Source organism: Flavobacterium sp. YO12 (assembly GCF_004119495.1).
GTDB lineage: Bacteria > Bacteroidota > Bacteroidia > Flavobacteriales > Flavobacteriaceae > Flavobacterium.
Genome location: NZ_NRQU01000041.1, coordinates 1 through 45,928, shown reverse-complemented (window position 1 = coordinate 45,928; position 45,928 = coordinate 1). Strand labels below are relative to the sequence as shown.

The 45,928-nt window shown below is 32.7% G+C and carries 42 protein-coding genes; 21 read left to right on the top strand and 21 right to left on the bottom strand.

Annotated features, from left to right (window positions below; all coding sequences use genetic code 11):
• Positions 1-206: 206 nt before the first annotated feature.
• From BOW55_RS13930 to BOW55_RS13920, 3 genes are all read right to left on the bottom strand, one after another.
• Positions 207-554 (bottom strand): hypothetical protein, encoded by a 348-nt coding sequence (locus BOW55_RS13930; protein WP_129024609.1) that lies wholly within the window; start codon positions 552-554, stop codon positions 207-209.
• Positions 555-599: 45 nt separating this feature from the next.
• Positions 600-1,058, bottom strand: coding sequence for a pantetheine-phosphate adenylyltransferase (gene coaD / locus BOW55_RS13925; protein ID WP_089052301.1), 459 nt, complete (start codon positions 1,056-1,058; stop codon positions 600-602).
• Positions 1,059-1,208: 150 nt separating this feature from the next.
• The gene (locus tag BOW55_RS13920) at positions 1,209-2,180 is read right to left on the bottom strand and encodes a D-alanine--D-alanine ligase (protein ID WP_089058125.1); all 972 of its coding nucleotides are present in this window, start codon (positions 2,178-2,180) and stop codon (positions 1,209-1,211) included.
• Positions 2,181-2,599: 419 nt separating this feature from the next.
• Here BOW55_RS13920 and BOW55_RS13915 point away from each other — a divergent pair, with 419 nt between their 5' ends.
• Positions 2,600-3,223 (top strand): PASTA domain-containing protein, encoded by a 624-nt coding sequence (locus BOW55_RS13915; RefSeq protein WP_089052298.1) that lies wholly within the window; start codon positions 2,600-2,602, stop codon positions 3,221-3,223.
• On the top strand, positions 3,213-4,256 hold the full coding sequence (locus BOW55_RS13910) for an RluA family pseudouridine synthase (protein ID WP_129024608.1): 1,044 nt from the start codon (positions 3,213-3,215) through the stop codon (positions 4,254-4,256). Before BOW55_RS13915 ends, BOW55_RS13910 begins: the two co-directional genes overlap by 11 nt.
• A 92-nt stretch (positions 4,257-4,348) precedes the next feature.
• Here BOW55_RS13910 and BOW55_RS13905 read toward each other — a convergent pair whose 3' ends face one another.
• From BOW55_RS13905 to BOW55_RS13885, 5 genes are all read right to left on the bottom strand, one after another.
• Positions 4,349-4,960: a hypothetical protein gene (locus BOW55_RS13905; protein WP_129024607.1), complete on the bottom strand. Its 612-nt coding sequence runs from the start codon at positions 4,958-4,960 to the stop codon at positions 4,349-4,351.
• Positions 4,961-4,968: 8 nt separating this feature from the next.
• On the bottom strand, positions 4,969-6,210 hold the full coding sequence (locus tag BOW55_RS13900) for an ATP-binding cassette domain-containing protein (protein ID WP_129024606.1): 1,242 nt from the start codon (positions 6,208-6,210) through the stop codon (positions 4,969-4,971).
• Between the two features lie 40 nt (positions 6,211-6,250).
• Positions 6,251-7,105, bottom strand: coding sequence for a sulfurtransferase (locus BOW55_RS13895; RefSeq protein WP_129024605.1), 855 nt, complete (start codon positions 7,103-7,105; stop codon positions 6,251-6,253).
• Positions 7,095-7,247 carry a hypothetical protein gene (locus BOW55_RS13890; protein ID WP_241686567.1) on the bottom strand — a complete coding sequence of 51 codons (153 nt, stop codon included), beginning with the start codon at positions 7,245-7,247 and terminating at the stop codon, positions 7,095-7,097. Before BOW55_RS13890 ends, BOW55_RS13895 begins: the two co-directional genes overlap by 11 nt.
• A gap of 63 nt (positions 7,248-7,310) precedes the next feature.
• Positions 7,311-7,700 (bottom strand): DUF1398 domain-containing protein, encoded by a 390-nt coding sequence (locus BOW55_RS13885; RefSeq protein WP_089052292.1) that lies wholly within the window; start codon positions 7,698-7,700, stop codon positions 7,311-7,313.
• A gap of 359 nt (positions 7,701-8,059) precedes the next feature.
• On the opposite strand from BOW55_RS13885, the gene BOW55_RS13880 reads away from it, so the two are divergent.
• Positions 8,060-8,752: a hypothetical protein gene (locus BOW55_RS13880; RefSeq protein WP_129024604.1), complete on the top strand. Its 693-nt coding sequence runs from the start codon at positions 8,060-8,062 to the stop codon at positions 8,750-8,752.
• A gap of 81 nt (positions 8,753-8,833) precedes the next feature.
• Here BOW55_RS13880 and BOW55_RS13875 read toward each other — a convergent pair whose 3' ends face one another.
• Positions 8,834-9,271, bottom strand: a complete 438-nt coding sequence (locus tag BOW55_RS13875) for a thioesterase family protein (RefSeq protein ID WP_129024603.1) — start codon at positions 9,269-9,271, stop codon at positions 8,834-8,836.
• Positions 9,272-9,412: 141 nt separating this feature from the next.
• Positions 9,413-9,811 carry an NUDIX domain-containing protein gene (locus tag BOW55_RS13870; protein ID WP_129024610.1) on the bottom strand — a complete coding sequence of 133 codons (399 nt, stop codon included), beginning with the start codon at positions 9,809-9,811 and terminating at the stop codon, positions 9,413-9,415.
• Between the two features lie 414 nt (positions 9,812-10,225).
• On the opposite strand from BOW55_RS13870, the gene dnaK reads away from it, so the two are divergent.
• Positions 10,226-12,109, top strand: coding sequence for a molecular chaperone DnaK (gene dnaK / locus BOW55_RS13865; RefSeq protein ID WP_099719694.1), 1,884 nt, complete (start codon positions 10,226-10,228; stop codon positions 12,107-12,109).
• Positions 12,110-12,193: 84 nt separating this feature from the next.
• Here dnaK and BOW55_RS13860 read toward each other — a convergent pair whose 3' ends face one another.
• A complete protein-coding gene (locus BOW55_RS13860; RefSeq protein WP_129024602.1) occupies positions 12,194-12,877 on the bottom strand; it encodes a hypothetical protein in 684 nt (227 codons plus the stop codon).
• A 156-nt stretch (positions 12,878-13,033) separates the two neighbouring features.
• Here BOW55_RS13860 and corA point away from each other — a divergent pair, with 156 nt between their 5' ends.
• From corA to BOW55_RS13800, 15 genes are all read left to right on the top strand, one after another.
• Entirely contained in the window at positions 13,034-14,104 is a 1,071-nt protein-coding gene (corA, locus tag BOW55_RS13855; RefSeq protein WP_129024601.1) for a magnesium/cobalt transporter CorA, read from the top strand.
• A gap of 58 nt (positions 14,105-14,162) precedes the next feature.
• Entirely contained in the window at positions 14,163-16,256 is a 2,094-nt protein-coding gene (gene pta / locus BOW55_RS13850) for a phosphate acetyltransferase (protein ID WP_089058115.1), read from the top strand.
• A gap of 180 nt (positions 16,257-16,436) precedes the next feature.
• Complete coding sequence (locus BOW55_RS21675) at positions 16,437-16,760, top strand: hypothetical protein (RefSeq protein WP_371414524.1); 324 nt, start codon at positions 16,437-16,439, stop codon at positions 16,758-16,760.
• 52 nt (positions 16,761-16,812) lie between these two features.
• Positions 16,813-17,619: an acetate/propionate family kinase gene (locus BOW55_RS13845; protein ID WP_371414523.1), complete on the top strand. Its 807-nt coding sequence runs from the start codon at positions 16,813-16,815 to the stop codon at positions 17,617-17,619.
• Positions 17,620-17,722: 103 nt separating this feature from the next.
• Positions 17,723-19,159: a hypothetical protein gene (locus BOW55_RS21395; protein WP_241686566.1), complete on the top strand. Its 1,437-nt coding sequence runs from the start codon at positions 17,723-17,725 to the stop codon at positions 19,157-19,159.
• On the top strand, positions 19,131-19,478 hold the full coding sequence (locus BOW55_RS21390; protein ID WP_241686565.1) for a hypothetical protein: 348 nt from the start codon (positions 19,131-19,133) through the stop codon (positions 19,476-19,478). Before BOW55_RS21395 ends, BOW55_RS21390 begins: the two co-directional genes overlap by 29 nt.
• The gene (locus BOW55_RS21385; protein ID WP_241686564.1) at positions 19,456-20,469 is read left to right on the top strand and encodes a hypothetical protein; all 1,014 of its coding nucleotides are present in this window, start codon (positions 19,456-19,458) and stop codon (positions 20,467-20,469) included. Before BOW55_RS21390 ends, BOW55_RS21385 begins: the two co-directional genes overlap by 23 nt.
• Before the next feature lie 244 nt (positions 20,470-20,713).
• Positions 20,714-23,719, top strand: a complete 3,006-nt coding sequence (locus tag BOW55_RS13835) for a SusC/RagA family TonB-linked outer membrane protein (protein ID WP_129024600.1) — start codon at positions 20,714-20,716, stop codon at positions 23,717-23,719.
• A gap of 4 nt (positions 23,720-23,723) precedes the next feature.
• Positions 23,724-25,187: a RagB/SusD family nutrient uptake outer membrane protein gene (locus BOW55_RS13830; protein WP_129024599.1), complete on the top strand. Its 1,464-nt coding sequence runs from the start codon at positions 23,724-23,726 to the stop codon at positions 25,185-25,187.
• Positions 25,188-25,260: 73 nt separating this feature from the next.
• Entirely contained in the window at positions 25,261-26,634 is a 1,374-nt protein-coding gene (locus BOW55_RS13825; RefSeq protein ID WP_129024598.1) for a glucoamylase family protein, read from the top strand.
• A gap of 12 nt (positions 26,635-26,646) precedes the next feature.
• Positions 26,647-27,360 (top strand): prolyl oligopeptidase family serine peptidase, encoded by a 714-nt coding sequence (locus tag BOW55_RS13820; RefSeq protein WP_129024597.1) that lies wholly within the window; start codon positions 26,647-26,649, stop codon positions 27,358-27,360.
• Between the two features lie 10 nt (positions 27,361-27,370).
• Positions 27,371-29,671 carry a beta-glucosidase BglX gene (gene bglX / locus BOW55_RS13815; protein ID WP_129024596.1) on the top strand — a complete coding sequence of 767 codons (2,301 nt, stop codon included), beginning with the start codon at positions 27,371-27,373 and terminating at the stop codon, positions 29,669-29,671.
• Between the two features lie 93 nt (positions 29,672-29,764).
• Positions 29,765-30,550: a glycerophosphodiester phosphodiesterase family protein gene (locus BOW55_RS13810; RefSeq protein WP_129024595.1), complete on the top strand. Its 786-nt coding sequence runs from the start codon at positions 29,765-29,767 to the stop codon at positions 30,548-30,550.
• A 61-nt stretch (positions 30,551-30,611) separates the two neighbouring features.
• Complete coding sequence (locus tag BOW55_RS13805; protein WP_129024594.1) at positions 30,612-32,540, top strand: family 43 glycosylhydrolase; 1,929 nt, start codon at positions 30,612-30,614, stop codon at positions 32,538-32,540.
• Between the two features lie 172 nt (positions 32,541-32,712).
• Positions 32,713-34,104, top strand: coding sequence for a M20/M25/M40 family metallo-hydrolase (locus BOW55_RS13800; protein WP_129024593.1), 1,392 nt, complete (start codon positions 32,713-32,715; stop codon positions 34,102-34,104).
• Between the two features lie 362 nt (positions 34,105-34,466).
• Here the strand turns inward: BOW55_RS13800 and BOW55_RS13795 are convergent, their stop codons facing one another.
• The 10 genes from BOW55_RS13795 to prmA form a co-directional block, all read right to left on the bottom strand.
• A complete protein-coding gene (locus BOW55_RS13795; protein WP_089058105.1) occupies positions 34,467-34,772 on the bottom strand; it encodes a hypothetical protein in 306 nt (101 codons plus the stop codon).
• Between the two features lie 3 nt (positions 34,773-34,775).
• Positions 34,776-35,228 (bottom strand): hypothetical protein, encoded by a 453-nt coding sequence (locus BOW55_RS13790; protein ID WP_129024592.1) that lies wholly within the window; start codon positions 35,226-35,228, stop codon positions 34,776-34,778.
• 89 nt (positions 35,229-35,317) lie between these two features.
• Positions 35,318-35,995, bottom strand: a complete 678-nt coding sequence (locus BOW55_RS13785; protein ID WP_129024591.1) for a YiiX family permuted papain-like enzyme — start codon at positions 35,993-35,995, stop codon at positions 35,318-35,320.
• Between the two features lie 163 nt (positions 35,996-36,158).
• The gene (locus BOW55_RS13780; RefSeq protein WP_129024590.1) at positions 36,159-37,064 is read right to left on the bottom strand and encodes a hypothetical protein; all 906 of its coding nucleotides are present in this window, start codon (positions 37,062-37,064) and stop codon (positions 36,159-36,161) included.
• Between the two features lie 19 nt (positions 37,065-37,083).
• Positions 37,084-37,902 carry a 3-deoxy-8-phosphooctulonate synthase gene (kdsA, locus tag BOW55_RS13775; protein WP_129024589.1) on the bottom strand — a complete coding sequence of 273 codons (819 nt, stop codon included), beginning with the start codon at positions 37,900-37,902 and terminating at the stop codon, positions 37,084-37,086.
• 607 nt (positions 37,903-38,509) lie between these two features.
• The gene (locus BOW55_RS13770) at positions 38,510-38,962 is read right to left on the bottom strand and encodes a 2-dehydro-3-deoxyphosphooctonate aldolase (protein ID WP_129024588.1); all 453 of its coding nucleotides are present in this window, start codon (positions 38,960-38,962) and stop codon (positions 38,510-38,512) included.
• Positions 38,963-39,050: 88 nt separating this feature from the next.
• Positions 39,051-39,635: a lysoplasmalogenase gene (locus BOW55_RS13765; RefSeq protein WP_241686563.1), complete on the bottom strand. Its 585-nt coding sequence runs from the start codon at positions 39,633-39,635 to the stop codon at positions 39,051-39,053.
• Between the two features lie 202 nt (positions 39,636-39,837).
• Positions 39,838-41,010, bottom strand: coding sequence for a sterol desaturase family protein (locus tag BOW55_RS13760; protein WP_371414522.1), 1,173 nt, complete (start codon positions 41,008-41,010; stop codon positions 39,838-39,840).
• Positions 41,011-41,074: 64 nt separating this feature from the next.
• Complete coding sequence (locus BOW55_RS13755; RefSeq protein ID WP_129024587.1) at positions 41,075-41,350, bottom strand: ATP-dependent Clp protease adaptor ClpS; 276 nt, start codon at positions 41,348-41,350, stop codon at positions 41,075-41,077.
• 30 nt (positions 41,351-41,380) lie between these two features.
• Positions 41,381-42,214, bottom strand: coding sequence for a 50S ribosomal protein L11 methyltransferase (gene prmA / locus BOW55_RS13750; protein WP_129024586.1), 834 nt, complete (start codon positions 42,212-42,214; stop codon positions 41,381-41,383).
• A gap of 114 nt (positions 42,215-42,328) precedes the next feature.
• Between prmA and BOW55_RS13745 the strand changes: the two genes are divergently transcribed.
• Positions 42,329-43,465 carry a hypothetical protein gene (locus tag BOW55_RS13745; protein WP_129024585.1) on the top strand — a complete coding sequence of 379 codons (1,137 nt, stop codon included), beginning with the start codon at positions 42,329-42,331 and terminating at the stop codon, positions 43,463-43,465.
• Positions 43,452-45,761, top strand: coding sequence for a hypothetical protein (locus BOW55_RS13740; protein ID WP_241686562.1), 2,310 nt, complete (start codon positions 43,452-43,454; stop codon positions 45,759-45,761). Before BOW55_RS13745 ends, BOW55_RS13740 begins: the two co-directional genes overlap by 14 nt.
• The last annotated feature ends 167 nt before the right edge of the window (positions 45,762-45,928 follow it).

Below are 45,928 nucleotides of genomic sequence, written 5' to 3'. Positions count from 1 at the left end.
ATTTAAAAAATAATTTGTTTTGTTGTTTTTAGAAAGAACCAGAACACCATTTTTCTTTTTTATCTCATCATAATCAATTGGAATTATTTCCTTTCCTAAATAATTGAATACACCTTTTTTGTTGTCTTTTTTTACAATAAATTCTTGGTTATAGGACTGAGAGAATTCGATATTGTCAAATTCGACAGGAAGTATCTCTCCTTTGGCTATACTAAATACTCCTTTTTTTGATTTTTGGTAACTGCCCAGAATTCATTGTAAATTCTTTCTGTTTTATTAAAATTAATAGGAATCAATATCTTGCCATAATTAGAAACAACACCCCAAAGTCCTTTTTTCTTAATAAAAATTAAATCTGATTTTTTCTTCTGATAAAGACTGTCTATATCTGAAATTACTATTTTTCCATCTTCGTCTGTTAATTGAAATGTTTCCCCTTTTTTACTTATTAAAACTTGGCTTTGTGATGTGGTTAATGAGATTTCTGAATTAACTTGAGAATAAGAACTATTTATAAATAAAATTGTAAATAAAACCGAAATGTATAATTTCATTGTTTAAATTTAATTTGATGATGACTTAGATATTGGGAGCTAAAATTATTTTTTAACTCTAACCGCTTCTGGAACGAGCATTTCATATTCGCCGCCATTACGCAGTACATCACGAACAATGCTTGAACTTATATATGATGTGCTTGCAGCAGTTAATAAAAAGACAGTTTCAATTTTAGACAGTTTTCTATTGGTGTGTGCAATGGCTTTTTCGAATTCGAAATCGGCAGGGTTACGCAAACCTCTTAATATGAAATCAGCTTTTTGTTTTTTGGCGAGATCTATTGTCAGACCTTCATAAGTGATAACCGAGACTTTTGGTTCGTCTTTGAAAGTTTCTTCGATAAAACGTTTTCTTTCTTCTAATGAAAACATGTATTTTTTTTCGGCATTTACACCAATTGCAATTACGATTTCATCAAATAAAGAAATTCCTCTTTTGATAATATCTTCGTGACCTAAGGTAATTGGGTCAAATGATCCTGGGAATAGGGCTTTTCGCATCTTTTTTAAGGTTCTAAGGTTCTGAGATTCTGAGTTTTTAGGTTAAAAGGTTCTTTGGAAGACTTCGACTTTACTCAGTGTGGTAATATTGTGTTTAAAAAATAAAGTGCTAAGATCTTAGAACCTTAGCACCTTAGTATCTTAGCGTCTTTAAGAAAGAGCCAGTTCAATTGCATTTGTAAACAAATCTTCTAGAGAAATTCCGGCTGCTCTTGCTTGCTGCGGAATCAAACTTTCGGTTGTTAAACCTGGAATTGTATTCATTTCGAGCATATACGGTTCGTTGTCTACAATGATAAATTCACTTCTTGAGAATCCTTTCATTTTTAGCACTTCGTAAGCGCGTTTGGCTACATCACTTACTTTTTGTGTTAGCTCATCAGAGATTCTGGCAGGTGTGATTTCTTGTGATTTTCCTTCGTATTTGGCTTCATAATCGAAGAAATCATTATCAGATACGATTTCGGTAATTGGCAATACTTTAATTTCGCCTTTGTAATTGATTACTCCAACAGAAACTTCCGTTCCGTCAAGGAAACTTTCAATGATGATTTCGTTGTCTTCTTTGTAAGCAACTTCAATCGCGATTGGAAGTTCAGCTTCTGTTTTTACTTTTGAAATTCCAAAACTAGATCCAGCTTTGTTTGGTTTAACAAAACATGGCAAGCCTACTTTTTTAACGATTTCCTCGGTATTGATAACATCACCTTTGTTTAAGTAATATGAAATTGCTGTTTTGATTCCGTACGGTTTTAAAACAGATAACAAATCTCTTTTATTGAATGTTAAAGCTGATTGATAGTAATCGCAAGAAGATTGCGGAATTCCTAATAATTCAAAATAAGCCTGCATTAATCCATCTTCACCTGGAGTTCCGTGAATGGCATTGAAAACACAGTCGAAAGTAATTTTCTGATCGTTTATAGTTACAGAAAAGTCGTTTTTATCGATCGCATATTCAGCGTCCTTTTCGTCTACATATACCCATTTTTCTTTAAAAATATGGATACGGAATCCGTTGTATTTTGTTTTGTCAAGATATTGATAAACAACGTTTCCGCTGATAAGCGAGATTTTATATTCGCTTGAATATCCGCCCATGATGATGGCTATGTTTTTCATTTTATGATGTTTATTTGTTTAATCGTTTAACTGTTTATTTGTTTAACTGTTTGGCTGCCACGAATTTCTCAAATTTTCACGAATTGTTTTTTTATTCGTTTTGTTTGTCAGGCTGAGCGGAGTTGAAGCACCGTTTGCTGAATCACTTTGCGGAAGTTTCGACTCCGCTCTGCCTGACAATATTGTGGCTGCATTATTAAACTTTTGAAACCAAGTGCCCTAGCCCTGATGGGAGCGGTATCTCTCGATTTAGAAAAACAAGGCTTTTAACCGTAGTTTTTGTTTATCGGGAATACAGCGGACAGCAGGAAACAGCTCCTTATACTAATCATGCATTAAAAGCTATTTCGTTTAAAACAAAATTATCATTTTTTTTGAAACGAAATAGCTTTATCTTTGCCTCTAATAAAAATAAATTTATGAGTTTACGTAAGTATTTAACAAGCCGAGTATTTTTTATTCAAGTATTAAGTGCGGCTGCTATTATTGCCGTTTTAGGTTATTTGTTTATGCATTGGCTGACTTTTACCACGGATCATGGTCATGAAATCGCGGTTCCAAATTTAGCTAAACTGACAGAGGAGCAGGTAGAGCAAAAACTGGATGAACTGGATTTAGATTATGTGCTTTTGGATAGTGTTGATTATCGTAGTGAATTTCCAAAATATAGTGTTGTTGAGCAAGATCCATTGCCGGGAACAAAAGTAAAAGTGGGAAGAAAAATATATATTAAAATTAATTCATCAGGATTCTCATCTGTTAGAATTCCTGATTTAATTGAAAAAACGTATCGTGAAGCGGTTCCAACGTTAAAAGCTTTAGGGCTTGAACCGGGAACAATTACTTATATACCGAATCTTGGAAAAGATATGGTTTTGGAGATGCGTTATAAAGGAAGAAATTTAAAAGTAGGAGATCGTGTGTTGAAGGCTTCAAAAATCGACTTGGTTTTAGGAGACGGAAAAGCAACTTATGAAGATGAAGGTCAGGCTGCAGACAGTACGGCTGCACCAACTACTGAAACCCCACAAGATGAACAATAATATTGAAAATTTAGATCTAGAAGACGAATTATTCGAGCATTTTAGATTTGAAGTCCCTAAAGGTCAAGCGCTTTTGCGTATTGACAAATATTTAATGAATTTGATTCAGAATGCAACGCGAAATAAAATTCAAAATGCTGCAACTGAAGGAAACATTTTTGTAAATGATATTCCAGTAAAATCAAATTATAAGGTTAAACCTTTTGATGTTGTAACGGTTATGTTATCGCATCCGCCGTTTGAAAATCATATTCTGTCAGAAGATATTCCGTTGAATATTGTGTATGAAGATGATGCTCTGTTATTGATTAATAAAGAGCCGGGAATGGTTGTGCATCCTGGTCACGGTAATTATACGGGAACGCTGGTAAATGCTTTGGCACATCATTTTGATAATCTGCCAATGAACAGCAGCGAGCGTCCGGGGTTGGTGCATAGAATTGATAAGGATACATCAGGACTTTTGGTTGTGGCTAAAACAGAGGCAGCAATGACTCACTTGGCAAAACAATTTGAAGCTAAAACTTCTGAACGTGAATATATTGCTCTTGTTTGGGGAAATGTTACGGAAGAAGAGGGAACAATTGAAGGAAACTTAGCAAGACATTTAAAAGATCGTATGCAAATGGCGGTTTTTGCTGATCCAGAAATTGGAAAACCTGCCATTACACATTATAAAGTTTTGGAACGTTTTGGATATGTTACTTTGATTTCTTGTAAATTAGAAACTGGAAGAACACATCAAATTCGTGCACATATGAAACACATTGGACATCCGTTGTTTAATGATGAACGTTATGGCGGACATTTGATTTTAAAGGGAACTACTTTTACAAAGTACAAACAGTTTATAGAGAATTGTTTTAAAGCGTTGCCGCGTCAGGCTTTGCACGCAAAAACACTTGGTTTCGTACATCCAAATACAGGCGAAATGATGCGTTTTGATACGGAATTACCTCAGGATTTTCAGGATTGTATTGAAAAATGGCGTAATTATGTTAAGTCGCACAATACGGAAGACGAAGAGAATTAGATTAGATAATTTGTCAATTAGAAAATTAGACAATTTGTTATAGTAAAAAAAGCTCCTGATGGAGCTTTTTTTGTTTTAACTGTAAGTTTTTCTTATAGTGTTTTGATACTTAAATCGGTTATTTTGACTTCTCCGTTGGTTATGAAACCTAGTTTTCCTTGTTGGCTGAGATTGCTTTTTTCTATGAAACATTCTAAATAGGTTTGATTGTCTACAGAAAAGAGCAACTGATTGTTTGTGACTCTGATTTTTATCGAATACCATTTGTTGTTCTCTAATTTCATTGGTTTGGTAAATAGGCTTTTTCCGCCTCGTTTGCCATATTCATCATTGTCTTTGTAGTATACTCCCTTTCCAATAACTATATTTTGATCAATTTGATACAAGTATGTTCTGATGTAGTTTTCTTTATCAGAGTTTAACATGATTTCAAATAAAGATTCTTTGGTCATGTTTGCTTTAAAATCAATTTCGTAGTTTTTTGGAAGACGTCTTTTTGATCGTATAACGCCCCAATGCATCGGGCCTCCAGTTCCTATCAAAGTATCTTTTTTTAGAAACCATTCTTTTGAATCGATATTCCAATCTAGTTTTAGTTTTGAAACTTCGGCGAGCTTATATTCTTTTCTAACTGTAGAAATTGAATTGGAGCAGGAGGTAAGCAGAAGTATTGTAAGTACAGCTGCATAATAGTTAAATCTCATTATTTTGTTTAATTTAATTCTGAATGGTATTTTATTTTACCAATAGAACCTGTTGGCGCTGGCAAAAGCTCAAATACAGAAGTAGGAGCAAGTCCAGATTCAATTCGATGAGAAACATATAATACAGTAACATTAGTTTCTTGTTTGATGGTGTTGATTAGCTGAATTACTAAATCTACATTTTCGTCGTCTAAGCCTTCTACAGGTTCGTCTAAAATTAATAACGGTGGATGTTTTAAAACGGCGCGAACAATTAATGCCACTCGCTGCTGTCCGATCGAAAGATCTATAAAACGTTTTTTTCTTAAATGTGTCATTTCGATAACTTCAAGCCATTGTGAAACAATTTGTTTTTGGTGTGTCGTTGGTTCAATGTAAAGTCCGATAGAATCAAAGAATCCAGAAAGAATCATTTCTTCAAGTGTATGGCTTTTTTGAAACAAATCGGTCATCGAAGTTGCAAAGATTCCAATTTGCTTTTTGATGTCCCAAACGCTTTCGCCGCTTCCTTTTTTTCTTCCAAATAAAAACAAATCCTGACCAAATCCTTTTGGGTTGTCGCCTGTGATTAAAGATAGAATAGTACTTTTTCCTGATCCATTTGAACCAATTAACTGCCAGAATTCACCTTGTTTTATTGTCCACGAAATAGTATCGAGAATTTTTCTTTCATCGTAACTTACAGAAATATTTTCGAGTTTAATTAATACACTTTCGTGAAAAGAATGCGATTCAATCGCTTTAGGAATTGAGGCTGTATTTAGGGTTTTAAAATGATTTTCGGTTTTTGAAATTGGATGAAGTTCAAAGGTGTTGTCATTAATCTGCGCTTTATTCATAACAAAATCAAGAACATCAACGGTACGATTCAGGAGTTGAATAATAGCAATTTCATTCGTTAAGCTTTTTAAAGATTCTGCTAAAACTACACGAGAAGCTTGATCTAAATGATCAAAAGGATTATCAAAAATGATAAAATCTGGTTTTTGATTGATACAGTATTTTAAAAATTCTTTTTTACGTTCTCCCGATGAAAATGTACGAAGCTGTCTATGCGATTCTGGTGATGCTTCGACACTATCATATTGATATTCTTTTTCAATAAATTTTTCAATTGCAATGTCTGAGAACAAAATCCCTTTTTGATTGTTAAAAACGGCTAATTCTCCTTTTGCTTCACTCGAAAGCAAACTGTCTATAAAAGCTTTTTTATTTACTTGATTTGATAAAAGTATATCCCAATGCTGCATTTCTGTATTTTAAAAAATTGTTGATTGTGTTGTATTCTATTTATTCTGTTTTTTTTACTGCCATTTCACGATCATTTCTGGACCATTCGCTCCATGATCCTACATAAAGTTTCGGAATTTCTATTCCGGCATAATCCATTGCTAATAATGTATGACAAGCCGTAACACCTGATCCGCAATGTACAATTATATTTTCGGATGGTTTTTCTTTTAAAATTGCCGCATATTTATCCGCTAAAGCATCTGACGATTTAAAGAGCCCTTTTTCGTCTAGGTTTTCGCTAAACGGAACATTTATGGCACCCGGAATGTGTCCAGCAATTAAATCCAAAGGTTCAGTAAGTCCGTCAAAACGATTTTTATCTCTTACATCAATTACGATATTTTCGCTGTTGTTTCTGGCTTTTTCTACTTCTTCAATATTAGCTGTCTTTAGTTTCCATTCAGAAATGGGATAATTTTCTACTGCTTCAAAAGATCCGATTTCAGAACTCACAGGGAAACCTGTTTTTATGGCTTCTTGCAAACCTCCGTTTAAAACTTGAACTTGTTCGTGACCAATTGCTTTTAGCATCCACCAAAATCTAGAAGCGGCGTTTGAACCGTTTTTATCATCATAAATGACAATATGCGATGTTGGTGAAATTCCTAATTTAGAAAGAACTTCAGAAAATTTAGAGAAAGAAGGCAATGGATGTCTGCCGCCGTTTGCAGGAGTTTCGACTGTTGCTAAATCTTTGTTTAAATCAACATAACGCGCACCTTGTAAATGTTCAGTTTTGAAATTTTCTTCGGCATTAATTCCTGCTCTGGCGTCAATCAATATGATTTCAGATAAATTGCTCAGGTTTAATAATTCTTCAGCATTTATAATTGGAGAAAGTTTAGCTGCCATTTTGGATAAATTTAGTAGCTTCATGTATAAAGCTAATGTGTGCTTGATCATTTTTTGCCGTATAAAAAGCAATAACCTTAAATTTAGGTTTTTCTTTTTTTTGCTGTGAAAATCCTGTAAAGCAAACCCAAAAAAGCATCATAAGGATACTTTTTTTAGTTGTAAAATATTTTGTGTTATTGAAAACAAGCATTTCTAAGGCAGCTTAACTTGGAATTTTCTCAATTAGAATTTCGTTTTCTGCGCTATCAAAATAAGTGCAGGTCATTTCTATAATATCAACTCTCCATTTTGCTATTCCGCATTGACCAGAATGATTGCAAAAAGTAATATAATCTGTTTCGCCATGTTGATGTTTGACTAAAAATTCAATAAAAAGCTCTTTATTAACCGTTGGAGCAATTGCAATTGGACTGTATTTTTCATCAGAAGTAACAGTATAATTGTTTACTCCGTAATATTCTACATGACCATCGTGTACAAATGTATCGTAGCCTTTTACGCCCAGAATAATTAGGTCTTGTATATAATTAGGAAAGTCGGCACCGCTTTGTACTTTGGCGTGAGCCTCTTTGATTTGTTCTATAGTAAACATATGTTTCGTTTTTAATTAATTACTTTTTCAAAAATACGATTATTGATTTTATTAATGAATCATATTTAAGGAATGTATTCTTGATAAGATTGAAGAATTGTAAAGTATAAAATTACTGTTATGCATTTTGAAATACAAAAAACAGTGTCATAAAGTTATCAGAAAATAGGTATTCTAAGCTGTTTTATTGTTTTTGAAGCCATTTATCGATTATTTATTGTGTTTTTATCGATTAAATGATATTGATTATGAAAATAATGTATTTAAACGAGTAATGTGGTACTTGGAGGGACTTCTTTTATTAACAGGAAAATTGTCTTTAAATTAGTATAAGAATGTTGTCAGCTAAAATTGGTATTATGAAAAAAACAATACTTATACTCTTGCTTTCCGTCTCTTCATTTGCTCAGGAAATCAACACATTTGATTTTGCTGTTATAAACTCTACTTTAATATCCGCTAATATTGATCTTGATAAAGGAAGGAGCGTTGTTGCGGCAAATAAAGATCAATATTCGGCCTATTTTCAGTATGCTCTTGCGATGTGTCAGGAAGATATTATTTTTGGTGCCGGGATTGATAAATCTGAGATTGACAGGACTTATATTGGTTATATTGGTAAAATATGCGATAAGTTTAGAGCAACAATCGGCATAGGTTATGTTGATTCACGAAGCGGTTATCAAGGAACATTTACAGGATTTAGTATTTCGTATCATTTTGGAGAAAATACTTATGTGGGAGGGAACTTAGAAAATGTACATTCTGTAAGTATGGATTATGAAACGGATGAAAGTTTTGATTATTATCAAAAAATGGTTCCGAAGGTTTTTGCCAGTTACGAGTTTGTTCCAAATTTTATAGTTTTCGGGCAATTAAGCAGCAGGGTTAATGATATTGCACTGAAATATCAGGTTAACCGATTTTCAGCAGGCGGATTTTACTCGGGACATGGTGTTGAAGGAATTTTTGGAACTGTAAATATTGGCCGATTTGCGATTTCTTGCAGTACTACTTTTGATAGGGTAAATTTTGGATTGAAGTTTGAATAGGTTTGATTTAAAAGGAAATAAAAAATCCGAAAAGCGATCGCTTTTCGGATTTTAGTGTTTTATAGACAATTGGATTTAATTTTATAATCCAATAAAATCATCGCTTTTAGGAAAAATACTCAATGCCTGAATTGCAATTTCTGGTGTTGGAGAAGCTAGTTTTCTTAGTTTAGTATCCATCCACGCGCCATCCACAGTAATAACGGCGCAAAGTGTATCGTCTTCACGTCTAAATTCGTGGATGATAGACCAGCGTGAAGCATCGGCTTTCATTTTTGACGTTTTGGTATGAATAAATATTTTGTCTGAGAGTTTTAATTCTTTTCTAAAAACACATTCTTCTCTAAACAAAACAGGACCAAAACCTTGTGTTTGCATTACTCTTAAAGTTAAACCTAATTCTTCAAGAATTTCGATACGATGCTGTGCGCCAAAATCGTAATAAGCACTATGACGAACGTGAAAGTTTGGGTCTAGATCTGACCAGCGAAAAGATATTTCTTTTGTAAATGATGCCATTTTGTAATTGTAATTTTAATGAGAAATCGAAATTACGAATAAATATGAAATAGGAGTTTTTCTTATTAGTTAAATATTTCGTTGTGATTAAGTTTAAACTGAGTTGGCAGAATAAATATAAAGATGCTTTGATAGTTGTTCTTAAACTAGCAATCCACTTTCTTTTAGGTGTTTAAAAATAATTTTATCAACCTCAGATATTATATTTAAGTCAGTATAGTTTAGCCATTTGATTTCGGCTATTTCGTTGCTCTCTTTTGGTATTCCAATATAATCCGCTTTGTAGCATGTCATCTTTACAATGATTCCATTCGTATCTCCATCTGATTGAGCTTTGAATGTCCCTATGTATTCAATAGATTCGGGGATTATGTCAACGCTTAATTCTTCTTGAATTTCTCTAATTAGAGTTTGTTCGTCGGTTTCATTATTTTCTCTTTTTACGCCTGGAATATAATATTTGTTTTTTCCTTTCGATTTTGTGCTTAATATTTGACCGTTTTCAATTTTTATTAATGCAATTTTATCAATTTCGACTATCACTGTTTTTAAACTATAATTTTTTTGCTCTTCTATAGAGCGTATTATTTTTCAAATGTAAGATGTTTTCGTATTAATTATTTATAGCATTAATCATTTTTTTAGTGCGCTTTAATAATGGATTCTCTAAATTGATTTTGATAGGACTGAGTTTTAGAAGTTTTATGTAAATAGATTTGCGACAGGGCTTTATTTAGCAAATCTGGGGAAAAATAAAAAGAAGTCTGCTAAAATAATGACATGAATTATTGGAGTATGCCATGCATGTCAGGTTTAAAAAATGTCATGTTGTCAGCCGATTATTGTCGTGCCAATAATAAAACTGACAATTTTATTTAGTTTTTTATATTGGCACAAAGATTGACTTATGCCACCTGAGTTATAAAATTAAATCAAAAATTAAATATATAAAAAATGGGTAAAATAATCGGAATTGACTTAGGTACGACGAACTCTTGTGTTTCTGTAATGGAAGGTAACGAAGCAGTTGTTATTCCTAACGCAGAAGGAAAAAGAACAACTCCATCTATCATCGCTTTTGTTGAAGGTGGCGAAATTAAAGTAGGTGATCCTGCAAAAAGACAAGCAGTAACGAATCCTACAAAAACGATTGCTTCTATTAAACGTTTTATGGGACACACTTTTGCTGAAACTCAAGAAGAGGCAAAAAGAGTTCCTTACAGTGTTGTAAAAGGTGACAACAATACTCCACGTGTGGATATTGACGGTCGTTTATACACTGCTCAAGAATTGTCAGCAATGACACTTCAAAAAATGAAAAAAACTGCTGAAGACTATTTAGGTCAAACTGTAACTGAAGCAGTTATTACAGTTCCTGCTTACTTTAACGATGCGCAACGTCAAGCTACAAAAGAAGCTGGAGAAATTGCTGGTCTTAAAGTTATGCGTATCATCAACGAGCCAACTGCTGCTGCACTTGCTTACGGATTAGATAAAAAAGGAACTGATCAAAAAATTGCTGTTTACGATTTAGGTGGAGGTACTTTTGATATCTCTGTTCTTGAATTAGGAGATGGTGTATTTGAAGTATTATCTACAAATGGTGATACTCACTTAGGTGGTGATGATTTTGACCAAGTTATTATTGACTGGTTAGCTGACGAATTCAAAACTGAAGAAGGTATTGATTTACGTTTAGATCCAATGTCATTACAACGTTTGAAAGAAGCTGCTGAGAAAGCTAAGATTGAATTATCATCTTCTGCTGAAACAGAAATCAACTTACCTTACGTAACTGCTACGGCTTCTGGACCAAAACACTTAGTGAAAAAATTATCTAGAGCTAAATTTGAGCAATTATCTGATACTTTAGTAAAACGTTCTATGGAGCCAGTTGCTAAAGCATTAAAAGATGCAGGTTTATCTACATCTGATATCGACGAAGTAATCCTTGTAGGAGGTTCTACTCGTATGCCAAGAATCGCTGACGAAGTGGAGAAATTCTTCGGTAAAAAAGCATCTAAAGGTGTTAACCCTGATGAGGTTGTTGCTATTGGAGCTGCTATTCAAGGTGGAGTTTTATCTGGAGATGTAAAAGATGTATTGTTACTTGACGTAACTCCTCTTTCTTTAGGTATCGAAACTATGGGTGGTGTATTGACTAAATTAATCGAGTCTAACACAACTATCCCAACTAAAAAATCTCAAGTATTCTCTACTGCTGCTGATTCTCAACCATCTGTTGAAATCCACGTATTGCAAGGAGAAAGAGCAATGGCTGCAGATAACAAAACTATCGGTCGTTTCCACTTAGATGGTATTCCACCAGCACCAAGAGGAGTTCCTCAAATCGAAGTAACTTTCGATATCGATGCTAATGGTATCATCAAAGTTTCTGCAACTGACAAAGGAACTGGAAAATCTCACGATATCCGTATCGAAGCTTCTTCTGGTTTAACAGCTGAAGAAATCGAAAAAATGAAAAAAGATGCTGAAGCTAATGCTGATGCTGACAGAATTGCAAAAGAAAGAGCTGAGAAATTGAACGAAGCTGATAGTACTATTTTCCAAACTGAAAGTCAATTGAAAGAATTGGGAGATAAAATTACAGATGAGCACAAAACAGCTATTGAATATGCTTTAACTGAATTGAGAATGGCTCACCAATCTCAAGATCTTGATGCAATCCAAAAAGGATTAGACAATGTTAATGCAGCTTGGAAAACAGCTACAGAAGCAATGTACGCTCAAGGTGATGCAGGACAACAAGCTGCTCCACAACAAGAGCAATCTCAAGGAGACAACGTTGAAGACGTTGAATTCGAAGAGGTAAAATAATTTACTACGTAGAGACACACTACGGTGCATCTTTACGATTAAATATAAAACCGAGTCAGAAATGGCTCGGTTTTTTTTATGGAATTAATTTTTATGAAAAATACGATACCAAAAACTTCTTTTTACAGCTATAGCACCACCAACAACAAATGTTTGACAATTATCTGGTTCTAACTCTATAGTGCCTAAATTGATTGATCCGACTATCCTAATGTATTGATTGATATATCCAATTTTACTAATTAATATCCCGTCGTTTTTATTTGCTTTTATGCAAAATTTTCCATCTGCATTGGGGTGAAATATATAGTTTTTGTCATAAATGAGAATATCGACTTCTTCGAAATTTGGATTTGTTTCGTCTAGAAAAATTTTTCCTTCAATTTCAATTTCTGTGTTGTTACTATCTAAAGGAATAGTACTTTGTATTGTTTTTGTATTTATTTGTTCTATTTTTACTTTACTTTGTGCTCTTGCAGTTTGGCTTCCTAATTCTAAAAATGCAATTATAGAGGCAGCTGCAATCATCCAAATTGTTTTTTTTTCTTTAGGAATAATCATTTCACGATTAAGTTGCGTGATACTAAATCGACCGCATAAATTCTTACTTTTGTTATAAGCCACACTGATTTCTCTATCCGAAGATTTTGTAAAATCAATTACATTTTTTTGACAGCTACAGCAAAATTTTCCTTTTTCTGTTAGAGACATTTCAAGCCAATTTTCATGACAAGGTTCTGGAATTGAGATTTTTATTTTGTTTGCCATTTAATTTTATTGTGTTGAATATATATGTAAAACAAACTGCGGTTTATAAAAGTAATTATTATTTTGAATTATCCACAATAGATTCCTGTCAAAATGATAAATGTCATTTCTCATTCGGATTCTTTTTCGTAATATTACTATTGTAAATTTTTTTGAATGAGAAAGATCAAATACAAGAAAGGAAGAAAGCTGCAGCATATTACTTTAGAGTACACAGGCTCGCATAAAGAGCATGAAACCGAGATGCAACTTTTTGTATATAACGATACAGATGTTGTTGAATATGATAAGTTTACCGTTCTAGCTCTAAATTCTTGTTTTGATTATACTAAAAATAATTGGCTTAATATTCATGGTTTAAATGATATTGGTTTACTTAAAACTATAGGAGCGCATTTTAAATTTGATGATTATTTATTGGCTGATATTTTAAACACCACTAAAAGAACCAAACTAGAAGAACAGCCTGATATTTTGTTTTTCAACATAAAATCGCTTTTGCCTTCGGAATATTCAGATAATATAAGTGTTGAACAGCTTAGCTTTATTTTAAAAGACGGAATTTTAATTTCTTTTCAAGAAAAGCGAAGTGATTTTTTTACGCATATTCGCGAACGCCTTCGAACGCATTCAGGAATTGTAAGAACTAAAAAAGTAGATTATCTGCTTTATTTGTTATTAGATGCTGTAATCGAAAACTTCTACATTACAATTGAAGATGAAGAAGATAAAATTGAAGAATTGATCAACTTGACTAAAAAAGGGGCAGATCCTGTTATTTTAGAAAAGATTGAAAATCACCGTGATAACTTTAATTTTTTAAAGCGTTCAATTGTTCCTCTTCGAGATTCACTTTATTACTTAAAAACGATTAAAGATGATGACACCAACAGTTTGATACAAAAGGAAACTTTTAATTTTTTTATCAGACTGCATCAAAAAAGCTTAGAGCTTTTAGAGCAAATAGAATCAGATATGAGCTCACTTGAAAGTGCGTCTAACTTTTATTTTTCAGAACAAAGCCGAAAAATGAACGAGATTATGAAAACCCTTACTATAATTTCGGCCATATTTATACCCCTTACTTTTATTGTTGGAGTCTACGGTATGAACTTTGAAAACATGCCAGAGCTAAAATACCGTTATGGTTATTATAGCGTGATGGTGGCAATGGTTTTACTGGTAATAGCCTTGATTGTTTATTTCAAGAAAAGGCGTTGGTTTTAACCTTTATAAATATTAAAATAGAATTCAAATAGATACGTTAAGTTTCAAAATATAAATTATGAGTAAAGCAATATATATAGCAACGAGCGATCACAATAGCGGAAAATCGATTATTACACTCGGTTTGATGAGTATTTTGATTGGAAAAACAGCCAAAGTAGGGTATTTTAGACCTATTGTAGAAGATTTTGTCGATGGCGAACTAGATAATCACATTGAAACCGTTTTATCGCATTTTAACCTCGATATTAAGTTTGAAGATGCTTATGCCATCACAAAAAGCAAACTGATTAAGAAAAAGAATAAAGGGAAAATAGGAGAGGTTTTAGATTTAATTATCGAAAAATATAAAAAACTCGAAGAACGTTTTGATTTTGTTTTGGTAGAAGGAACAAGCTTTACTGGCGAAGGAACTTCAATCGAATTAGATTTGAATGTTTTAATTGCTAAAAACTTAGGAATTCCAACAATAATTATTGGTTCAGGAGTTGGAAAAACATTGGAAGAATTGGTTGACAGCTTATATTTAGTTTACGATTCATTCAAAGTAAAAGAGGTTGAGGTTTTATCAGTTTTTGCCAATAAAGTCCAACCCGAAAATATTGAATTAGTAACTAAAAGTCTTCAAAAAAGTTTACCGGAGAATGTTTTAGTCAATACAATTCCGTTAATTTCAAGTTTAAACAATCCAACAATGCAGGAAATTGTTAATGAACTTGATGCTAAAGTTTTGTTTGGAGGCAACTATCTAAATAATGAAATTGGTCACTTTAGTGTTGGAGCCATGCAATTGCATAATTATTTGGTTCATTTACATGATAATGCTCTTGTAATTACACCAGGAGATCGCTCTGATATTATTTTAGGAGCTTTGCAAGCTAATGAATCAGCAAATTATCCAACAATATCAGGAATTATCCTAACAGGTAATATTGTTCCAGAAGAAAGCATTTTAAAGCTTATAGAAGGACTTTCGGCAATTGTTCCAATTATAGCAGTTGACGGTGGAACGTATCATATTACAAACAGAATTGGTGCCATTAAGTCTGAAATATATGCTAACAACACGCATAAAATTGAAACATCGATAACTACTTTTGAAAAATATGTTGATAACGAAGCTTTATCCGAAAGATTAATCACTTTTGAAGCTGAAGGCATGACGCCAAAAATGTTTCAATACAACATGGTTAAAAGAGCCAGACAGCATCGTAAACATATCGTTTTGCCAGAAGGAAATGATGAGAGAATTATTATTGCAGCTTCGAGACTTTTGTCGATGGATGTTGTGGATATTTCGATTATTGGAGAAAGAAAACAAATTGAAAGTAAAATTGCAGAACTTGGAATTGCATTTGATTTTTCTAAAGTGAATATCATCAATCCAAAAGAATCTGAATTGTATGAAGATTATGCTAATACTTATTATGAGCTTAGAAAAGCAAAGAATGTAAGTATTACAATGGCAAGAGATTTAATGGAAGACGTTTCGTATTTTGGAACCATGATGGTTTATAAAGGTCATGCAGACGGAATGGTTTCGGGTGCGGCACATACTACACAGCATACTATTTTGCCAGCTTTACAATTCATTAAAACTAAACCGAATTCGTCTGTCGTTTCATCTGTGTTTTTTATGTGTTTAGAAGATCGAGTTTCTGTTTTTGGCGATTGTGCTATTAATCCAAATCCAACTGCCGAACAATTGGCAGAAATCGCCATTTCATCGGCAGAATCGAGTTCAGCTTTTGGAATTGAACCAAAAATTGCCATGCTTTCTTATTCTTCTGGATCATCAGGAAAAGGCGATGAAGTAGATAAAGTGAGAGCCGCAACCGAAATTGTAAAACAAAAACGTCCTGATTTAAAAATTGAAGGCCCAATTCAGTATGACGCTGCAGTTGATCGTGCTGTTGGAAAAAGTAAAATGCCAGATTCTGAAGTAGCAGGACAGGCGAGTGTACTAATTTTTCCAGATTTGAACACAGGAAACAATACTTATAAAGCAGTACAAAGAGAAACAGGAGCGTTGGCAATTGGCCCAATGCTGCAAGGACTAAATAAACCAGTAAACGATTTAAGCCGTGGTTGTACTGTAGACGATATTATCAATACAGTTGTAATTACAGCCATTCAGGCGCAGGGAATGTAATATAATTATGAATTATAAATTATGAATTGTTAATTGTAAATTGTGAATTTATACTTTGTCTTGATAATTACTTTTATTGTAGTGTAAATTCAAAATATGCAAAGCAAATAAAAAAAGTTTTGAGTCTTTTATAAAACTCAGCACCTTAGAAACTTAGCATCTTAGCACCTTTAAATAAAAATGAAAATACTAATAATAAACTCAGGAAGTTCATCAATAAAATATCAATTAATGGTTATGCCGGCAAACGAAGTAATTTGCAGCGGTATGATTGATAGAATTGGTCTAGAAACATCAAATATTACGTTTAAAACAGCTTCAAATTCGCGGGAAGAGATATTGCCGATTCCAACTCATAAAGTAGGATTGCAAAAAGTAGCAGATATGCTTTTGGATGCTGACAAAGGAGTAATTAAAACAACTTCAGAAATTGCTGCGGTTGGGCATCGAGTTGTACACGGAGGAAGTATTTTTCTGATACAACTATTATTACAGAAGAAGTAAAGAAAAAATTAAAGAACTTTCAGAATTAGCTCCGCTTCATAATCCAGCGCATTTGGTAGGAATAAATGTTGCAGAAGAAATATTTGCCGAAGCAAAACAAGTGGCTGTTTTTGATACTGCATTTCACCAGACAATTCCCGTTCAAGCTTATAAATATGCGATTCCAAATTATCTTTTAACAGAGAATAAAGTCCGCGTATATGGATTTCATGGAACAAGTCATAAATATGTTTCTGAAAAGGCAATAGACTACTTAGAGAATAAGTCTAGGATAATCACAATCCATTTAGGAAACGGATGCAGCATGACGGCTGTAAAAGACGGAAAAAGTATTGACACAACAATGGGATTTTCGCCTGCAAATGGTCTAATAATGGGTACAAGAGCGGGGGATATTGATCAATCTGTAATATTTTATATGATCAAAAATTTAGGATATACACCAGATGAAGTAAATTCTATTTTATTGAAACAAAGCGGAATGCTAGGTCTTACAGGTTACAGTGATTTGCGTGATATTGAATCGGAAGCAGAAAAAGGAAACAAAGAATGTCAGCTGGCTTTGTTAATGAATGCTTATAGAATTAGAAAAACTATTGGAGCTTATGCAGCTTCTTTAAACGGATTAGATGCTATAATTTTTACAGCTGGAATTGGCGAAAACTCATCGTATATGCGTAAGCTGGTTTGTACAGATATGGATTATTTTGGAATTGAAATTGATGATGATAAAAATCAAATTCGTTTAAAAGAAATTAGAGAAATCAACAAGCCAAGTTCAAGAGCAAAAATACTTGTAGTGCCAACTGACGAAGAGTATGAAATTGCAAATCAGGTTTATCAATTGCTGAATAATTAAAGATTTTAAATTGAAGATTATAAGAAAGCTCCTTGTTGGGAGCTTTTTTTATGGCTTTAGATTAAATATTTGTGAGTATCTTTGAGGTATAAATCCGAATATTTTGAAATCGAAACTTTTTAAATTACTATTCTTCTTTTTCATTGCTTTTCAAATCCAAGCACAAGAATTACTTCCCTTCGTTGAAAATTACAATAAATCAGATTATCAAGGTGATAATCAAATCTGGAACGTTGCTCAAGGTAAAGATAAGGCAATGTATTTTGCAAATAATCATTATCTGCTGCGTTATGATGGTGTCATTTGGGAAAAGTACTCTTTGCCAAACAAAACGATAATTCGCTCGATTTTAATTGAAGGCGATCGAATTTATTCAGGATCGTATAAAGAATTTGGATATTGGTACAGAAAAGATGGTAAAATGCACTACGTTTCTATTACCAAAAATCTTCGCTTATTTGATGAAAAAGACAATGAAGAAATCTGGAAGATATTCAGGTTTAATGGATCATTGTATTTTCAATCCTTCAATGATGTTTTTATTTATGACGGAAAACATATTCAAAGAATCAAATTTCCCTTTTTAGTATCCTATTGCTTTGTCGTAGATAAGAACCTTTATGTTGCTTCTGTCGAGAAAGGTCTTTTTAGAATGAATGGAACAAAAATCGCAATTCCAAAAGGCTGGGAAGTTTTGAAAAATACCGTTGTGCATGCAATCGAAAAATATAATGGCAAAACTTATATTTTTACGCAAAAGCGAGGAATTTTTGTTGCTGATAAAGAGGGGCTAAAACCTTGGAATAACCCATTGAATGAAACATTAAAATCTAACGGAATTAATGTTGCGAAGTTTATTAAGAATAATAAACTTGTTGTCGGAACTGGTAATAAAGGGGTGTTTATTTACGATTTTAATACCAATACATTTAAAAACATTGACCGAAACAATGTTTTGATGAATAACTCAGTGCTAAGCATTGGTTTTGATAAAGAAGAAGATCTATGGCTTGGTTTAGATAACGGAATTGCTCATGTTGAGGTAAATTCTCCAATTTCTTTTTTTTATGATAATTCTGGAATCTTGGGCTCTGTTTACTCCGTTGCCACTATTGATAAAGGATATTTAATTGCTTCAAATCATGGTATTTTTGAGTTTGATTCTGGAAACTTCAAAATGATGTCCAATACACAAGGGCAGGGATGGAATATCACCAAAATTGGAAGTAAATATGTTATAGGTCATAATGATGGTACATTTTGTTATGAAAATGGTGCTTTGACAAAGATTAATAATGTAAATGGAGGTTGGAACTTATCAAAAAGTATTATTAATGATACTTATTTTCAATCGACTTACAGCGGAATCTTATTATATAACAATGCTTCGGATCTTAGTCAAAGCAAAAAAATTGACGGACTATCAAAACCTATAAAATATGTTGCCCAAAATAAAAAAAATGAAATTTGGGCGGCAGATAATTATCGTGGTTTATATAGAGTTTTCTTAGATGATAATTTCAAGACCAAAAAAAGTTGAAAATATTACACAGCTAAGTAAAATCAAAAATGATTTTGGAGTTAAGATTTTTGAATTTAGAGGAGAAATTCTTTTTTTAATTAATAACGTTTGGTATACGTTTAATTCGATCACAAATAAATTAGAAGAGAACGAATTATTCAATACCAATTTTAAAAACATCTCTGATGTAGTTGCCATAGATAAAAATCATTTTATTGTTTTACAAGAGGGTGTTCTCTATCATATTTATGCAAATGAAAATAAATTTGTTTGGAATATTATTCAAGAGAAATACTATAAAGGAAAGTTGATTAATGAAAAATCTAAGAATTTTTAGAAGTAACAATCATTATTTATTAAATCTTGATGATGGATTTATTTCGCTTCAATTAGAATATGAAAATAAGCAGAACAAAGGCGTTAGAATTGAAGCTTATAATAATGGTGAACTTCTTCCGGATGAAAGTAAAATAAAACACAATACGGAACTTAGAATAAATGTGATTTCTGGAATTTATGGAGCCAGTAAGCCAAATTTATTTTATCAGATAAATAATGACAAGAAATACGTACCAATTTCAAATGGCGCGGTTGTTTTAAATAACTTAAGCAGCGGATCACATTCTGTCGTGATTTTTAAACATGATGGTGCTAATTATGATAAAGTTTCAAGCTTTGAGTTTAAAGTTTCGCAGCCTTGGTATTTTTCATTTTGGATGGTGTTGCTTTATTTATTGGTAATAGCCGCAGTTTTATTTTTCTATTACAAATGGAATAAACTTCGTTATACACAAAAATTAAAATTGCAGGCAGAAGAATTAAAACATCAGCGCGAAATTCTTGAAATGGAACTTAAGAAAGAGAATGAGCTGAATATTCAAGAATTTGAGAAACATATTCTAGAGCTTGAATTGCAGACGAAATCATCTGAAGTTGCGGGTAAATCTTTGTCGATTGCTAAACAAAGCGAAATGATCGAAAACATTCAAGGTATTCTTGATTCTGAAAAAGATTTCAATAAACTAAAAAGTGAAATCAAAAAGGCAATAAAGATAAATGAGGTTAATAAACACGAATGGGAGACTTTTGAAACAAATTTGAATCAAATTCACAATGAGTTTATTATTAACCTTTCTAAAAAGTATCCCCATCTAACTCCAAAAGATATAAAACTCTGTGTTTATCTTAAAATGAATCTATCGTCAAAAGAAATTGCACCTTTAATGAATATTTCATTTAGAGGTGTCGAATTACATAGATACCGCTTAAGAAAGAAACTTAGTCTTACCCAAGATGAAAACCTGTCAAAGTTTTTATTAAGTCTGTAAGATTTGGTTTTAAAATTTATAGATCTTATATTTTTCCATCTCATTTTTTATATAATTCTAATACATCAATACTACATCATAACGTTATGTTAACAGATTTTATTTAACATTTATATGTTTGATAATCATTTGTATAACTTAAAAATTTAACACAATGATGTAGTTATGTTGTAGTGGTATCTGATGTACTACAACGTTGTAATTGTTTAATTTGGCTCTACTAACTTAAACGATTACATACTGTATGAAAAATTTTATTTTTAGCTTTTTAGCGCTCTTATTGTTACCATCTTATATGATGGGGCAAGCGCAAGCAATTAAAGGAAAAGTAGTAGACAGCAGCGGAATGGGAATTCCTGGAGCAATAATCGCTTCATCTGATGCTCGTGCTACTGCTGATGCAGATTTCGACGGAAACTTTACTATTAATGCAAAACCAGGAGATATATTAAAAGTCTCTATGTTGGGTTTTAATTCAGTTTCTGTACCGGCAACTGCCGCACCAATGACAATTACCTTAAAAGAAGCAGAGGATACTGCATTAAAAGAAGTAGTTGTAATTGGATACGGTACAAGAAAAAAGATTGATAATACATCTGCTGTAAGTTCAATCAAATCTGAGGAAATTACCAAAATGAAGGTAATAAATGCTTCTCAGGCTATCCAAGGTAAAGCAGCTGGTGTTCAGGTATCTACTTCAGATGCGCCTGGAAGTACGCCATCTGTTGTAATCAGGGGAGCTGGTACTGCATTAGGAGGAAGAAATCCTTTATATGTAGTAGACGGTATGCCTACTGATAATATCAACAACATTAATACTAATGATATTACATCTTATGAGATCTTAAAAGATGCTTCTTCATTAGCTATTTATGGAACTAGAGGTGCAAACGGTGTAATTATGATTACAACCAAAGCAGGTAAAGGAAAACTTGTTGTAGATGTTGAAAGTTTTACAGGATTTAGAACACCTCTAAAAACGGTAAAAATGGCAAATGCTGACGAGTATGTTCGTTATAGCAACGCAGCTTACATCAACGATTACCCTCAAGGCAGATTCTCTGCAAATCAACCGTACAATACAGACTGGTTAGATGCGATTACAAGAACGGGTTCTTATACTCAAAACAATCTTGCAATCTCTGGATCTTCAGAAAATGTAAAATACTTTTTTAGTGTTGGAAATTATGAAGAAAAAGGAATCTTAAACGGTTCAGATTACGGACGTACAACTATTAGAAATAATAATGAGTTTAAACTTTCTGATAAAGTTAAATTAACTCAAAACTTTAGTGTAAGTACTATAAAGAATACACCAATGCCTTTGAGTGCATTTACTAATGCTTACAGACAATCTCCACTTGTTCCTGTGCGTTATGCAAATGGTAAATATGGTGTTCCATTTGTATCAAATGGAGTTGTATCAGAAACTGGTGCATCATTTAATAATGTTGGGAATCCAGTAGCTCAATTGGATTATACTAATGAACAGCAGCAAACTGTTATGCTGCAAGGAGGATTAAAATTAGATTATGATATTATCAAATCATTAAAATTTACTTCACAGTTTAATGGAGAGTTTTATACTTACAAACAGTATAATTATGTTGATAACCAAGCTCTTTGGCTTTCTGCAGATCCTACTCGTGTAGTATCAAAATATCCAGGTGATTTGAATGTGAACACTTTGACAAGAAATAGAGACCAATATTTTAATTGGAACTTATCTAACTATTTAACGTATAATAAAGTTTTTGCAGAAATTCATGATGTTGAAGTTACAGCTGGTATTGAGGCGAATGTACAAGGAACTAGAGAAAAGTTAACAATCGACAGAAAGAATGTAAATGCAAACTCAAATTATTGGTCTTTAAAAGATGTTAATGTTGCAGGTACTGTTACAGGTTTAAAAGATGAGGCTTTAAATCAAAGAAGATTGGCATCTTATTTTGCTCGTTTTCAATATAAATTGTTAGATAGATATTTGCTTACAGGTACTGTAAGACGTGATGGATCATCTCAATTTGCTGAAGACAAACGTTGGGGAACATTTCCATCAGTTGGTTTAGGATGGGTAGTTTCAAAAGAAAGCTTTTTAAGTAATGTTGAGCAAATTAATTTATTAAAAATTAGAGGTTCTTGGGGTAGATTAGGAAATCAAAATGTGCCTCTTAATACTCAATTATTGACTTCAGGATTAGATTATTCTGGTTTAGGAGGTACTACAATTAATTCTCAAGTAGATCCTAATTTATCTTGGGAGATTGTTGAAGAACTTTCAGGAGGTTTCGATTTTGAAGTATTGAACAGTAGATTAAAAGGGTCATTTGATGTGTATGATAAAAACACAACAAATACAATTTTGAATGTTAAACCATACTCAACTTCTGGAATTACAGTTGCTACGCCTGCACATGTTGGAGAGGTATCAAACAAAGGTTACGAAATCTCTTTACGTTGGGATGATAAAATCAATGACAATTTAAGTTACTGGGTTGGAGGAAATTTTTCTCATAATAAAAATGAACTTACAAGTCTTAAAAATGTTCAGTTAAATCCAATTATTGGAGGAAGTTTAGGAAATGGTCAAAATACTAAAATCCTTGATAACACTTCAGTAGGACAGCCATTAGGTAGTTTTTACATGTATGAATATGCAGGGGTTGACCCAGCAAATGGTCAAATGTTGTACTATAAAGCAGATGGTTCTAAAGTTGCTCAAGCAGGATTAGATGAACTAAAAGACAAAAAATACGTTGGATCTCTTTTACCGACTTCTAACTATGGTGTTACTTTAGGATTAAACTACAAAAACTTTGATTTTTCTGTTGATGGTTACGGAACAGGAGGAGCAAAAGTATATAACGGAAAGAAAGCGCAAAGATTTGGAGGAGAAAATGTAGAAGCATCAATGGCAAACGGTTTTTGGACACCTACAAATACTACATCATCAATTCCTGCACCTTCTAATTTAACTCCTTACGCTTCAACTTACTACTTGGAGTCTGCAGACTTTTTTAGAATCAATAACATTACTCTAGGATATAAACTACCACTTAGAGAAGATAGTTTTATTAGTTTTTGCCGAATTTATGTAAACGCAATTAACCCATTTATTACGCAAAAATTCTCTGGATTCTCACCAGATGTTGTATCAGATGGTAAACTAGTTGAAGGTACTCAAGGGGTTGAGTTAGATGCTTACCCATCATTGAGATCATTTGTAATTGGTGCTAATTTAAAATTTTAATATTATGAAAAGATTATATATATCAATGTTTGTTCTTTCTGGATTATTATTATCCGGATGTTCAAATGACTTTTTGGATGTTGAACCAACAGAAGCTATTCCGGCTGATCCTAATTTGGTAAATAGCGATGATGGAGCTAAAGGTTTTGTAACAGCAATTTACAATCAGTTTTTAGGATGGGAAATGTCATCTTTTGGATGGAATGCAGTTTCAAGTATCATCACTGATGACGCCGATAAAGGTTCTGATCCAGGAGATGCAGGTGGAGATAAAGACATTGTTGACGCTTTAACTTATAATGCTTCAACTGCTTCATTTCAATCAACTTGGAATGCCAATTATGCTGGAATTAACAGATGTAATCAAGCATTAGCAATGTTCCCTAAATTAGATAAAGCATCGCCTGATTTAAAAGCTAGATTAGTTGGGGAAACAAAATTCATGAGAGCATTTATGTATTTTACTTTAGTAAAAGGATATGGAGGAGTTCCAATTATAGATCATTTAGCTACAGTGCCAATATCTGAAGAAGACAGAAAAATGCAATTGACACGTAAGTCAGTAGCAGAAGTTTATGCTTTTATCGAGCAAGATTTAAATGATGCTATCGAAGCTTTACCTTTAAAATCAGCTTACACTGGAGCAGATGTTGTTAGAGCTTCTAAAGGAGCAGCATACGCTTTATTAGCAAAAGTAAATCTGTATCAAAAAAAGTGGCAAAAAGTAATTGACAATTGTGATAAAGTAACAGGTTATTCTTTAGTTTCTGATTATGCTTTACAATATAAAAAAGAAGGAGAATTTGGTCCAGAATCTATTTTCGAAATCAATGGAGTAGGTTCTACTTCTAGCCCAGGATTTGGAATTGGAAATTATACTGTTTCTCAAGCGCCTCGTGGAGCTGGAGGCTGGGGTTGGGGATTCAATACGCCAACTAAAGGTTTAGCAGATGCTTATGAGCCTGGCGATGTTAGAAGAGATGCTACAATTATTTTCAGAGGTTCAGTTTTATACGATGGTAGAGAAGTACCATCAACTGTAGCAAACCCAAGATATAATTATAAAGCATATTCATCATCTTTTTACAATCAAGAATTTACTGATACAAATCTTAGATATTTAAGATATGCGGAAGTTATATTAATGAAAGCTGAAGCATTAAACGAATTAGGACAAACTTCGGAAGCTATTCCTTTAGTAAATCAAATTCGTAAAAGAGCAGGTTTAGGAAACACTCCTTTTACTTCTCAATCAGATATTAGAAAAGCAATCTATAAAGAAAGAAGATTAGAATTTGCTTTTGAGCATGACAGATGGTTTGATATAGTTAGAACAGGACAAGCCGAAGCAGCTATGGCAGCAGATGGTAAGACTTTTATTGTTGGAAAACATGAATTATGGCCTATACCAACGTCATTCTTAAGAGAAGCAAATGGGCTTTCTCAACAAAATCCAGGTGGTTATTAATTAACATCTTAAAATCACTTCCTCTAAACGTTTAGAGGAAGTGATTATTTATTCAATATTTTAAATTTTTATAATGATTAGAATTTCAGTTTTATTTTTAGCTTTTACTTTTTTTGGATGTGGATCCTCTGCTGTTAAATCTAAAGGAAATACAGAAGAAAAAACTTCTAGTGTTGCCCTGACAGATGAGCAGCTTATTGAAATGGTTCAAAAACAAACCTTCAAATATTTCTGGGATTATGCAGAACCAAATTCTGGATTAGCACGAGAGCGTTATCATCCTGACGGAAATTACCCAGAGAATGATTCAAACATTGTTACAACAGGAGGTTCTGGTTTTGGTTTAATGGCACTTGTATCAGGAATGTCTCAAGGCTATATTACCAAAGAACAAGGAATAGAAAGACTTAACAAAATTGCTGATTTTTTAGGCAAAGCAGATCGTTTTCACGGGGCATGGTCACATTGGATTGACGGAAATACAGGAAAAGTAAAACCTTTTGGAACCAAGGATAATGGCGGCGATTTAGTCGAAACTTCATTTTTGGTTGCAGGAATGATTACCGTTCGTGAATATCTTAAAACAGGTTCAGAAAAAGAGAAGGCTGTTGCTGCAAAATATGATGCACTTTGGAAAGGCGTTGACTGGCAATGGTATACCAATAACAAAAATGTTCTATACTGGCACTGGTCGCCTAATTACGACTGGCAGATGAATTTTCCGCTTGAAGGATATAACGAATGTTTAATTACTTACGTCTTGGCAGCATCTTCACCAACACACACAATCGATGCAAAAGCATATCATGAAGGCTGGGCTAGAAGCGGCGGAATTGTTACTTCAAAAACAAAGTATAACATTCCTTTAATTCTAAAACATAATGGAGCTGAGGAGTTTGGCGGACCATTATTTTGGGCACATTATTCATACGTTGGCTTAGATCCAAATCAATTAACAGATAAATACGCTAATTATTGGGATTTAAATGTTAATCAAACAAAAATCAATTATGAATATTGCGTTGAAAATCCAGCAAAAATAAAAGGTTATGGTTCTGATTATTGGGGATTAACAGCATCATATTCTAGAAATCCTGATGGATCAATAGGTTATAATGCACATATGCCAAGTAATGATCAAGGCGTTATTTCTCCAACTGCAGCTATAAGTTCAATCGCATACACACCAAAAGAGTCTATTGCTTTAATGAGAAACCTTTATCAAAACCATAAAAAAGAAACGTGGGGCGAAGCAGGTTTTTATGACGCGTTAAGCTTAGGAAATAATTGGGTTGCAAAAAGATATTTAGCGATCGATCAAGGTCCAGAAGTAGTAATGCTCGAAAATTACCGCACAGGACTATTATGGAAATTATTTATGAATGCTCCAGAAGTAAAACAAGGTTTAACAAAACTTGGATTTAAATCCGGAAAATACGGAATTTAAGGTTTAGTATTTATGAAATATAAAGCAGGCTTATTGTTTATCCTTTTTTCTCTAGTTGGTTTTGCACAAAGTGAAACTACAGGAAAAATTAAAACGGTTGTTGTAACCAATTATGAATTGGGATATGTTTTACATAAGCCGTTAAACACAAAAGAGAAAAAGCCATTAATCGTTTTTATTTCAGGAGATGGAGAAAAAGGTAAGGACCTTGAAAAAGTCAAAATTAACGGCCCTTTAAAATATCTAAAAAGCCATCAGTTAGATGCTTATGTTTTGGCGCCGCAATGTAAAGAAGACGAAAATTGGGATACAGAATCAATTTATCAGCTGATTTTGAAAATTCAGAAAGAAAATAAAATTGATTCAGAAAGAATATATGTTACTGGTTTAAGCTCAGGAGGCTGGGCTTCATGGAATTTGGCTTTTGCACATGCTGATCTATTTGCCGCAAACGTACCTGTCGCTGGTTTTGTAGATTTAATTCAGTTAGAAAAAGCCTGTGAAATAGCCAATATTCCAACCAGAATTTATCACGGTTTATTAGATGATGTGGTCAATGTAAATTATGCGATTACGATTTACAAAGAATTAAAAAAATGCAATGCAAAAGATGTTCAATTGACCATTTTTGATGATGCAGGTCATGACAGCTGGACAAGAGTTTATGACAATCCTGAAATTTATAACTGGATGTTTAAGCAGAAAAGAACGAATACGAACAAATAAATATAATAGAATGAAAAACAAATTAGTCTTACTATTTTTAGGATGTGCTGTTTTGGGTTATGCCCAAAAAAAGAATACTAAAAATACAGTAAAAATTAAACCAAAGTCAGAGTTTGTAGCTGAGCTATTGTCAAAAATGACATTAGACGAAAAATTAGGTCAGCTTAATTTACCAACTTCTGGAGATATTACAACAGGACAAGCAAACAGTTCTGATGTGGCTAAAAAAATTGCTGAAGGTAAAGTTGGAGGTTTATTCAATATTAAATCTGTTCAAAAAATTAAAGAAGTACAAAGAATTGCGGTTGAAGAAAGCCGATTGAAAATTCCATTGATTTTTGGTATGGATGTTATTCACGGTTATGAAACAACATTTCCAATTCCGTTAGGATTATCTTGTACTTGGGATATGGGCTTAATCGAAAGAAGTGCACAAATTGCCGCGCAAGAAGCAAGTGCAGACGGTATCAACTGGACATTCTCACCAATGGTTGATGTTTCTCGCGATCCGCGTTGGGGAAGAGTTTCTGAAGGTTCAGGTGAAGATCCATATTTAGGAAGTGAAATTGCAAAAGCAATGGTTAATGGATACCAACAACACGATCTTTCTAAAAACAATTCAATTATGGCATGTGTAAAGCACTTCGCTTTATATGGCGCGCCAGAAGGTGGTCGTGATTACAATACTGTAGATATGAGTCATATCAGAATGTTTAACGATTATTTTCCTCCTTACAAAGCTGCTATTGACGCTGGTGTAGGTTCAGTTATGGCTTCTTTTAATGAAGTTGACGGAATTCCTGCAACTGGAAACAAATGGTTAATGACAGATGTTTTAAGAAAACAATGGGGTTTTAAAGGTTTCGTAGTAACAGATTTTACAGGAATTCCTGAAATGATCGAGCACGGAATGGGAGATTTACAAGCAGTTTCTGCTCAATCTCTAAATGCTGGTGTTGAAATGGATATGGTTGGAGAAGGTTTTTTAACTACTTTGAAAAAATCTTTAGACGAGAAAAAAGTTACAATGGCGACAATCGACAATGCTGTTAAACTTATTCTTGAAGCAAAATACGATTTAGGATTATTTAGTGATCCTTATAAATATTGTGACGAAAAAAGAGCAAAAACAGAAATCTTTACTTCAAGCAGCAGAAAAGAAGCAAGATCAATCTCAGCTCAATCTTTGGTTTTATTAAAAAATCAAAACCAAGTATTGCCTCTTAAAAAATCGGGAACAATTGCTTTAATCGGGCCATTGGCAGATGCTAAAGAAAATATGCCGGGAACTTGGAGTGTAGCGACAAAAATGGAAAATGCTATCTCATTATTAGCAGGAATCAAAGAAGTAGCAGGAAAATCAACCAAAGTATTATATGCAAAAGGAAGTAACTTAGATTACGATGAAACTTTTGAAACTAATGCAACAATGTTTGGAAAAACACTACACCGTGATTCTCGTTCAAAAGAAGAGTTATTGGCGGAAGCTTTAAAAGTAGCAAACCAATCAGATGTAATTGTTGCAGCTCTTGGAGAATCTGCAGAAATGAGTGGAGAATCTAGCAGCCGTACGAATTTAGAAATTCCACAAGCGCAAAAGGATTTATTAAACGCATTATTAAAAACAGGAAAACCAGTAGTTTTAGTTTTATTCGACGGTCGTCCGTTAGTTATTAAAGAAGAAAACGAAACTGTACCAGCTATTTTAAATGTTTGGTTCGCAGGTTCAGAAGCAGGTTATGCAATTGCTGATGTTTTATTTGGAGATGTAAACCCTTCAGGAAAATTGACTTCAACTTTCCCAAGAAGCGTTGGACAATTACCAATTTACTATGCACACAAAAATACAGGAAGACCACTTTCTAACACAGAAGGAAAATTTGAAAAATTCAGATCTAACTATATCGACGAAAGAAACGAGCCATTATTCCCATTTGGTTTTGGTTTAAGCTATACCACTTTTGATTATTCAAACTTGAAAATTTCATCAGATAAAATGAATTTCAATGGAAAATTAAAAGTTACAGTTGATGTAGCAAATACTGGAAATTATGACGGAAAAGAAACAGTTCAATTATACATCAGAGATTTAGTTGGTTCAGTAACAAGACCAGTTAGAGAATTGAAAGGTTTCCAAAAAATAGCACTTAAAAAAGGTGAAAAACAAACCGTGACTTTTGATATCACAGTTGAAGATTTAAAATTTTATAATTCTGATTTACAATTTGTAGCAGAACCTGGACAGTTTGATATTTTCGTTGGAGGAAATTCAACTGCCGACAAGAAAGTTAGTTTTGAGTTAACTAAATAGTTGGTTTATTGGTTAGTTAAAAGCCCTTCGTTTGGTTGACGGAGGGCTTTTTTTCTAAAAGGACATTTTTATTCAATTATAATTTCAAAAAAAATGAATACTAGTAAAATATTTCGAGCCCTTCTTTTTTTCGCAGTAATAATAGCTTTCCATTCTTGCAGTGTACAAAATAATGGAATTGTGGCACATCGCGGCGCATGGAAAAAGAATAATCTTCCAGAGAATTCTATAGCGGCTTTAAGACACGCTATCGATTTGAAAAATGCTGGTTCTGAATTTGATGTTTGGAGAACTGCCGACGATTCTCTCGTAATCAATCACGATGCACATTATAACAAATTACTTATTGAAGAAACAAATTACGCAGATCTGATAAAGTTCAAACTTTCAAACGGAGAGAAACTGCCAACTCTGCATGAATATATTTCAGAAGGGATTAAAAACAACAAACACACTCTTTTAGTCTGTGAAATAAAACCTTCAGAAATAAGTAAAGAGCGAGGAAAAAAGACTGCTTTGAAAGTCGTTGAAACCATCAAAGAACTAAAAGCTGATAAAATCACCTGCTACATTAGTTTTGATTATGAAATATTAAAACAAATTAGAGCAGTTGATCACAAAACCGTTTTACAATATTTAGAAGGAAATAAATCGCCGAAAGAAGTAAAAGCGGACAATATTAATGGCATTGATTATCATTACTCTGTTTTCAAAAAACATCCTGAATGGATTAAAGAAGCCAAGGAAAATAATATTATTCTTAATACTTGGACGGTTAACGAAGCTTCAGATATGGATTGGATTATCGCGAGTAAGTTTAACTACATAACGACAAATGAGCCTGAACTTTTGGCACAAAGAATACAAGAGAAAAAGTAGTTTTCAAGAAAAGCTTAATTCAAAGCAAATCATCTTGTTTTTAAACTTTAAAAATCAAAAAATGAAAAATAGATATACACTACACTTAAAAGTGCTTTCGCTGCTTTTAATAGTTAGTTCAATCGGTTGGGCGCAAAATACTAATATTCCTGGTAAAACAGAATGGTTTGATCCAAATAAACCCGCAACAACTTATTGTAATCCTATAAACATTGGATACAACTATACAACCGAAAATCATAATGGAATTCCAGTATCTCGACGTTCAAGCGCAGATCCTGTTATTATTACTTTTAAAGGCGAATATTATTTGTTTGCCACAAATCAAGCAGGCTTTTTTTGGAGTAAAGATATGTCTGATTGGAAATTTGTCTACGGAAGTTTTCAAAGAAAGCCTGCAGATGATGATCAATGTGCGCCAGCAGCTTGGGTTGTAAACGACACTTTATTTTATGTAGGTTCTACTTGGAAAAGAGATCATCCAATCTGGAAAACCGATGACCCAAAATCAGGTCAATGGCTGCGACATGTTGATAAAGCAATGCTGCCAACATGGGATCCTGCCATTTTTCAAGACGATGACAAAAAAGTATATATGTACTATGGTTCAAGCGGAAAATTGCCGCTTGTAGGTGTAGAGGTAGATTACGATACGTGGCTTCCAAAAGGAAATCAGGCTGACTATGCAGAATTGTACAAAGCTACTGAAGTAGAAGATATTCAAAAAGTATATGGTCAAGTAAAAGAAGTTGCAATTTTAGATCCTGCCAATCACGGATGGGAGCGTTTTGGACCAAATAATGATATGGAACCAGCGCCTTGGGGTAATTTTATTGAAGGTGCTTGGATGACAAAACACAACGGAAAATACTATATGCAATATGGTGCACCAGCAACAGAATTTAAGGGTTATGCAAACGGAGTTCATGTAGGCGATAATCCGTTAGGACCTTTTACTTATCAAAAGCACAATCCAATGTCATACAAACCAGGCGGATTTGTAATTGGTGCAGGTCACGGAAATACATTCGCAGATAATTATGGGAATTATTGGAACACAGGAACATGTAAAATATCTATTAAAGACCGTTTTGAGCGTCGTATCGATATGTTTCCAGCAGGATTTGATAAAGATGATGTAATGTATTCAATAACTTCTTATGGAGATTTTCCAATTGTACTTCCAACAGGTCAGCGCGATCAAACAAAAGGAGCCTCATCAGGATGGATGCTGCTTTCGTACAAAAAGCCAGTAACCGTTTCTTCATCTGAAGAATGTATGGAAGTCGAAACACACAGAATGGATAACGGAGGTAAAAAAGTATATGAAAAGTTCTGTTATGGTCCTGAAAATTTAACCGATGAAAATATCCAAACCTATTGGTCAGCCAAAACAAGTGATTCTGGCGAATGGCTTCAAATGGATTTGGGCAGACCAATGGAGATAAAGGCGCTGCAAATCAATTATGCAGATCATAAAGCAACACAATACAATAAGGCAATGGATATTTATTATCAATATAAAATCTTCATGTCTGATGATGCTCAAAACTGGACTTTAGTTGTGGATAAATCTAAAAATGCAAAAGACGTTCCACATGATTATGTTGAACTTACAAAGTCAATAAAAGCAAGATATATTAAGATGGTTAATATTCATAATGCATCAGGATTATTTGCAGTTTCAGATTTCAGAGTATTTGGAAACGGATTACAGGCAAAACCTAAAGCTGTTGCATCTTTTAAAGTAGATAGAAAAGCAGCCGATTCACGTAATGCAATGATTTCATGGAAAAAACAAACAGATGCAATAGGATATAATATTTACTATGGAATTACTCCAGACAAATTGTACAACAGTATCATGGTTTATGGTGAAAATTCATATGACTTTAGAGGCTTAGATAAAGGCACAAAGTACTATTTTACAATTGAAGCTTTTAATGAAAATGGAATAGGAGATAAAGCTAAGCTTATAGAAGTGAAGTAATCTTATTCTAATAAAATAAATGAACTCCAATTGCAAACAAAATAAGTTTGCAATTGGAGTTTTTTTTTGAGAAAGGTTTAGGGAAAAACTCGTACAGTTTTAAAAGATTTTTGTTCCTTTGTGATCTAAGCTAAAAAAAACTCAAACAAAAGACCAAAACGCTATAAAAACTATGAAAAAAACGATTCTTTTAACTGCTTTAGTTTTAAACGGATTGACATTATTTGCCCAATCAAATGACGAGAAAAACATCAAATTATTCTATAAGAAAGCCTTAACCGAAGCAAAATGTTATTCTTGGTTAGAATATCTGTCTAATGATATTGGAGCACGTTTATCAGGCTCGGCAACCGCAGAAGAAGCAGTTCAATATACCAAAAGACAATTAGAAAGTCTTGGACTTGATAAAGTATATTTGCAAGAAGTTATGGTTCCTCATTGGGTGCGCGGCGAAAAAGAAACGGCGTATATCCTTGACGGAAAAGTAAAAACAGCCGTTCCAATTTGTGCTTTAGGCGGATCTGTTGCAACGGCAAAAACAGGACTTACTGCAGAAATTATAGAAGTGCAGGGTATTAAAGAATTGAGTGAATTGGGAGCTGATAAAGTAAAAGGAAAAATTGTTTTTTATAACAGACCAATGAATCCTGAAAATATCGAAACATTTACTTCATATGGAGCTTGCGTAGATCAAAGATATGCTGGCGCAAAAGAAGCTGCTAAATTAGGTGCTGTAGGAACAATTGTTCGTTCGATGAATTTACGTTTAGACGATTTCCCGCATACAGGAGCACAAAGCTATGGCGATTTAAAAAAAGAAGAATATATTCCAACAGCAGCAATTAGTACAAATGGTGCCGAATTGTTGAGTAAATCTTTAAAAAGAAATCCAGCTTTAAAATTCTATTTTAAACAATCATGCGAAACTTTACCAGATGCATTATCTTATAATGTTATTGGAGAATTAACAGGAACAGTAACTCCTGAAAATATCATGGTTGTGGGCGGACATTTAGATTCTTGGGATTTAGCAGACGGTTCTCATGATGATGGAGCAGGAGTAGTACAAAGTATGGAAGTAGTTCGTATACTTAAAAACTTAAATTACAAACCAAAAAATACAATTCGTGTGGTATTGTTCATGAATGAAGAAAACGGTGGAAGAGGCGGAGCGAAATACGAAGAAGTTTCTAAACAGAAAAAAGAAAACCACATTTTTGCATTAGAAAGTGATTCAGGCGGATTTTCTCCAAGAGGATTTTCTATAGAAGCTGATGATGCTAATTTTAAGAAAATACAAGGATTTAAAGACTTATTTGAGCCTTATTTAGTACACAGTTTTACAATTGGGCATGCAGGTTCAGATATTGGTCATTTAACGTCTAAAGCCATCGTTAAAGCAGGTTTAAAACCAGATTCACAACGCTACTTTGATTATCACCACGCTGCAAATGATAAATTTGATGCTATCAATAAAAGAGAATTAGAACTTGGAGCGGCTACAATGACTTCGTTGATGTATTTATTAGATCAAAACGGAATTGAATTACCGAAAGCGAATTAAGATTTAAAAGTCGATAATACATAAAATAGACTGTCATTTTTTACAGTCTATTTTTTTTTGATAAAAGTAATCCCAGAGGGATGATGTATTTATAGAAAGAATAGTCATTTTATGGTAAAGCTCCAGCGATGTGGCATATATAAACAGAAAATAATTATGTCGCTCCGCTGGAGCTTTTTAACTTTGTATAATTGTTTTTCTATAAATATTATGCTTCTCTGAAGCAAAAATAATTTTAAATACCAAGTGAAAATCCCGGAGGGATGAAATATTTATAGAATAGAAGAATCGTGTTTTTAAGAAAGCTCCAGAGGAGCGACATATGTTTTGGGATAATTAAACAAATGATTCATAATTTGTATTTAAAGCCTTATCACAATCAAATAATACAAAAAAGTAATTGGAATATTAGAAAGCAGTATTAAAATCTTAAATGCAATCTCTTTTCGATATTCAGGTAAATGAATAAATCGATCCGTTAGATTCACTAGCATTATAGTATTTACTATTATTGCAGAAGATGCAAACGGCCATGCAATAACTAATACATTAGGGCTTTCATTCGAAATAATATAAAGCATAAATAAGATCGTACTAATAATAAAAGTGCCAACAGCCAATTCAGTCGATTGCTTTTCTTCAAAAGGTTTGTGATGCGTTGTTTTCATAAATTAAATTTTAAATGATTGCTGAATAGTATGAATTGGTTTTAAAAGCATTTTTGAAAAATCAAGATAATGGAATGGAAGTGCTCGTTTTCCTTTTTTGTACTGCTTGATAAAATATAGCAGTTTGTTTGGGTAAAATACAGTTCCAGAGAGTATAACCATAAATAAATACAGACTTCGTTTCCCGTTTCCAAAAAGATAATACTGCATTCCAATTTCTTCATATACAGAAATACCTGTATTTGTCAAGACATGAATAATATCATGATCTTCAAGTTTTTCTTGTATGTCGAAATGATTCTTATACAGGAAATTTCCTAATCCGCGGCCTAGACTTCCTTCAGGATAATCCATTAATTGCGTTTTATCAATTTCCCAAGGTTCATTCTTTTTAAAGTATTTTTGATACGGCTTTTTACTGCATTCATAAAGTTTTTCAATCAGATAATCTCGCATAAATATGTATTTAAAAGTTCTTTGAAATTCAAAGTAAAATAATAAATAAAAAAGCCAATTGATTTTTCGAATTAGCTTTTTGCTGTTTTTTAATAATTATCAACTACAGTTTTTAGTAAACTCGAATCTGAAAGATCAGAAGGAGCAACTACTTTCTCTTGAAGCGGAATTTCATTTCCATATCGTTCTTTTAATATTTTTTGAACTCTGACATCAGTTAAATTAAAATCTTTTAGTTCTCTTAATTTCGAAAGCTCAATGTCCGCAGCATTTTTATAAATTTTCCAAACCAGTTCAGAACAATAGATTCGGTTATCTGTCCATTCAAAGTAAGAATCATACTCTTTACCGTCAAACTGCTGGCTGTATTCTTTCATTTTTTGAAGAACAGCGGGAGTTAAAACTGAAGTATCTTTTAATCTTTTTACCACATATTTATTGTCTTTTCCATGCTGAATCCAATCCTCAAACGGAGTCAGTTTTATTGGTTGAACCGCTTCAAAAACAAACCATTTTCCGTTTATATCGTAGATAATACCGCAATGCGAGAACTTTGAGTTTGTAGCGATTCGTACGGCTTCGCATTGAGGAGATTGTGAGGTTTGAAAAATAATATCACCATCCTGAATTTTACTCACAACCTTATTTTCTGTTTTTGTTTTAGAAGAAAAGGGATTATTAGGAAAAACAGACATTGCTACAAATAAAGCAAGACCAAAGCTCAGTAGAAATGTAATTCCGAGAAATAGATATTTTTGTTTTTTCATGTTTTTATATTTGAAAGCTAAAATTACTTTTTTAGATGTTATATCAAATTTGTTTTGATAAAAAATTAACACAATCAAAAAGAACTTTGAATTACAAAGTAAATAATAAAAAAATAGTTACCAAATAAATGATAACTATTTTTAATTCTTTTCTTACGAAATATTAGATTCTGAAAATACCGCCAACAGCAATAATTCTTTGAAAAAAGAAAAAGTCTTGCGAGGCCTTATCTTCACTACTTACTGTAGTTCTAATATCCTGCATATTGATGTAACCGCCTTTTAATTCACCCTGAATATAGAAGTGTTTGAAAAAAGTAACATTGATACCCGCTTTTGCCGAAACACCGTAACCAGAAACGTGAAAATCATCGTGACGATCTTTTCCTAGTAAAGTTGTATTTGTTTTAGGATATAAAAGTCCAGCACCTAAACCTTCAGTTAAGTTAATTTGTACCTTATCTATATTTGGCAGACCAAACCATTTAGAAATATCATCAAATCTTGAAACCTCAGTATTAATGTAATTCAAACCATCTGTATGTTCATACATTAAAAAAGCTGGACCGTTTACATTTATTTCACCATTGCCATAACCACCTTCTTTAGCTCCTCCCTGAGACATATCGACAGGAGTATTGTTGTAATTACCATTGTAAATTGATGCAGGATCATCCGAAGGCAAATTGATGTATCCGTTAACATTTGCAATTTGATTCTGTGCCATTACATATTTCATGTGGTCTACACCAATTGTTACACTGTAATGATCACTAAAAAAATAACCTAACCTCAAATTGGTTTGCGGAATCGTCATGTTTACAGGATTGACATAATCAACATGCCAGCCTTTTGGTTTATCATGAGCCTTCATATTTTCAACTGTAAAGTTGTAATCTTTACCTCTGAAATTTACATCAGAGTTAGAATAACTTTCTCTGTTTCCACCCCACATCACAAAGAATTTTCCTTTATTATGAGCAGCGTATTTTTGTACCGGAATTTCCTCTTGGGCAAATGTGCTTAAAGAAACACAAATCAAGAAGAAAAATAAAAATTTTGTTTTCAAAGAACTTAGCATTATAAATTTAGAATGAGTTAACTGTTTTTCTAATAGCAACTAATTTTGTCATTAAACCTTCAAAATAGTCTAAGTGAAGCATATTAGCACCATCACTTTTTGCATTAGCAGGATCAAAATGAGTTTCGATAAAAATACCATCAACACCTACGGCAATACCAGCTTTGGCAACCGTTTCGATCATATCTGGTCTTCCGCCTGTAACTCCTGCTGTTTGATTTGGCTGTTGTAACGAGTGAGTAACATCTAGAACAGTAGTTGCATATTGCTGCATAGTAGGGATTCCTCTATAATCAACAATCATGTCTTGGTAGCCAAACATAGTACCGCGATCTGTAACCATAACATTTTCGTTGTTACAATCTAATACTTTTTGTACAGCGTGTTTCATGCTTTCCGGACTCATAAATTGTCCTTTTTTCAAGTTTACTGTTCTTCCTGTATTTGCAGCTGCCACAACTAGATCAGTTTGACGAACTAAGAAAGCTGGAATTTGTAAAACATCTACGTATTGCGCAGCCATGTCAGCATCTTCATTAGTATGAATGTCTGTAACTGTTGGAACGTGAAAAGTTTCAGAAACTTTTCTTAAAATTTTTAAAGCTTTTTCGTCTCCAATTCCTGAGAAACTGTCAATTCTAGAACGGTTTGCTTTTTTAAAAGATCCTTTAAATACATAAGGAATTTGAAGATTGTCGGTAATACCAACTAATTTTTCAGCAATTCTAAGAGCCATTTCTTCTCCTTCAATAGCGCAAGGTCCCGCCAATAAAAAGAAATTTCCGCTGTCAGTATGCTTAATTTGTGGAATATGTTGTAAGTTCATAAAATTATTTTTTTGCACTGCAAAGGTAGTCATGATTTATGAATAGCAGATGAAGATTTAAGATTATTTTAAGACCCCGAATAACTGGCTAAGAGCTTACTAGAATTAAACGAATTTTTAAATTTTCTTTAGAATGATTAAATGCTTTTTTCAAGACAATATTAAAGCATGGAAAGAACATGATAAATGACATTTATCATGTCCTGAAGTTTTACAGTTTAATGTTGTTTTTAGTTTTGACTAATACCTCTTTTCGATTTATTTTCTCTCCATCTTTTTACCAAAAATTGAATAATAATAACGACAAGAAGAATTAAGAAAGTCAACAAAATTAGTGCAACAATTGCTAAAAGAGGCATTCCGCATCTTGTTATATCGGGATGCTCATCATGAAACCTTGAAAAGTTTGTGGTGGCAGTATAGAAAGAAATAACAGAACAAACAATCTGTAGAAGAACATTAAGGATGAATACCTTTTTGAATTTAAACGAACCAGGTTTAACAATTGCAAATGTGCCAAATAGCAGCTGAGATAATAAAGGAAGAATAATTAAAATAAAAGGAATCGATCCAAACATTGTTACTTATACATTTATCAATTATAGATTTACTCTTTTTTCAAAGTTAATCCTATCGGAACCATCAAAATTCCTTTTTCATAAATATTCAAATACAGTGTTATCGGTTTTTTTTGTCCTTCCCAAGTCAATTCGTAGACATTTAAAAATCCAGCGCCCATATCGCTTCTTTTGGTAGGAAACGGACAGCAGGTCTCTAAACGTTTATAAGTGATTTTTTCACCATTTGGACCAGCTAAAGCGTTTAAAAAACGAACTTCGTTTGTGGCTTCATCTTTTGTATTTCTAAAAAAAATATTTACAGGATAATCAGGATCATAACCGTACTTTTTGTCTTTGCTGAATAGCGAAATAACAAAAGTATTGTTTTTACCTAATACCAAATCAGGCGCATTATCGTCTACATTTTTTAATGTTGATTTTGTACTGATGCAAGATGATACAGTAATTAGTAAAATAATGAAAAGAGCTGTTTTTTTCATGGTTTGATCTATTTTGGTCGTACAAATGTAAAAGGTTTTTTTGCGGTATAAATGCATTTAAAGAAGAAATGACTATTTGCATCAAATACTATTCAATCTTCTTTGGATTCAGTTTTAATATACCAATTACAATCAGATATTGTGCCACAAGATAAGTGAGCATGATAAAAAAGGAACTTTTCTCAATTGGGTTATAAAATTTGTTAATTGCCAGAATACTGTCAGAAATAACAAAAACAACCGCGCCAGAAAAAACTAATTTGTTGCCTGGTTCATTCCAATTTAAAAGTCCGTTGTAAGCAAACAAAAGCATAATCGAAATTACGCTGGCATAAACAATTACAGGTATTTTTAAATCGCCTAGTGAAGGTAATAACAGAGATAACATTCCAATTAAATAACAAGCAATTAGTATGGTGCCAATTCCTATTGCAATACTGTTCTTTTTTAAATTTCTTTTAGTCTGACGATTAAAAAGAATGCAGTAAACGATGTGAGAAATTAAGAAAGAAACTAAGCCTAGAATAAAATAGATTTCGGATATATCTGAAAAAAGCAATATTACATCGCCAATCCATGAGAACACCAAGGCAGTTAAAAGAATATTTTTAGTTGGGAAATTTTTATAGAAATAAACTCCAAAAATTAAAATTGGTATTAATATCGGCTTCAAAAAAAAGTTTAAATTTTCGTGTCCTAAAAAATAGAATAAGAAGATAAATAGCACTGAAAGCAATAAAGATTTTGAATAAAGTAGCGTTTCTCATTTTGTGGGTACTGTATTTATGGGTTGGTTTTGGATCGTTTTAAAATCAATTGTTATAAAGTATACCGATATTAAAAACGATAAACTCAAATAACCAAGAATAATATAATTACTTAGATAAAAAAACTTGATTTAAACCAAACCAATCGCCATAATAGGTAATAATTGCTGTTGCGACGGCCAAACGTAAACCTTCCCAAAAAACAGCGTACCTATTTTTGTCCATTAGTTCACAGTAACTATAAATAGTTATTAAGATGAAAAAACCGTAGATAAAAATGTTTGGAAGTCCGATTTTAGCAATATTATCAAACAAATAACTCACAAATAAAAGCGTTATTAAAAGTTGTGTAACAGACCAATAAATTAGTTTTTGAGAGTTTTGTGTGCCGTATTTCTCAAAATCAAAAACATTTTCGATTTTATTTACGGGATATTTTTCCTCGAAATTTTCTGGACGCCATCCAGTTGGTTTAAACCAAATGGTAAATTTATCTTTCCAGCTCTCAGAACGCCATGCATCTTTAATTAATAGGGTAAGATGCTGAAAATTTATTTTTATTGGATTCCAAGTATTAGCAGGTCTAGTGATTCCGAAAACTGGCGGAACATCATCCAATTCTGCTTGAAAAGTACCAAAAAGTTTATCCCAAAAAATAAAAATTTGTGAATGATTTTTATCTAAATATTCTGGATTTATAGCATGATGCACTCTATGATGTGATGGCGTAACGAGAATATGTTCAAGAATCCCCATTTTTTTAATGTGCTTAGTATGGTACCAAAACTGCAGGAATAAATGAAGTGGGAGTGTAATTGCAATTACCGAAGCTGGAACACCTAATAACGCAGCGGGAATTAATAAAAAAGTAAACAAGTTAGCCAAACTTGCAATAGGCTGACGCAGCGCACAAGCAAGATTGAATTCTTCGCTGCTGTGGTGAATAGCGTGTTTGTTCCAGAAAAGATTAATTTGATGCGCCCAGCGATGACTCCAATAACCATAGAAATCGATAACAAAAAAGGCGATGATATAAGAGAGAACATTAGCTTCTTGATGAAAAAGAGCAATTTTAGAAACCATCCATTCATAGGATATGAAAGTCAGGCTTAAGCCTAAAACGTCTTTTACAGAATTTGTAATGCCAGAACTAATACTAGACACGCTGTCTATCAAAGGTGCAGTATCGTCCTTTTTGTAAATGCCGTATATTTTTTCAATTACAATTAAAACTAAAAAAACAGGCATTGCGATAATCAATATCTTTCCATATTCTTCCATAAAAAAACATTCTATTTTATTTCAAATATAAAATAAAATAGAATGTTTTTTAAATTATTTGCAATTAAACAATTTCAGCGCTCAATCCTGCTTCTAAAAGTTGTGTGCATTGCGGTTTTAATTTGTCAATAGGCCCTGTTTTTACTGTGCATTTTCCGTTATAATGTACAATTAAAGAACATTGTTCGGCCTGCTCTGCCGTGTGACTGCAAACTCGCATTAAAGTATCAATTACATGATCAAAAGTGTTTACGTCGTCATTATAGACAATAATTTCGTTATTAAAACTTATTGCTTCCTTCTCACGGACTCTTTCTCTTACTTTTTCTTTAGTACTCATTGTTTTTAGGTTTTTGTACTGTTGTAATTACTAATTTACGTATTTTAATGAAACCCAGTTGTTTCTTTGAAATTTTTTAACATATGTCAGCCCTTTTTCAGTGCATGAAGCATCGATAAACGGAACATCTTCTTCATAAAAACCGCTGAATAATATAATTCCTTTTGGGTTCAAACTATCTACATAAGTCTGCATATCGTTTAGAAGAATATTTCTGTTGATATTAGCGATAATCAAATCATATTTTTTACCTGCTAGTAAAGCGGCATCGCCTTCGTAAACGGTAATATGTTTACAATTATTGCGTTCAGCATTTTCGATTGAATTCAAATAACACCAGTTGTCAATATCAATAGCATCAATAGGTTCTGCACCTTTCATTTCTGCAAGAATAGCTAAAATTGCAGTTCCGCAGCCCATGTCTAGAGTTTTTAATCCTCTTACATCCATTTCAAGTAAATGCTGAATCATCATGTGCGTAGTTTCATGATGACCAGTTCCAAAACTCATTTTTGGTTCAATTACAATATCAAATTCAGCATTCGTTTTTTCGTGAAAAGGAGCGCGAACATGGCATTTTCCGTCAACATCTATCGCTTCAAAATTCTTTTCCCATTCTTCGTTCCAGTTTACCTGATCGATTTCCTCAACAGTATATTCAATTTTAAACTCGTCAGATTGTAAAATATAAATATCATCCAGAATAGTTGAATCCCATAAATCTTTTTTTACAAAAGCCGAGATTCCGTTGTCTGTTTCTGTAAAACTTTCAAATGCTTTTTCACCTAATTCAGCTACTAAAATTTCTGATCCAAGCTCTTTTGGTTCAATCGTAAAATGATATCCTAAATATATATTTGACATAAATAAATTTTTTGCAAAGGTAAGAATACAAAGCAGAATTTGTTCATAAATAAATCATATTCTTTGAATTATTAATGTTAATTTTGAGCTTTATTCTGTAAGTTTTTTAGTACCATGAAAAATATTGTTTTAATCTTACTTTTTGTCGTTTTATGCTCTGGCAGCTGCAAAAAAGAGCATGAAGTAATTCGTTCCTTTTGTTATTGGAAAACAGATATGTATTTTTGGGAAGAGGATGATTCTCTAATTAAAAAATTGGATGTAAAACATATGTACGTTCGTTTTTTTGATGTTGATTATAATCCGTATTCAAAAGAACCGCTGCCTGTTGCAACAATTGGAGATATATCACTTCAAAAAAATAATATTGAAATTACACCAAGTATTTTTATTACCAACGAAGTTGTTTTAAAATCAGATAAAAAACAGCTGGATAGTCTGGCGGTAAGAATAGCTAAACGAATAGAACAAATTGGTCAAAAAATGAATGATAGGAAAGCAGAAACTCTTGCTTCAAATATTGTTTATCCAAAAGACTATTACAAACAGGAGAATTACAAACGTTTAAATTATGATTCGGTAAAATCAATCGAAGCAGCAAAACTAAAAGTGGATTTTAAGGAAATCCTGATTGATTGTGATTGGACTGAAAAATCACAGAAAAGTTATTTCTACCTATTGAAACAAATTAAAACTCAGTTTCCATCAGCAAAAATAGCAGCAACAATTAGGCTTTGGCAGTATAAATATGCAACAAAAGCTGGAATTCCATCAGTAGACAAAGGCTTATTAATGTGTTACAATATTTCAAAACCAGATGATCAGCAGACTAAAAATTCTATTGGCACAAGCGAAGAATTAGCACAATATATTACCCACAGCGATTACAAACTCAAATTAGATATTGCATTGCCATTATATAGCTGGGCAGTTGCTTTTAGAGGAAATCAATTTAAAGGGATCTTATCAGATTACGATCAATTAATAAAAGACAGCATCAAATTAAAGAAAATTTCTGATTCCAAATATGTTTTGCAAGATGATGTGCTGGTGGGACAGAGGTATTTGCGAAATGGTGATGAAATAAGAATTGAAAAAATTTCGGACAACGAACTTGAAAAAATGATTTCGATTGTAAAAAGTAAAATTCAAATCGATAGTCAAACCAAAGTGACTTTTTTCTCATTTGATAAAAAATACATAAACGATTATGGAACCCAAAATATATCTAAATATTATGAGAGTTTTTAGCACTTTACTTTTGGTTTTAAGCTTTCAGGTTTCTTTTGCCTGCGGATGGAGCGTATCGCCGGAAACCAGTCGTTTGGCTTTGTTTAAAGCACAGCGAGAAGGTTTCTTTAAGTTGACACCGTTTTATTATTCAGCAGATAATTATTATGCTACAAATACGATTTCTGACGCTGATCAGCAATTAAATTGTTTAGAATGGAAGAATAAATTAGGAAACAATATTAATCCTAATGATGTTTATGTGATTCTCTATGAAACAGATTCGGAACAATTTGAAACAGCTTATGAAAATAAAACTTTGAATAAAGTTTTTGAAAAGAATACTTTTGTTAAGGCCTTATTACAGCCAAAAAACAAACAATTTTTAAGCTATATTTTATTTGCTAAAAAACTGGAATACAATAGCAATACTGATGTTAAATGGGAATCATGGGGACAAATTGGTTATGAAAGTAAAAACCATAAATTGGCTGAAGTAACTGATTTTGAAAAAAAAATCAATTCGGCTAAAGATCCTTTTTTAAAACAACGATATGCTTTTTTGATTTTGAGGTATAGCTTTTATAATGCAGATCCACAAGAAGTGATCCGTTTGTATGATACTTATTTTGCTCAGAATAAAAAAACGATTTTAGAGCCGTGGGCTTTGTACTATAAGGCTTTGTGTGTAGAGAATAAAGCTTTGCAGAATTATTTATTAAGTCAAGTTTTTAATACTTGCGAAGAAAAGGCATTTGCGGTTTTACAACATTATAATTGGAAACTTACTGCCGAAACTTTGGCTTTGGCACAAAATGATGAGGAACGAAGCATAATTCTAGCAATTGAAAGTCTTAGAACTCCAGCTCCTGATTTAAAATCGATTAAAGAAATTTATGAACTAAGTCCGAACAGCTTGTTTTTGAGTTTTTTAATTGGTAGAGAAGTGAACAAACTCGAAGATTGGATTTTTACACCTCAATATACTAATGGTGGAAGTCCATCTGTAACTTTTAGCGATACAAATTGGTATGAAGATTACGCTAAAGCAAAAGCGGAGAATTTTAATAAAGATATTTTATACTTGCGAGAATTAGAATATTTCTTGATTTCAATTCGCGAACAAACTTCAGGAGAACAAAAAGATTATGTTACGGCAGCAATTGCTCAGCTTTGTTTTATTGATGATCAAATTGACGAAGGGAAAAAGTATACCAATATGATTTCTAATAAAGCGAATGCTTCTATACAAATGCAAAAGAATATTCAGCTCGCTTTGGTTTCTTTAAAGCAAGATGATTTAAAGAATGAGAAAGTTCAAAATCAGCTATATAATTATTTTAGTTCAGTTGAAAATTTGGTAGAAACGGATCATGGATTGTTTAAAAATTTATACAGTTTGTACCGAATCGCAGGTGATGAATTTTATAAAAAAGGCGATGGAGCTATGGCAGGTTTACTATCTATGAAAGCTGATATTAAAAATGAAGGCGAATATGTATCCTACAACAATCCATATTTTTATAGTTATATTGGTTATTTTGACCGAAAAGCAACTATTGAAGATGTTGATCGTTTGATGGCGCTACAGCAGAAAAGAGACAAAACACCTTTTGAAAAATATATTTGCTCAGGAACAATCGCACCAGATATTAATTATTATAAAGATTTAAAAGGAACCATTGCTTTTAGAAATAATAACTTGGAATTGGCTTATAAAACTTTTTCAAGTATGCCTCAGGATTTTTGGGAGAAGAATTATGATTTTAAAAATTATTTAAATGAAAACCCTTTTACGCCTAAAATCTTGCAAAAGCAGCAAGAACGCAAGTTTGATTATCGTTTTAATAAAACGGACTTTATTGCAAAACTGATTCAGTTAAAAAAGCAAAATACGGCAAGCAGTAATTTACAACTCGCGCACGCTTATTTTAATGTATCGTATTTAGGTAATTCCTGGATGATGACAGCTTATGATTGGACTTCAGGAGAATCGTACGTAGACTATGTTTATGGCGATAATACTGAGAATGAGAAGAAATACCAAAATGGCAATTATCATAATTTAAAAATGGCCAAAATGTATTATGAAAAAGCCTTAAAGATGTCTAAAAATACTAACGAAAAAGCAATGGCAAGTCTAATGATTTTTGAATGCAATTATTACAATCATTACGCTGATTTAGTTTCTGCAGAAGACGAGGAGAAAAATCCATTTAAGGCAGGGAAGGAGCTGGTTAATTTTTATTCTATTTATAAAACTACGCCGATATTTAAAAAATACAATTGCCCGCTTTTGAAATCGTTTATTAATTAGATTTAGTCAAAAAGTCAAAAAGGCGAAAGTCAAAAGTCAAAAGACGAGAGTGAGAGAATAAAAAAAAGCGTTCGCTGTGCGAACGACTTTTATTATAGTCAGATTACGTAATACTAAATACTAAATACTAAATACTAAATACTAAATACTAAATACTAAATACTAAA

What these genes read in the sequence shown, in the direction of transcription:
- BOW55_RS13930 (WP_129024609.1), bottom strand. Translation starts at nt 554, where the DNA reads ATGAAATTATACATTTCGGTTTTATTTACAATTTTATTTATAAATAGT.
- coaD (WP_089052301.1), bottom strand. Translation starts at nt 1,058, where the DNA reads ATGCGAAAAGCCCTATTCCCAGGATCATTTGACCCAATTACCTTAGGT.
- BOW55_RS13920 (WP_089058125.1), bottom strand. Translation starts at nt 2,180, where the DNA reads ATGAAAAACATAGCCATCATCATGGGCGGATATTCAAGCGAATATAAA.
- BOW55_RS13915 (WP_089052298.1), top strand. Translation starts at nt 2,600, where the DNA reads ATGAGTTTACGTAAGTATTTAACAAGCCGAGTATTTTTTATTCAAGTA.
- BOW55_RS13910 (WP_129024608.1), top strand. Translation starts at nt 3,213, where the DNA reads ATGAACAATAATATTGAAAATTTAGATCTAGAAGACGAATTATTCGAG.
- BOW55_RS13905 (WP_129024607.1), bottom strand. Translation starts at nt 4,960, where the DNA reads ATGAGATTTAACTATTATGCAGCTGTACTTACAATACTTCTGCTTACC.
- BOW55_RS13900 (WP_129024606.1), bottom strand. Translation starts at nt 6,210, where the DNA reads ATGCAGCATTGGGATATACTTTTATCAAATCAAGTAAATAAAAAAGCT.
- BOW55_RS13895 (WP_129024605.1), bottom strand. Translation starts at nt 7,105, where the DNA reads ATGGCAGCTAAACTTTCTCCAATTATAAATGCTGAAGAATTATTAAAC.
- BOW55_RS13890 (WP_241686567.1), bottom strand. Translation starts at nt 7,247, where the DNA reads ATGATGCTTTTTTGGGTTTGCTTTACAGGATTTTCACAGCAAAAAAAA.
- BOW55_RS13885 (WP_089052292.1), bottom strand. Translation starts at nt 7,700, where the DNA reads ATGTTTACTATAGAACAAATCAAAGAGGCTCACGCCAAAGTACAAAGC.
- BOW55_RS13880 (WP_129024604.1), top strand. Translation starts at nt 8,060, where the DNA reads ATGAAAAAAACAATACTTATACTCTTGCTTTCCGTCTCTTCATTTGCT.
- BOW55_RS13875 (WP_129024603.1), bottom strand. Translation starts at nt 9,271, where the DNA reads ATGGCATCATTTACAAAAGAAATATCTTTTCGCTGGTCAGATCTAGAC.
- dnaK (WP_099719694.1), top strand. Translation starts at nt 10,226, where the DNA reads ATGGGTAAAATAATCGGAATTGACTTAGGTACGACGAACTCTTGTGTT.
- BOW55_RS13860 (WP_129024602.1), bottom strand. Translation starts at nt 12,877, where the DNA reads ATGGCAAACAAAATAAAAATCTCAATTCCAGAACCTTGTCATGAAAAT.
- corA (WP_129024601.1), top strand. Translation starts at nt 13,034, where the DNA reads ATGAGAAAGATCAAATACAAGAAAGGAAGAAAGCTGCAGCATATTACT.
- pta (WP_089058115.1), top strand. Translation starts at nt 14,163, where the DNA reads ATGAGTAAAGCAATATATATAGCAACGAGCGATCACAATAGCGGAAAA.
- BOW55_RS21675 (WP_371414524.1), top strand. Translation starts at nt 16,437, where the DNA reads ATGAAAATACTAATAATAAACTCAGGAAGTTCATCAATAAAATATCAA.
- BOW55_RS21390 (WP_241686565.1), top strand. Translation starts at nt 19,131, where the DNA reads ATGATAATTTCAAGACCAAAAAAAGTTGAAAATATTACACAGCTAAGT.
- BOW55_RS21385 (WP_241686564.1), top strand. Translation starts at nt 19,456, where the DNA reads ATGAAAAATCTAAGAATTTTTAGAAGTAACAATCATTATTTATTAAAT.
- BOW55_RS13835 (WP_129024600.1), top strand. Translation starts at nt 20,714, where the DNA reads ATGAAAAATTTTATTTTTAGCTTTTTAGCGCTCTTATTGTTACCATCT.
- BOW55_RS13830 (WP_129024599.1), top strand. Translation starts at nt 23,724, where the DNA reads ATGAAAAGATTATATATATCAATGTTTGTTCTTTCTGGATTATTATTA.
- BOW55_RS13825 (WP_129024598.1), top strand. Translation starts at nt 25,261, where the DNA reads ATGATTAGAATTTCAGTTTTATTTTTAGCTTTTACTTTTTTTGGATGT.
- BOW55_RS13820 (WP_129024597.1), top strand. Translation starts at nt 26,647, where the DNA reads ATGAAATATAAAGCAGGCTTATTGTTTATCCTTTTTTCTCTAGTTGGT.
- bglX (WP_129024596.1), top strand. Translation starts at nt 27,371, where the DNA reads ATGAAAAACAAATTAGTCTTACTATTTTTAGGATGTGCTGTTTTGGGT.
- BOW55_RS13810 (WP_129024595.1), top strand. Translation starts at nt 29,765, where the DNA reads ATGAATACTAGTAAAATATTTCGAGCCCTTCTTTTTTTCGCAGTAATA.
- BOW55_RS13805 (WP_129024594.1), top strand. Translation starts at nt 30,612, where the DNA reads ATGAAAAATAGATATACACTACACTTAAAAGTGCTTTCGCTGCTTTTA.
- BOW55_RS13800 (WP_129024593.1), top strand. Translation starts at nt 32,713, where the DNA reads ATGAAAAAAACGATTCTTTTAACTGCTTTAGTTTTAAACGGATTGACA.
- BOW55_RS13795 (WP_089058105.1), bottom strand. Translation starts at nt 34,772, where the DNA reads ATGAAAACAACGCATCACAAACCTTTTGAAGAAAAGCAATCGACTGAA.
- BOW55_RS13790 (WP_129024592.1), bottom strand. Translation starts at nt 35,228, where the DNA reads ATGCGAGATTATCTGATTGAAAAACTTTATGAATGCAGTAAAAAGCCG.
- BOW55_RS13785 (WP_129024591.1), bottom strand. Translation starts at nt 35,995, where the DNA reads ATGAAAAAACAAAAATATCTATTTCTCGGAATTACATTTCTACTGAGC.
- kdsA (WP_129024589.1), bottom strand. Translation starts at nt 37,902, where the DNA reads ATGAACTTACAACATATTCCACAAATTAAGCATACTGACAGCGGAAAT.
- BOW55_RS13770 (WP_129024588.1), bottom strand. Translation starts at nt 38,962, where the DNA reads ATGAAAAAAACAGCTCTTTTCATTATTTTACTAATTACTGTATCATCT.
- BOW55_RS13760 (WP_371414522.1), bottom strand. Translation starts at nt 41,010, where the DNA reads ATGGAAGAATATGGAAAGATATTGATTATCGCAATGCCTGTTTTTTTA.
- BOW55_RS13755 (WP_129024587.1), bottom strand. Translation starts at nt 41,350, where the DNA reads ATGAGTACTAAAGAAAAAGTAAGAGAAAGAGTCCGTGAGAAGGAAGCA.
- prmA (WP_129024586.1), bottom strand. Translation starts at nt 42,214, where the DNA reads ATGTCAAATATATATTTAGGATATCATTTTACGATTGAACCAAAAGAG.
- BOW55_RS13745 (WP_129024585.1), top strand. Translation starts at nt 42,329, where the DNA reads ATGAAAAATATTGTTTTAATCTTACTTTTTGTCGTTTTATGCTCTGGC.
- BOW55_RS13740 (WP_241686562.1), top strand. Translation starts at nt 43,452, where the DNA reads ATGAGAGTTTTTAGCACTTTACTTTTGGTTTTAAGCTTTCAGGTTTCT.